The 57,671-nt window shown below is 66.1% G+C and carries 43 protein-coding genes and 1 riboswitch; of the genes, 13 read left to right on the top strand and 30 right to left on the bottom strand.

What is annotated here, in order from left to right; genetic code table 11:
- Window positions 1-271: 271 nt before the first annotated feature.
- A complete protein-coding gene (gene glmS / locus AB6724_RS16995; protein ID WP_369339712.1) occupies window positions 272-2,188 on the bottom strand; it encodes a glutamine--fructose-6-phosphate transaminase (isomerizing) in 1,917 nt (638 codons plus the stop codon).
- A gap of 137 nt (window positions 2,189-2,325) precedes the next feature.
- Between glmS and AB6724_RS16990 the strand changes: the two genes are divergently transcribed.
- Both AB6724_RS16990 and AB6724_RS16985 read left to right on the top strand, forming a co-directional pair.
- The gene (locus AB6724_RS16990; protein WP_369339711.1) at window positions 2,326-2,832 is read left to right on the top strand and encodes an Lrp/AsnC family transcriptional regulator; all 507 of its coding nucleotides are present in this window, start codon (window positions 2,326-2,328) and stop codon (window positions 2,830-2,832) included.
- A 141-nt stretch (window positions 2,833-2,973) separates the two neighbouring features.
- Window positions 2,974-4,107, top strand: coding sequence for a sensor domain-containing diguanylate cyclase (locus tag AB6724_RS16985; protein WP_369339710.1), 1,134 nt, complete (start codon window positions 2,974-2,976; stop codon window positions 4,105-4,107).
- Here AB6724_RS16985 and AB6724_RS16980 read toward each other — a convergent pair whose 3' ends face one another.
- Window positions 4,108-4,893 carry a sensor histidine kinase gene (locus AB6724_RS16980; RefSeq protein ID WP_369339709.1) on the bottom strand — a complete coding sequence of 262 codons (786 nt, stop codon included), beginning with the start codon at window positions 4,891-4,893 and terminating at the stop codon, window positions 4,108-4,110.
- A 131-nt stretch (window positions 4,894-5,024) separates the two neighbouring features.
- Complete coding sequence (glmU, locus tag AB6724_RS16975; protein WP_369339708.1) at window positions 5,025-6,452, bottom strand: bifunctional UDP-N-acetylglucosamine diphosphorylase/glucosamine-1-phosphate N-acetyltransferase GlmU; 1,428 nt, start codon at window positions 6,450-6,452, stop codon at window positions 5,025-5,027.
- A gap of 112 nt (window positions 6,453-6,564) precedes the next feature.
- On the opposite strand from glmU, the gene AB6724_RS16970 reads away from it, so the two are divergent.
- The gene (locus tag AB6724_RS16970; RefSeq protein ID WP_369339707.1) at window positions 6,565-7,539 is read left to right on the top strand and encodes a LysR substrate-binding domain-containing protein; all 975 of its coding nucleotides are present in this window, start codon (window positions 6,565-6,567) and stop codon (window positions 7,537-7,539) included.
- 145 nt (window positions 7,540-7,684) lie between these two features.
- Here the strand turns inward: AB6724_RS16970 and tyrS are convergent, their stop codons facing one another.
- Window positions 7,685-8,917, bottom strand: coding sequence for a tyrosine--tRNA ligase (gene tyrS, locus AB6724_RS16965; protein ID WP_369339706.1), 1,233 nt, complete (start codon window positions 8,915-8,917; stop codon window positions 7,685-7,687).
- 191 nt (window positions 8,918-9,108) lie between these two features.
- Here tyrS and AB6724_RS16960 point away from each other — a divergent pair, with 191 nt between their 5' ends.
- Both AB6724_RS16960 and AB6724_RS16955 read left to right on the top strand, forming a co-directional pair.
- Window positions 9,109-10,467 (top strand): M23 family metallopeptidase, encoded by a 1,359-nt coding sequence (locus AB6724_RS16960; protein ID WP_369339730.1) that lies wholly within the window; start codon window positions 9,109-9,111, stop codon window positions 10,465-10,467.
- Between the two features lie 140 nt (window positions 10,468-10,607).
- Window positions 10,608-11,747 (top strand): anhydro-N-acetylmuramic acid kinase, encoded by a 1,140-nt coding sequence (locus AB6724_RS16955; RefSeq protein ID WP_369339705.1) that lies wholly within the window; start codon window positions 10,608-10,610, stop codon window positions 11,745-11,747.
- Window positions 11,748-11,803: 56 nt separating this feature from the next.
- Here AB6724_RS16955 and AB6724_RS16950 read toward each other — a convergent pair whose 3' ends face one another.
- The 7 genes from AB6724_RS16950 to rplM form a co-directional block, all read right to left on the bottom strand.
- Window positions 11,804-13,105 (bottom strand): NCS2 family permease, encoded by a 1,302-nt coding sequence (locus AB6724_RS16950; protein WP_369339704.1) that lies wholly within the window; start codon window positions 13,103-13,105, stop codon window positions 11,804-11,806.
- Between the two features lie 162 nt (window positions 13,106-13,267).
- Window positions 13,268-15,694, bottom strand: a complete 2,427-nt coding sequence (xdhB, locus tag AB6724_RS16945) for a xanthine dehydrogenase molybdopterin binding subunit (RefSeq protein ID WP_369339703.1) — start codon at window positions 15,692-15,694, stop codon at window positions 13,268-13,270.
- A gap of 1 nt (window position 15,695) precedes the next feature.
- Window positions 15,696-17,309 (bottom strand): xanthine dehydrogenase small subunit, encoded by a 1,614-nt coding sequence (xdhA, locus tag AB6724_RS16940; RefSeq protein ID WP_369339702.1) that lies wholly within the window; start codon window positions 17,307-17,309, stop codon window positions 15,696-15,698.
- A 225-nt stretch (window positions 17,310-17,534) separates the two neighbouring features.
- Window positions 17,535-18,956 (bottom strand): multidrug transporter subunit MdtD, encoded by a 1,422-nt coding sequence (gene mdtD, locus AB6724_RS16935; protein ID WP_369339701.1) that lies wholly within the window; start codon window positions 18,954-18,956, stop codon window positions 17,535-17,537.
- A gap of 104 nt (window positions 18,957-19,060) precedes the next feature.
- Entirely contained in the window at window positions 19,061-19,423 is a 363-nt protein-coding gene (erpA, locus tag AB6724_RS16930) for an iron-sulfur cluster insertion protein ErpA (protein ID WP_369339700.1), read from the bottom strand.
- Between the two features lie 205 nt (window positions 19,424-19,628).
- The gene (gene rpsI / locus AB6724_RS16925; RefSeq protein ID WP_003059002.1) at window positions 19,629-20,021 is read right to left on the bottom strand and encodes a 30S ribosomal protein S9; all 393 of its coding nucleotides are present in this window, start codon (window positions 20,019-20,021) and stop codon (window positions 19,629-19,631) included.
- A 10-nt stretch (window positions 20,022-20,031) separates the two neighbouring features.
- Window positions 20,032-20,460, bottom strand: coding sequence for a 50S ribosomal protein L13 (rplM, locus tag AB6724_RS16920; RefSeq protein ID WP_003059004.1), 429 nt, complete (start codon window positions 20,458-20,460; stop codon window positions 20,032-20,034).
- 333 nt (window positions 20,461-20,793) lie between these two features.
- Here rplM and AB6724_RS16915 point away from each other — a divergent pair, with 333 nt between their 5' ends.
- The gene (locus tag AB6724_RS16915; RefSeq protein WP_369339699.1) at window positions 20,794-21,660 is read left to right on the top strand and encodes a 23S rRNA (adenine(2030)-N(6))-methyltransferase RlmJ; all 867 of its coding nucleotides are present in this window, start codon (window positions 20,794-20,796) and stop codon (window positions 21,658-21,660) included.
- 43 nt (window positions 21,661-21,703) lie between these two features.
- Here the strand turns inward: AB6724_RS16915 and AB6724_RS16910 are convergent, their stop codons facing one another.
- The 5 genes from AB6724_RS16910 to AB6724_RS16890 all read right to left on the bottom strand — a co-directional run bounded on the left by AB6724_RS16910 (window position 21,704) and on the right by AB6724_RS16890 (window position 26,811).
- A complete protein-coding gene (locus tag AB6724_RS16910; protein ID WP_369339729.1) occupies window positions 21,704-22,447 on the bottom strand; it encodes a septal ring lytic transglycosylase RlpA family protein in 744 nt (247 codons plus the stop codon).
- Window positions 22,448-22,556: 109 nt separating this feature from the next.
- The gene (gene metF / locus AB6724_RS16905; protein WP_369339698.1) at window positions 22,557-23,384 is read right to left on the bottom strand and encodes a methylenetetrahydrofolate reductase [NAD(P)H]; all 828 of its coding nucleotides are present in this window, start codon (window positions 23,382-23,384) and stop codon (window positions 22,557-22,559) included.
- Window positions 23,385-23,424: 40 nt separating this feature from the next.
- A complete protein-coding gene (locus tag AB6724_RS16900; RefSeq protein WP_369339697.1) occupies window positions 23,425-24,621 on the bottom strand; it encodes a TlyA family RNA methyltransferase in 1,197 nt (398 codons plus the stop codon).
- 164 nt (window positions 24,622-24,785) lie between these two features.
- Window positions 24,786-26,201, bottom strand: a complete 1,416-nt coding sequence (gene ahcY / locus AB6724_RS16895; RefSeq protein ID WP_369339696.1) for an adenosylhomocysteinase — start codon at window positions 26,199-26,201, stop codon at window positions 24,786-24,788.
- A gap of 79 nt (window positions 26,202-26,280) precedes the next feature.
- Window positions 26,281-26,361: riboswitch (S-adenosyl-L-homocysteine riboswitch) on the bottom strand.
- Window positions 26,362-26,406: 45 nt separating this feature from the next.
- Window positions 26,407-26,811, bottom strand: a complete 405-nt coding sequence (locus AB6724_RS16890; RefSeq protein WP_369339695.1) for a helix-turn-helix domain-containing protein — start codon at window positions 26,809-26,811, stop codon at window positions 26,407-26,409.
- Window positions 26,812-26,877: 66 nt separating this feature from the next.
- On the opposite strand from AB6724_RS16890, the gene AB6724_RS16885 reads away from it, so the two are divergent.
- The gene (locus tag AB6724_RS16885; RefSeq protein ID WP_369339694.1) at window positions 26,878-27,381 is read left to right on the top strand and encodes a DUF2938 domain-containing protein; all 504 of its coding nucleotides are present in this window, start codon (window positions 26,878-26,880) and stop codon (window positions 27,379-27,381) included.
- Here the strand turns inward: AB6724_RS16885 and AB6724_RS16880 are convergent.
- The 8 genes from AB6724_RS16880 to AB6724_RS16845 form a co-directional block, all read right to left on the bottom strand.
- Window positions 27,378-28,088, bottom strand: coding sequence for a response regulator (locus AB6724_RS16880; RefSeq protein WP_369339693.1), 711 nt, complete (start codon window positions 28,086-28,088; stop codon window positions 27,378-27,380). The genes AB6724_RS16885 and AB6724_RS16880 overlap by 4 nt on opposite strands.
- A 36-nt stretch (window positions 28,089-28,124) precedes the next feature.
- Window positions 28,125-30,818: a DUF4118 domain-containing protein gene (locus tag AB6724_RS16875; protein WP_369339692.1), complete on the bottom strand. Its 2,694-nt coding sequence runs from the start codon at window positions 30,816-30,818 to the stop codon at window positions 28,125-28,127.
- A gap of 28 nt (window positions 30,819-30,846) precedes the next feature.
- Complete coding sequence (locus AB6724_RS16870) at window positions 30,847-31,716, bottom strand: TorF family putative porin (RefSeq protein WP_369339691.1); 870 nt, start codon at window positions 31,714-31,716, stop codon at window positions 30,847-30,849.
- Window positions 31,717-31,795: 79 nt separating this feature from the next.
- On the bottom strand, window positions 31,796-33,886 hold the full coding sequence (gene kdpB / locus AB6724_RS16865; RefSeq protein WP_369339690.1) for a potassium-transporting ATPase subunit KdpB: 2,091 nt from the start codon (window positions 33,884-33,886) through the stop codon (window positions 31,796-31,798).
- A 3-nt stretch (window positions 33,887-33,889) separates the two neighbouring features.
- A complete protein-coding gene (gene kdpC, locus AB6724_RS16860; protein WP_369339689.1) occupies window positions 33,890-34,606 on the bottom strand; it encodes a K(+)-transporting ATPase subunit C in 717 nt (238 codons plus the stop codon).
- Between the two features lie 48 nt (window positions 34,607-34,654).
- Entirely contained in the window at window positions 34,655-36,361 is a 1,707-nt protein-coding gene (gene kdpA / locus AB6724_RS16855) for a potassium-transporting ATPase subunit KdpA (RefSeq protein ID WP_369339688.1), read from the bottom strand.
- 115 nt (window positions 36,362-36,476) lie between these two features.
- On the bottom strand, window positions 36,477-36,572 hold the full coding sequence (gene kdpF, locus AB6724_RS16850) for a K(+)-transporting ATPase subunit F (protein ID WP_369339687.1): 96 nt from the start codon (window positions 36,570-36,572) through the stop codon (window positions 36,477-36,479).
- Between the two features lie 121 nt (window positions 36,573-36,693).
- Complete coding sequence (locus AB6724_RS16845; RefSeq protein WP_369339686.1) at window positions 36,694-37,956, bottom strand: MFS transporter; 1,263 nt, start codon at window positions 37,954-37,956, stop codon at window positions 36,694-36,696.
- Window positions 37,957-38,202: 246 nt separating this feature from the next.
- Here AB6724_RS16845 and AB6724_RS16840 point away from each other — a divergent pair, with 246 nt between their 5' ends.
- From AB6724_RS16840 to AB6724_RS16815, 6 genes are all read left to right on the top strand, one after another.
- Window positions 38,203-39,831 (top strand): peptide chain release factor 3, encoded by a 1,629-nt coding sequence (locus AB6724_RS16840; protein WP_369339685.1) that lies wholly within the window; start codon window positions 38,203-38,205, stop codon window positions 39,829-39,831.
- A gap of 167 nt (window positions 39,832-39,998) precedes the next feature.
- Entirely contained in the window at window positions 39,999-40,799 is an 801-nt protein-coding gene (locus AB6724_RS16835; RefSeq protein WP_369339684.1) for an HAD family hydrolase, read from the top strand.
- A 286-nt stretch (window positions 40,800-41,085) separates the two neighbouring features.
- The gene (locus AB6724_RS16830; protein WP_369339683.1) at window positions 41,086-42,072 is read left to right on the top strand and encodes a TRAP transporter substrate-binding protein; all 987 of its coding nucleotides are present in this window, start codon (window positions 41,086-41,088) and stop codon (window positions 42,070-42,072) included.
- A gap of 191 nt (window positions 42,073-42,263) precedes the next feature.
- Entirely contained in the window at window positions 42,264-42,779 is a 516-nt protein-coding gene (locus AB6724_RS16825; RefSeq protein WP_369339682.1) for a TRAP transporter small permease, read from the top strand.
- 13 nt (window positions 42,780-42,792) lie between these two features.
- The gene (locus AB6724_RS16820) at window positions 42,793-44,079 is read left to right on the top strand and encodes a TRAP transporter large permease (protein WP_369339681.1); all 1,287 of its coding nucleotides are present in this window, start codon (window positions 42,793-42,795) and stop codon (window positions 44,077-44,079) included.
- A 106-nt stretch (window positions 44,080-44,185) separates the two neighbouring features.
- Entirely contained in the window at window positions 44,186-44,695 is a 510-nt protein-coding gene (locus tag AB6724_RS16815; RefSeq protein WP_369339680.1) for a hypothetical protein, read from the top strand.
- Window positions 44,696-44,727: 32 nt separating this feature from the next.
- Here AB6724_RS16815 and AB6724_RS16810 read toward each other — a convergent pair whose 3' ends face one another.
- From AB6724_RS16810 to AB6724_RS16785, 6 genes are all read right to left on the bottom strand, one after another.
- Entirely contained in the window at window positions 44,728-45,327 is a 600-nt protein-coding gene (locus tag AB6724_RS16810; RefSeq protein WP_369339679.1) for a 4'-phosphopantetheinyl transferase family protein, read from the bottom strand.
- The gene (locus tag AB6724_RS16805; protein ID WP_369339678.1) at window positions 45,327-49,421 is read right to left on the bottom strand and encodes a Pls/PosA family non-ribosomal peptide synthetase; all 4,095 of its coding nucleotides are present in this window, start codon (window positions 49,419-49,421) and stop codon (window positions 45,327-45,329) included. The genes AB6724_RS16810 and AB6724_RS16805 overlap by 1 nt, the downstream gene beginning before the upstream one ends.
- A 176-nt stretch (window positions 49,422-49,597) precedes the next feature.
- Window positions 49,598-49,933, bottom strand: a complete 336-nt coding sequence (locus AB6724_RS16800; RefSeq protein WP_369339677.1) for a hypothetical protein — start codon at window positions 49,931-49,933, stop codon at window positions 49,598-49,600.
- Between the two features lie 11 nt (window positions 49,934-49,944).
- A complete protein-coding gene (uvrA, locus tag AB6724_RS16795; RefSeq protein WP_369339676.1) occupies window positions 49,945-55,899 on the bottom strand; it encodes an excinuclease ABC subunit UvrA in 5,955 nt (1,984 codons plus the stop codon).
- Window positions 55,900-56,047: 148 nt separating this feature from the next.
- Window positions 56,048-56,185, bottom strand: coding sequence for a hypothetical protein (locus AB6724_RS16790; protein ID WP_369339675.1), 138 nt, complete (start codon window positions 56,183-56,185; stop codon window positions 56,048-56,050).
- A 203-nt stretch (window positions 56,186-56,388) separates the two neighbouring features.
- Window positions 56,389-57,414 (bottom strand): porin, encoded by a 1,026-nt coding sequence (locus AB6724_RS16785; RefSeq protein WP_369339674.1) that lies wholly within the window; start codon window positions 57,412-57,414, stop codon window positions 56,389-56,391.
- Between the last annotated feature and the right edge of the window lie 257 nt (window positions 57,415-57,671).

Below are 57,671 nucleotides of genomic sequence, written 5' to 3'. Positions count from 1 at the left end.
GCCGGTCGACGAACTGCTACTCAAAGCAACTCCAACTAGGCCACGCTGCATGGCGTTCCTGGGTCAAGCCTGCTCAGCCGAAGCCAGAAAACGGCAACGATCAGCAAACACCGATTGATCACATATTGAGACGCGCCAAACATGCTGCGCCAGTGGCGGGAAGGACAGAGCAAGTCCTCCCCGAGCGCCGAGCCCCGTGAAATTTACAGAGTTAATTTTCACGTTACAGGGTTTATTTTTACGATCAATCAAGGAGCGCTTTTTGGCGTGCTTACTCGACCGTCACCGATTTCGCCAGGTTGCGCGGCTTGTCCACGTCCGTGCCGCGCGCCACGGCCGTGTGGTAGGCCAGCAGCTGTAGCGGCACCACATGCAAAATGGGGCTCAGCGCGCCGTAGTTCTCGGGCATGCGGATCACGTGCATGCCTTCGCTGCTGTCGATATTCGTCTTGGCATCGGCCAGCACATAGAGCACGCCGCCGCGCGCACGCACTTCCTGCATATTGCTCTTGAGCTTTTCCAGCAGCTCGTCATTGGGCGCCACCGTGACCACGGGCATGGCGCTGTCGACCAGGGCCAGGGGGCCATGCTTGAGCTCGCCGGCCGGATAGGCCTCGGCATGGATGTAGCTGATTTCCTTGAGCTTGAGCGCACCTTCGAGCGCGATCGGATAGTGGATGCCACGGCCCAGGAACAGCGCGTTTTCCTTCTTCGCGAAATCCTCGGCCCAGCTGATGATCTGCGGCTCCAGCGCCAGCACGGACTGCAGGGCCACCGGCAGATGGCGCATGGCGGTCAGGTACTGCTGCTCCTTCTCCTCGGTCAGACGCCCCTTGGACTGGGCCAAAGCCAGGGTCAGCAGGAACAGGCCGGCCAGCTGGGTAGTGAAGGCCTTGGTCGAGGCCACGCCGATTTCGACACCGGCACGCGTGATATAGGCCAGCGCGCACTCGCGCACCATGGCGCTGGTCGCCACATTGCAGATGGTCAGCGTGTGCTGCATGCCCAGGCTTTGCGCATGGCGCAGCGCCGCCAGGGTGTCGGCCGTTTCGCCCGACTGGCTGATGGTGACGACCAGGGTCCTGGGGTCCGGCACGCTGGTGCGGTAGCGGTATTCGCTGGCCACCTCCACATTGCAGGGAATGCCGGCCAGTCCCTCGATCCAGTACTTGGCCGCGCAGCCGCTGTAATAGCTGGTGCCACAGGCCAGGATCAGCACGCGGTCGATTTCCTTGAACACGCGCCAGGCGGCGGTGCCGGTCTTGCCCTCGGGGGTCACGCCGTCAAACAGCTCGGGAACGATGTTCTGCAGACCTTCGAGCGTGTCGCCGATGGCGCGCGGCTGCTCGAAGATTTCCTTCTGCATATAGTGGCGGTACGGGCCCAGCTCGGCCGCGCCGCTGTGCGCGAGCACGGTCTTCACGGGGCGACGCTTTTCATCGAGGCGCTCGCCGCTGCGGCTCACGATCCAGTAGCGGCCGGGCTGCAGATCCACCAGATCGCCCTCTTCCAGGTAGACGATCTGATCGGTGACGCCGGCCAGGGCCATGGCGTCGCTGGCGAGGAAGTTCTCGCCGCCTTCCTTGCCCACGCCCAGGATCAGCGGGGAGCCGGCACGCGCACCCACCACGCGATGCGGCTCGTCCTTGTGCATCACGCCGATGGCAAACGCGCCATGCAGGCGGGCCGTGGCCGCCTGAACGGCCTCGAACAGGTCGCCGCCGTAGAGGCTGTCCACCAGATGCGCGATGACTTCGGTATCGGTCTGGCTGGCAAACACATAGCCCTTGGCCTGGAGTTCGGCACGCAGCGCTTCGTAGTTCTCGATGATGCCGTTGTGCACCAGGGCCACGCGCGCCGGCGCGTCGGCATCCGCCACGGGCGAGATGCCGGGACCATGGCTGAAATGGGGATGAGCATTGCGCACAGCGGGCTCGCCATGGGTGGCCCAGCGGGTGTGGGCGATGCCCGTGAGGCCGTGCACATGCTCGGTCCGCACCTGCTCCATGAGTTCGGCCACGCGGGCCGTGGAGCGCGCACGCTGCAGCCCCTGGCTCAGGCCATCGGCATCCACGGCCTGCACGGCCACGCCGCAGGAGTCATAGCCGCGGTACTCAAGACGCTGCAGGCCTTGGACCAGAACCGGAACGATGTTGCGATAGGAGACCGACGCGACAATGCCACACATAGATGTATACCTTTGGATTGATTTGCCGCGCATGCTACGCGCGGCACAAAGAAATTTCTAATCAATAAATATTTATTTACGACTGAAAATTTCATACAAACATCAGTTTGAATTTTTATTCAATAAAATTTGTTTTTATGAATGAAAATTCCATAGAACTGGATGCCACCGATCTGCAATTGCTGAGACAGCTGCAGCACGATGCCGGCCTCAGCAATCAGGCCTTGGCCCGGAAACTGCATCTCTCGCCTCCGACCTGCCTGCGCCGGGTCAAGCGGCTGCAGTCACTGAACCTGATCGAAAAACAGGTCGCCATTCTGAACCCCGAACAACTGGCCAGGCTTACCGGCCATGGCCTGCAGGCCATCGTGGAGGTGTCTCTGGACCGGCAGGACAGCACCTCCCTGCTTCAGTTCGAGCAAAAAGCCGTGGCCGAGCCCTGCGTGCAGCAATGCTGGCGCGTCTCTCCGGGTCCGGACTTCGTGCTGATCGTGGCCACCGCCGATATGCCGGCCTATCTGAGCCTGAGCCAGAAGCTGTTCACCCAGGATGCCAACGTCCGGAACGTGAAGGCCTTCTTCAGCGTGAAGCGCGCCAAGTTCGGCACCGAGCTCCCCATGCCCGAGACTCAATGTAATCGCTGACACACAGGCAAATCAACTCTTGCGTGATGCGACAAACCTGTTTTGCGTCTCTGTTAAAAATTGACACAAATTAACTAATTTAAATACAAATTTACACATTTCCATTATCCTCACCGTCTTGACCTAATCCAACTCCCCCGGATGACCTTGCATCAAGATGTTCACCGTCGGACCTACCCTTTGCGCGCCTCGTATATGGCGCTGGGTGGATTGGTGGTGGCCGCATGCCTGGCCTATCAGCCGGCCAATATGGCCTGGTGGGCGTTTACGGCCGTCAGCGCCCTGGTCTGGCCGCATATTGCTTTTCTGCATTCGGGCCGCCAGCGCGACCCGTTCCATGCCGAGTATGTGAACTCCCTGCTGGATGCGCTGATCGTGGGCAGCTGGCTTGCGCTGATGCACTGGAGCCTGCTGCCCAGCCTCTGCATTCTGGCCATAGGCGTGGCCGACCGCTTCTATACGGGGCTCAGGCGGCGCTGGCTCTCCACTCTGGGGGCGCTGCTCGGCGGCATGCTGCTGATGAGCTTGTGCATACAGCCCGAGCCGCAGTGGGATGCGCCTTTGGGCGTGCAGCTCAGCCTGCTGCCGTTGGTGATCCTGCACAGCGCCTATGCGAGCTGGTCCACGCGCCGCATGCTCAAGACCCTGGCCAGGCAGAATCTGCAGCTCAAGCAGCTGGGCCGCGTGGACCCGCTGACCACCGTCTACAGCCGTGACTACTGGTGGAAAAAAGCCCGCGCCGCGCTGCGCCAGCATCACCTCTCCAAGGAGCACACCTGCCTGCTGGTGATCGACATCGATCATTTCAAGCGCGTCAACGATATGTACGGGCATATTGTCGGAGACGAGGTCCTGAAACTCATAGGCCTGGCCATCCGCCAATGCCTGCGCAGCCACGATATTGCCGGCCGTTACGGCGGCGACGAATTCACCGTGCTGTGCAAACATGCCAAGGCCGAGGACGCGTATTTCGTGGCCTTGCGCATTCGCGACAAGCTGGCCCAGATCCGCATACGCGAACATCCCGAACTGCGCGTCAGCGGCAGCATCGGCGTGGCCGCCGCCGACAGCAGCTTCAACTCGGTGGCCGAATGGATCAAGGCCGCGGACAGCGCGCTCTACAGCGCCAAGGACGCGGGGCGCGACCAGGTGATCGATGCCACGGACGGCAAGAACAGCACCCTGCGCACCAGCCCGGCGACCATGCCCTCGCCGCCGGAACGGACTCTTGTCCAGACCGACGCCGCAGCCGACCTGGAGCGCGCCGACGGCTGATCACCGCGGCTGCGGCCAGCTCAGGCGCAGCTCGCATCCCAGGCCGGTCTGGGCATGGATGTCGGCCTCGCCGCCATGGCGGCGGCAGATGCTGCGCACCAGCGCCAACCCCGTGCCCACGCCTTCGAATTCGGACTCGCGGTGCATGCGCTGGAAAATGCCGAACAGCCGGTCGGCGCGCGCCTCGTCGAAGCCCACGCCGTTGTCGCTCACCGCAATCGCCAGGCCGCCTTCGTCGGTCACGCTCACGCCGACCTGAATGCTGGCCTGGGGCACGCGCCGGCTGAACTTGACGGCATTGGACAGCGCCGCCCTCAAGGCCTGTTCCAGCAGTTGCGGGTCGGCCTGCACGGTCGGACATGATTCAGGCAGGCGCCAGACGATGCTGCGGCCGGGCGCCTCGGACTCCAGCTGCCGCTTCAGGCCCTGCAGCAGGGGAGCCAGGTCTACCGCCTGCCAGCTCAAAGCATGGCGGGCCGCGCGCGCCAGCAGCAGCAGCCCGTCGAACATGGCCGCCATACGCTGGGCGGACTGCTCCATGGTATGCAGGAAACCCAGCGCTTCCTCCAGCTCTTGCGCACCGGGTTGGGGCGACTGCAGCAGCTCCGCGATCAGCGGATTGAATGCCAGCACATGGCGCAGCGGCGCACGCAGATCATGCGATACCGCATGCACCCAGGCCTGCTGCTCGCTGCGCAGGGCGGCCAGCTGCGCATCGCGCCGGGCCAGCAGCGCCAGCGCCTGCTCCAGCGTCTGCGGCTCGGCAAACTCCTCGCCAGCAGACAATGGATTTCCCTCAGAAAAGTGATTCATGGCGTGCACATTAAAACTGACATGGCCCAAGGCAGTGACGCCGAGCAAGAGCCGCCTCGCAGCAAAGGCGTCGTCCCCCTTCCTGGGGGAAGCCGCGCAGCGGCTCAGGGGGTATTTTTGACAGGCCGTTTCCAGTTGCCGATGCTGACCTGCTTGCCGCGCGCCACCGTCAACACGCCGGGTTCGGTGCTCTTGGTCACGGTCGAGCCACCGCCCACCGTGCCACCCGCGCCGATGGTCACGGGGGCCACCAGCACGCAGTTGCTGCCGATATGGGCGTCGGCCTCGATCACCGTGCGGTGCTTGTTCACGCCGTCGTAGTTGGCCGTGATGCTGCCCGCGCCGTAGTTGACCCGCTCGCCCACGGTGGCATCGCCCAGATAGGCCAGGTGGTTGGCTTTGGCGCCATCGGCCAGCTGGGAGTTCTTCACTTCCACGAAGTTGCCTATATGCACCTCGCGGCCCAGCTTGGCGCCGGGGCGCAGGCGGGCGAACGGACCGACCAGAGCGCCCGGCCCCACCTCCACGCCGGCCTTTTCGCCGTCGATATGGGTGAAGGGGTGGATCACCGCATCCTCGGCGATCACGGCATTGCTGATATGGCAGTTGGCGCCGATGCGGGCGCCTGCACCGATAGTCACCCTGCCGTTGAAGATGCAGTTCACGTCGATGTCCACATCCTGGCCGCAGACCAGGCTGGCCTTGGTGCCGCGTGCGTCGTCGCGGACGTCGAAGCGCTGGGGATCGGCCAGGCGCACTCCCTGCTCCATCAGCTGGCGCGCCAGGCGCAGCTGGTGGGCACGCTCCAGCTCCGCCAGTTGCAGCGGGCTGTTCACGCCGGCCACCTGCAGCACGTCGGCAATGCGGTGGCCGAGCACGGGCACGCCGTCGGCCACGGCCATGGCAACGATGTCGGTCAGGTAGTACTCGCCCTGGGCATTGTGGTTGTTGAGCCTGGCCAGCCACCGGGTCAGATGCCGGGCCGGCACGGCCATGATGCCGCTGTAGATCTCGGTGATCGCACGCTCGGCCTCGCTGGCGTCCTTTTGCTCCACGATGCGTTGCACGGTGCCGGCCTCGTTGCGCACGATGCGGCCATAGCCCGTGGGGTCGAGCATGCTCACCGTGAGCAGGGCCAGGCTGCTGTCGCCCGCGGCATCCACCAGCGCCTGCAAGGTGTCGGCCTGGGTGAGCGGCACGTCGCCGGAGAGCACGACGACCATGCCGTCATCCCGCAGCGCCGGTACGGCCTGCTGCACCGCATGGCCCGTGCCCAGCTGGGGCTCCTGGCGCACGAACTTCAGGTCGTAGCCGGCTTCGGCGCTCTGCGTGCCCGCCAGAGCGGCTTCCACTTCCGCAGCGCCATGCCCGGTGACCACCACGGCAGAGCGCGCCTTGAGCCGCGCCGCCGTATCCAGCACATGCTGCAGCAGCGCCCGGCCGGCGAGCTTCTGCAGCACCTTGGGGTGGCGGCTTTTCATGCGGGTGCCTTTGCCGGCAGCCATGATGACGATATCCAGAGGTGCAGTCATAGTCGTTCGCAAGATCAGAGACCGGCCAATTATCGGCCCAGACCCGCGTCAACAATTGCAAGCCATCGCCAAGGCGTGCCGGCGCCCGAAACCCCGTATGCTTGTCTGTCACATGCCACACGCCACGACCCGCTCCACGCCTCTGCTTCGCACCCGCCCCATAGGGGCCGGCCATCTGCGCGCCTTCATCGCGGTGGCCAAGCATCTGAACTTCCGCGCCGCCGCCGACGAGATGGCGCTCACGCAGTCGGCGGTCAGCCGCCAGATTCAGTCGCTGGAGGACGAGGTGGGCGTGCCGCTGTTCCTGCGCCACTCGCGCGCCGTGGAGCTGACGGGCGCGGGCGCCCAGCTGCTGCACAGCGTGCTGCCCGCGCTGGAGGCCGTGGACGCCACGGTGCGCCAGATCCGCCAGACCGTGGGGCGCAAAAGCGTGGCCATCACCACCTGGGCCAGCTTCGCGGCCATGTGGCTGATTCCGCGGCTGCAGGATTTCCAGCAGGCCTGGCCCGACATCGACATCCGCATCGACACCGGCGACGCCGTGGTCGACCTGGACACCACCGATGTGGACCTGGCCATACGCTACAGCCGCGACCAGGAGGGGCAGAGCAATGGCGCTCAGCAACTGTTCGGCGAGGAGCTGGTGGTGGTCGCCAGCCCGGCGCTGCTGCAAAACGGCCCGCCGCTGCGCGAGCCCGCCGATGCCGCGCACTACACCCTGATCGAGACCGGCGACGTGCACCGCATGCCCCAGCTCGAATGGCTGAGCTGGCAGCGCTGGTTTGGCGCCAACGGCTGCGACCAGCTGCAGCCGCCGCGCTGGCTGTATTTCAATTACGCCCACCAGATCGTGCAGGCCGCGCTGGCCGGCCAGGGCCTGGCCATCGCCCGCCTGCCGCTGGTGGCCGATGCGCTGGCGGCCGGACAGTTGGTCGAGGTCCTGCCCCGGCATCGTCTGGCCTCGCCGCTGGCCTACTGGTTGCTGCGGGGCCCGCGCAGCAGCCAACGCCCCGAGGTCCAGGCCTTCTGCGACTGGCTATCGGCCCAGGCCGCACAGACCCGCGACGCCATGCAGGCCCCGGCATAGGAGCTTGGCTTCAGAAAAAAGAGCTGCCAGCGCATTAGAAACAAGCGTTTCAGATCGTTATTGATCTGAAACCCATGAATTTCTTGCGCCAGCAGCTCTTGTTTCCATAGTCCCGCCGATCGGGACCAGGGTCGGACCCGGGTTCTCAGGCCAGGGTGACGCGCGCGAACTTGCGCTTGCCGACCTGCAGCACAAAGCTGCCGGCATCGAGCTTGAGGCCGCGGTCGCTGACCACGGCACCGTCCATGCGCACGCCGCCGCCGTCGATCAGGCGGTTGGCCTCGCTGGTCGAAGGCGCGAGATTGGCCTGCTTGAGCAGCGCACCAATACCCATGGGCGCCCCCGACAGGGCCACTTCGGGGATGTCGTCGGGAATGCCGCCCTTGGAGCGGTTGATGAAATCCTGCTCGGCCGCATCGGCCAGCGCCGCGCTGTGGAAGCGGGTGGTGATTTCCTTGGCCAGCGCCACCTTGGCGTGCTTGGGGTTGCCGCCGGCCTCGATCTCGGCCTTGAGCGCGGCGATCTCGGCCAGGCTCTTGAAGGACTGCAGCGTGTACCAGTCCCACATCAGATCGTCCGAGATCGACAGCACCTTGGCGAACATGGTGTTGGCGTCCTCGGTGATGCCGATGTAGTTGTTCTTGGACTTGGACATCTTGTGCACGCCGTCCAGGCCCACCAGCAGCGGCATTGTGAGCACACACTGCTGCGCCTGACCGTATTCAGCCTGCAGATGGCGCCCCATCATCAGATTGAACTTCTGGTCCGTGCCGCCCAGCTCCAGATCGGCCTTGAGCGCCACCGAGTCATAGCCCTGCAGCAGCGGGTAGAGGAATTCGTGCAGGCTGATGGAGCTGCCGTCGCTGAAGCGCTGGTGGAAGTCGTTGCGCTCCATCATGCGCGCCACGGTGTACTTGGCCGACAGCTGGATCATGCCGCGCGCGCCCAGCTGGTCGCACCACTCACTGTTGTAGCGCACCTCGGTCCTGGCCGGGTCCAGCACCTTGGCGGCCTGGGTGTAATAGGTCTCGGCATTGAGCTTGATCTGCTCGGCGGTCAGCGGCGGGCGCGTGCTGTTGCGGCCCGAGGGATCGCCGATCAGCGTGGTGAAGTCGCCGATCAGAAAGATCACCTGGTGACCCAGGTCCTGCAGCTGGCGCATCTTGTTGAGCACCACGGTGTGGCCCAGGTGGATGTCGGGCGCCGTGGGGTCCAGGCCCAGCTTGATGCGCAGCGGCACACCCGTGGCCTCGGACTTGGCCAGCTTCTGGACCCATTCGTCCTTGGGCAGCAATTCATCGACTCCACGGAGAGTGACTTCCAGCGCTTGGTTCACTCTGTCGGTCACGGGATAGCTTGTAACAGCAGATTGATTCATAAGGGTTTTTCGGCAGGCGCGGTAGGACGCGGTCGATATACTTGGATGTTTGTCGCTGTGGTCAATTTTAGACTGCTCCCTCATAAGGACCGCTTTGCGTGGACTTATGGCACGGTTGAGCTCTCAAATCGCGTGTCGGCCCGGCAGGTTTTTTACTCTCACGGACACGCTCCCAAGGATTCAACGTTTTGATTAATGGCTTGAAAAATGCCGGCGGTGCCTTCATCGCGCGGTTGATCTCGGCCCTGCAAAAGCACCCCCGGCGCGCCACGGCTGCGCTGGCGACGATTTTGCTGACCGGCGGCAGCGGCGCTTTCGCCGTCGCCAGCCTGGGGCCCGACCCCGCCGACCTTCCCGTACGCACCCTGACCGAGCCCGTGGCCTCGCTGGCCGAGGGCCACGAGCTCGCGGATCTGACCGATCTGCAGTCGTTCTCGCTCTACCGCTCCGAAACCACGCGCGCCAACGACACGCCCGAGTCGCTGCTCCAGCGCCTGGGCATTGCCGACCCGCAGGCCGCAGCCTTCATGCGCAGCGACGACAGCGTGCGCCAGCATGTGCTGGGCCGCAGCGGCCGACTGGTGTCGGCCGAAACCACGCCCGACCACCAGCTCACGCGGATGACCGTGCGCTGGGCCCCGGATGAGGACGGAAGCTTCCGCCGCCTGACGCTGGAGCGTGCCGACGGCAAGCTCGCCAGCCGCATCGAGACCGGCAAGCTGACGGCCGCGCCGCGCCTGGCCGGCGGCGTGATCCGCTCCTCCTTCTTCGCTGCCACCGACGCCTCCGACATCCCGGACAGCATCTCCATGCAGATGGCCGACATCTTCCAGGGCGAGCTGGACTTCCGCCGCGGCCTGCGCAAGGGCGACCGCTTCGCCGTGGTCTACGAGTCGCTGGAAGCCGACGGCGAGCCCCTGCGCGCCGGCCGCGTGCTGAGCACCGAGTTTCACAACAACGGCAAGACCCATCAGGCCATGTGGTTCCAGGAGGAAGGCAAGAAGGGCGCTTACTACACGCTGGACGGCAAGAGCCTGCAGCAGGCCTACCTGAACTACCCCGTGGAGTTCTCGCGCATCAGCAGCGGCTTTGCCATGCGCCTGCACCCCATCCAGAAGACCTGGCGCGCCCACCTGGGCACGGACTTCGCGGCTCCCACGGGCACCAAGGTGCGCACCGTGGGCGACGGCACGGTGTCCTTCGCCGGGGTGCAGAACGGCTATGGCAATGTGATCTTTGTCGAGCACGCCAACCAGCACACCACGGTCTACGCCCACCTGAGCCGCATCGACGTCAGGCAGGGCCAGCATGTGGACCAGGGCGACATCATCGGCGCCGTGGGCTCCACCGGCTGGGCCACCGGTCCGCACCTGCACTTCGAGTTCCGCGTCAAGGGCGAGCAGCGCGACCCGCTGACCATCGCCCAGTCCAGCGACGCGGTCAGGCCCATCTCCAAGGCTGCCCGTCCGGCCTTCGACAAGCAGGCCGCGCAGATGCGCATCGAGCTCAATGCGGGCTCCGAATCCTTTGCCATGGCCAGCGCACGCTGATACGGCCATCGACTCCCCCCAAAGGGCTGCTGTTGCAGCCCTTTTTCATTTCCTCACAAAAATCGTTGGCAGCGCTCACCAGACAAGCGCTACACGCTACAGCTAAGATAGTAAACCGCACGCTCACTCTCTGATTTGCCATGCCCAATGCCATTGAACAAGCCGTCCAAAGCCCCCTCTATATCGGCCTGATGTCGGGCACTTCGCTGGATGGCGTCGACGGGGTGCTGGTGGACTTCAGTCGCGGCACGCAGGTCCTGCAGCATGCGAGCTGCGGCTTTGATGCCGGGCTGCGCGCCGAACTGCTGGCGCTGAACACGGCCGGCGGCCAGGACGAGCTGCACCGTGCGGCGCTGGCCGCCAACGCCCTGGTACGCCACTATGCCCAGGTCGTGCAACAGCTGCTGAGCGCGGGCCGCGTTCGGCCCGATCAGGTTGCTGCCATAGGTGCCCACGGCCAGACCGTGCGCCACAGGCCGCAGCTGTTCGACGGCACCGGCTATACCTTGCAGCTCAATGCGCCGGCCCTGCTGGCCGAGCTCTGCGGCATCACCGTGGTTGCCGACCTGCGCAGCCGCGACGTCGCGGCCGGCGGCCAGGGTGCGCCGCTGGTGCCGGCGTTTCACCAGAGCCAGTTCGGCCAGGACGGCCGCAGCACGCTGGTGCTCAATATCGGCGGCATCGCCAATCTCAGCGTGCTGGGAACCGATGGCTCGGTGCTGGGTTTCGACTCCGGCCCCGGCAATGCGCTGATGGACGGCTGGTGCCTGCAGCACACGGGCCGGCCCTATGACGACGGTGGGCAATGGGCGGCCAGCGGCCGACCCATACCCGGGCTGCTGGCCGCCATGCTGGCCGAACCCTATCTGGCCCAGCAGCCTCCCAAGAGCACGGGCCGCGACCTCTTCCATGCCGACTGGCTGGCACTGCATCTGCAGCGCCATGCGGCGCAGGCAGCCCCCGTCGATGTACAGGCCACGCTGACCGAATTCACGGCCGCCAGCTGCGCCGCAGCCGTCCAGCGCTTCGGCGGCGACAGCGACGAGCTGCTGGTCTGCGGCGGCGGGGCGCTCAACACCCATCTGATGCAGCGCCTCGCGGCGCTGCTGCCTGGCCTCAAGGTCGGCAGCACCGCGGAGCGCGGCCTGCCGCCGCTGGAGGTCGAGGCCGCCGCCTTTGCCTGGCTGGCGCGCCGCTGTCTGCTGGGCCTGCCCGGCAATCTGGCCAGCGTGACCGGCGCCCGGGGGCCGCGCATTCTGGGCGCCATCTACCCGGCCTGAGAGCCGGACATGAAAAAGGCGGCTCCAAAGCCGCCTTTTTTATCCGCGCCCGGCGCTCAATGCCCGCCGAGGTAGATGAACTTGAACAGGAAGACCGCGGCGATCAGCCACACGATCCAGTGCACCTCCCTGACCTTGCCCGTGAACAGCTTGAGCACCGCATAGCTGATGAAGCCGAAGGCCAGGCCGTTGGCGATGGAATAGGTGAAAGGCATCATCAGCGCGGTGATGACGGCAGGCACGGCCTCAGTGGTCTCCTCCCACTGCACCTCGGTCAGATCCTTGAGCATCAGGCAGGCCACGAACAGCAGCGCCGGAGCCGTGGCATAGCCGGGCACCACACCGGCCAGAGGCGCGATGAACAGGCAGGCCAGGAACAGCACGGCCACGGTGAGCGCCGTCAGGCCCGTGCGACCGCCGGCCTGTACGCCCGCGGCGCTTTCCACATAGGCCGTGGTGCTGGAGGTGCCGAGCATGGAGCCCACGAAGATGGCGCCGGAGTCGGCCAGCAGCGAGCGATTGAAACGCCCCATGCGCTCGGGCACCAGCAGGCCGGCGCGGCGCGCCACGCCCATCAGCGTGCCCGTGGCATCGAACAGCTCCACCAGGAAGAACACCAGCACCACATTGAGAATCCCGCCCGTGAGCGCGGCCTTGATGTCCAGCTTGAACAGCGTGGGCTCAATGGAAGGCGGCATGGAGAACACGCCCTGGAACTTGTTGCCACCGAAGAAGAAAGACGCGATGGTCACGGCCAGGATGCCGATCAGCAGCGCGCCCGGCACTTTGAGGCGGTCCAGCACCACGATCAGCAAGAAGCCCAGCGAAGCCATGATGACCTCGGGCTTGTGCAGGTCGCCCAGCGTCACATAGGTCGCGCCGTCGGCGGCCACCACGCCAGCCGTCTTGAGCGCGATCAGCGCCAGGAACAGGCCAATGCCCACGGTGATGGCCACGCGTATGGACTGCGGAATGCCCTTGATGATGAGCTCGCGCAGGCCGAACAGGGTACAGATCAGGAACAGACAGCCCGAGACGAACACCGCGCCCAGCGCGGCCTCCCAGGTAAAGCCCATCTTGAGCACCACCACATAGGCGAAATAGGCGTTGAGCCCCATGCCCGGCGCCAGGGCGATCGGGTAGTTGGCATACAGCGCCATGATGGTGGAGCCCAGGGCCGCTATCAGGCAGGTCGCCACGAATACTGACCCCTTGGGCATGCCCGCATCCCCCAGGATGGAAGGATTGACGAACATGATGTAGGCCATGGTGAGAAAAGTGGTGAGGCCCGCAACCAGTTCCGTGCGCACATTGCTGTTGTGCTCGCTGAGTTTGAATATCCGCTCTGTCCAGTTCATTGCATAGTCTCCGTGTTGTTTTGCATGCCGGGCGCAACGTGAGGAACGCGCCCAATCCTGCGCCGTGGCATAGACGGCGCAGCACATAGCCTTGCCCCGCGGCAACAGCCATGATTCGGAACGGCTGCCGCCCCGCGGGGCGACAACACCCGTGAGGAAAAGTTAGCGAGTGTGCCCTTGAACGGCTTCCACTGCTCGCAGGATGGCCTCCGGCGTGGCAGGCGCACGCAGGGGCGGGCTCAAGCGGTGATCGGCGGCGGACGAGACCGCATCCCGTATCGCGAAGAACACCGAGAACGGCAGCAGCAGCGGCGGCTCGCCCACGGCCTTGCTGCGGTGGATCGAGTCCTCGTAGTTGTCGCCCTCGAACAGGCGCACATTGAATACGGGCGGGCAGTCGTTGGCCGTAGGAATTTTGTAGGTGCTGGGCGCGTGGGTGGTGAGCTTGCCGCTTTGCGGATGCCAGACCAGCTCCTCGGTGGTGAGCCAGCCCATGCCCTGGATGAAGGCCCCCTCGACCTGGCCGATATCGACGGCCGGGTTCAGCGAACGCCCCACGTCGTGTAGCACATCGGCGCGCAGCAGCTTCCATTCGCCCGTCAGGGTATCGACCACCACCTCGCTGACGGCCGCGCCATAGGCGAAATAGAAGAAGGGCCGGCCCTTCATGGCCTTGCCATCCCAGTGCAGTCCCGGCGTGGCGTAGAAGCCGTCGGACCAGAGCTGCACGCGCTGCAGATAGGCGCTGCGCACCAGATCGGCAAAAGCCAGGGTCTGTCCGTTCACCTCCACCGCATCGTTGGCAAAGCGCACGCTCTTGGCGTCCCCGCCATGCAGGCGCGCCGCGCATTCGGCCAGGCGCTCGCGCAGCTGCCGCGCCGCGTCCTGGGCGGCCTTGCCGTTGAGGTCGGCGCCCGTGGACGCAGCCGTGGCCGAGGTATTCGCCACCTTGCTGGTGTCGGTGGCCGTGACGCGCACCCGCTCGAAGGCCACGCCCAGCTCATGCGCCACCACCTGGGCCACCTTGGTGTTGAGCCCCTGGCCCATTTCCGTGCCGCCGTGATTCACCAGGATGGAGCCATCGGTATAGATATGCACCAGCGCTCCGGCCTGGTTGAAATGCGCGACGTTGAAGGAAATGCCGAACTTCAGCGGCGTCAGCGCCAGCCCGCGCTTGAGCACCGGGCTTTGCGCATTGAAGGCGGCCGCGGCCGCGCGGCGCGCACGGTAGTCGCTGGAGGCCTCGAGCTCGGCCACCAGCTCGTGGATCACGTTGTCGGTGACCGTCTGCTCGTAGGGCGTGACGTTGCGCGCTTCCTGGCCATAGAAGTTGGCGCGCCGCACATCGAGCGGGTCGCGCCCCAGCGCGCGCGCAACCGTGTCCAGGATGTTCTCGATGGCGATCGCGCCCTGCGGCCCGCCGAAACCGCGGAAGGCCGTGTTGCTCTGGGTATTGGTCTTGCCCATATAGCCATGCATGCTGACATCGGGCAGCCAGTAGGCATTGTCGAAATGGCATAGCGCGCGCGTCATCACCGGCGCCGACAGATCGGCCGAATGTCCGGCGCGCGAGACCATGGAGATCTCGGCCCCCAGCACGCGGCCCTCGTCGTCGTAACCGACCTCGTATTCATACCAGAAACAGTGGCGGCGGCCCGTGATCATGAAGTCGTCGTCGCGATCCAGGCGCAGCTTTACCGGCCGGCGCAAACGGGTCGCGGCCACCGCGGCCACGCAGGCAAACAGCGCCGATTGCGACTCCTTGCCGCCGAAGCCGCCGCCCATGCGGCGGCACTCCACCTGTACCGCATGCGAGGCCAGGCCCAGCGCATGGGCCACCAGATGCTGCATTTCGCTGGGGTGCTGGGTGGAGCAGTGAATATGCACGGCCCCGTCTTCCTTGGGAATCGCGTAGCTGATCTGGCCCTCGAGATAGAACTGCTCCTGGCCGCCCACCTCGAAGCTGTCCTTGAGCCTGTGCGGCGCTCCGGCGATTGCCGCGCGCGCGCCGCCCTCGTGGGTGCTGCGCTCCAGATGCATGGGCGGCATCACATACTGGCCCAGTTCGTGGGCCTTCTGCGGCGTCAGCACCGGCGGCAGCACTTCGATGCTGGCCGCGCTCTTGGCCAGCGCCGCCGCGCGGCGCGCCTCCTCCCGCGTGCGGGCGATCACCGCAAACAGCGGCTGGCCCACGTAGCGGATCTCGCCGTCGCAGAGAATCGGATCGTCATGGATGATGGAGCCGCAATCGTTGACACCGGGTATGTCGGCCGCCGTGATGACCTCCACCACGCCGGGCATGGCGCGCACGGCCTCCAGCGCCAGCGCCGTGAGCCGGCCATGGGCCACCGGCGAAAGCCCCAGCGCGCAGTGCAGCGTGCCTTCGAGTTCAGGCAGATCGTCGATATAGGCGGCCTCGCCCGCCACATGCAGATGCGCGGACTCATGCTTGCGGCTGACGCCCACGCGGGCCCCCTGGCCCTGCGCCTGCGCCTCGCCCGCTTCATCGAGGCGGGTGGCCGTGTTGCGGCGGTAGTCGGCAAAGGTCTCGGCCATTTGCACGTCGCTCAGTTCATGTGGATGCTTCATCTCAGGCTCCCTGCTCCGCGGTTGCGGGGACGGCATGGGGCATCACGCTCCACACGCTAGCGTCTGCGCTGTCCACGGGCTGCTCCGCCCGGGTTTCCAGCCACAGGCGTTGAATCAGGTTCTGCGCCACCTTGAGCCGATATTCCGCACTCGCGCGCATATCGCTCATGGGCTGGAAGTCGGCGGCCAGGGCGGCCTGCGCGGCCGCCACGTTTTCCTGGCTCCAGGGCTTGCCGACCAGAGCCGCCTCGGCGCGGGCCGCTCTTTTGACCGTGGCCGCCATGCCGCCGAAAGCCAGGCGTATGGCTTTCACCGCCCCTTGCTCAAGCTCAAGCGCAAAGCCCGCGCACAGGGCCGAGATGTCGCAATCGAAGCGCTTGCTGATCTTGTAGGCGCGCACCTGGCGCTGCATGGCCGCCAGCGGCACGGCCATGGCCTGCACGAACTCGCCGGGCTCCAGCTGGTTCTGCATATAGTCGAGATAGAACTCGGCCAGCGGCATGCGGCGCACGCGCGAGCCCTTGCGCAGTTCGATCTGCGCATCCAGTGCCATCAGCACCGGAGGCGAGTCGCCGATGGGCGAGCCATTGGCCACATTGCCGCCCATGGTGCCCGCATGGCGGATAGGCGTGGAGGCAAAGCGCAGCCAGACGTCGGTGAGGCTGGGCACGCGCTGCACCAGCGCGCTCCAGGCGGCCTCCAGAGAGGCTCCGGCACCGATGTACAGCTCGCCGCCCTCGGCATCGGGCCGCACCTCGATGCGCTTCATCTCGGCCACGTCGCCGACATAGATCATGTCGCCCAGATCGCGGAACTGCTTGTTGACCCACAGGCCCACGTCGGTGGAGCCCGCCACGATGCGCGCCTTGGGCTTGGCTTCGCAGAGGGCTGCCAGCGCGTCCAGCGTGCGCGGCGCATGGAAGTGATCGGTGCGCGCATTCTGCGTGGCCGAATAGTCCAGCCCCGCGTGATCACCATCGCCGTCGCCGCGCAGGCCTTGCAGCGCGGCCACCACGGGCGCCGTGTCCAGGCGCACGGCGGGCAGATCAAACATGCGCTGGCCCGCATCGAGAATCGGGCGGTAGCCCGTACAGCGGCACAGATTGCCCGAGAGCTCGTCGGCCAGCTGCTGGCGCGTGGGCTGCGTGCCCTGCTGACTATGCAGCTCGTAGGCCGACCACAGCGACATCACGATGCCCGGCGTGCAGAAGCCGCACTGCGAGCCATGGCAGTCCACCATGGCCTGCTGCACCGGGTGCAGCGCCGGGGCTGCAGACCGGCTGGCGCAGCCGGCCTGGCCCGCGCACTGCGGCTTGAGGTCTTCCACGGTGAACAAGGCCTTGCCGTGCAGGCTGGGCAGAAACTGGATGCAGGCGTTGACGGACTGCAGGCGCAGGCCGTTGATGGCCTGGGCATCGCCCGCATCGGCCAGCTCGCCGATGACAACGGTACAGGCGCCGCAGTCGCCTTCGTTGCAGCCTTCCTTGGTGCCTGTGCAGTGCGCGTCTTCGCGCAGCCACTGGAGCACCGAGCGCGTGGGATGCGGTCCCTGCACCTCCACCACCGCGCCGCGGTGGAAGAAGCGTATGGGCTGTGAGTTCTGACTTTTGCTCATGGTTGTGGGGCCAAAATAGGTGGAGCGCCTGCATGCAAGATGCGTTCCAGGCGCTGCATTTGTCTACATTGCAAGACTACGCGTCCCTTCGCAGCTTCGCATATGACAGTGCTCATATTGGCTATGTGGCAGTGCATATATGCCCCCACAAAAGCAAGGGAGAACCCCTAAAAACGGCCGTCCAGAGAAATATTTTCAGATTTCCGGCCTTCCGGGAATCCCTGGTCAGGAGTCGCCGGCATCGGGCGCCGGGCGCACGCTCTCGTCGCTGTCGAGCTGGCTGAACACCAGCGTGGCAGCCAGCGTCATCAAGGCCACGGTCACGAAGGTGGCGCGGATAGCCAGCATGCGGTCGCCGGCCTGCAGATGCCACATATCGCTAAACCCCGTGAGCAGAGCACCGGCCAGGGCCACCCCCATACTCATGGCCAGCATCTGCACCATGGACAGCAGGCTGTTGCCGCTGCTGGCGTTCTCGCCCTCCATGTCCTTGAGCGTGACGGAGTTCATGGCCGAGAACTGCATGGAGTTGAAGCCGCCGAAGATGAAGAGCTGCAACAGCAGCAGCCAGGTCGGCATGCCCGGCACGACCAGGCCGAACGAGGCCAGCATCAGAGCCAGCATTACCGAGTTAACCTGCAGCACGCGCTTGTAGCCGAAGCGCTGCACGGTGCGCACCGCGATGCGCTTGACCAGCATGGAGCCGGTCACCGTGGCCAGCATCATCAGGCCGGCGCTCACGGGAGACAGGCCCAGGCCGATCTGCAGCAGCAGCGGAATCAGGAACGGCGCGGCACCGCTGCCGAAGCGCGCGAACAGATTGCCCAGCAGTCCCACGCGCAGCGAGCGCACCTTGAACAGCTCGGGCGCGAACAGGGGCTCTTCGATGCGCAGCGCATGCATCCAATAGCTGGCCAGGCTGGCCAGGCCGAAGACCATGAGCACGGCGACCAGGGCCATGCCCAGGCCCACACCCGACAGCCCGTCCAGCGCGACCGAGATCGCCACCATGCCGAAAGCCAGCATGGCATAGCCTGCGGTATCGAACTTGCGCACCGCCACGAGCGCGCCGCGCGGAAACCAGCGCCAGGTCGCCCACAGCCCGATCAGGCCCACGGGCACGTTGATCCAGAAAATCCAGTGCCAGGACAGGTATTCCACCATCCAGCCGCCCAGCGTAGGCCCCAGCAGCGGCCCCACCTGGCCCGGGATCGCGATGAAGCTCATGGCGCGGATGAAGTCATCGCGCGGATAGGTGCGCAGCACGGCCAGCCGCCCCACGGGCAGCATCATGGCGCCGCCCACGCCCTGCACCACGCGCGCCGCGACCAGGAACGAGAGATTGGGCGAAAGCGCGCACAGCACCGAGCCCAGCACGAACAGCGCGATGGCCACGCCGTACACGCGGCGCGTGCCAAAGCGGTCGGCCACCCAGCCCGTGGCCGGAATCAGCATGGCCGTGGTCAGCGCATAGGCGACGATGACGGACTGCATCTTCAGCGGACTCTCGCCCAGCGCCTCGGCCATGGACGGCAGGGCGGTGTTGAGAATGGTCGCGTCCAGCGCCTGCATGAAAAAGCCTATGGCCACCAGCCACAGCAGCCGTTCCTTATGCGGCGCATGCGCCGATGGAGTCAGCTCAGCCATCGTTCTCTCCCGAAAATTCTTGTGCCGCGGCAACAAAAAAGCCGCTGACGAGCAGCGGCCTGACAGATAACGCCGGGCGCAAGCGACCGGCGTCGGAACACGGCTTATACCGAGAAGCTGGAGCCGCAGCCGCAGGTGGTGGTAGCGTTGGGGTTCTTGATCACGAACTGGGCGCCCTGCAGATCTTCCTTGTAGTCGATCTCGGCGCCGACCAGATACTGGTAGCTCATGGCATCGATCAGCAGCGAGACGCCATTCTTGGTCATGGTCGTGTCGTCCTCGTTGGTGATCTCGTCAAACGTGAAGCCATACTGGAAGCCCGAGCAGCCGCCACCTTGCACGAAAACGCGCAACTTCAGATCGGGGTTGCCCTCTTCGGCGATCAGGTCGGCCACCTTGGCAGCGGCGCTGTCGGTGAAGATGATCGGTGCGGGCATTTCGGTGGTGGTTTCAGCTACGGCGCTCATGGGAATACTCCGGAGTTTCTTGATTGCCCGAAATGGTACAGCAACGGGCTCGGGAATTCTGGCCGTGCGGCTTTGCCGACAGGCCAAGTGGGGGCATTGCCGATCCGCTGCAACAGCGCACAAAAAAACCGCCCAGAACTTGCGCCCGGAGCGGTTTTTTGTGGAAAGACCCGCCGCAGCAGGTCTTTCGTGCAGGAGAAACGAATTAACGCTTCGAGAACTGCTTGGCGCGGCGTGCGGAGTGCAGACCGACCTTCTTACGTTCGACTTCACGAGCGTCGCGAGTCACGAAGCCGGCTTGGCTCAGTGCAGGCTTCAGAGCTGCGTCATAGTCGATCAGGGCACGGGTGATGCCGTGACGGGTTGCACCGGCTTGACCGGATTCGCCGCCGCCATGGACGTTCACTTGAATGTCGAAAGTCTCCAGGTTCTCAGTCAGAACCAGGGGTTGCTTTGCGATCATGATGGAGGTTTCGCGACCGAAGTACTGCTGAATGTCCTTGCCATTCACAGTAATCTTGCCGGAGCCCTTCTTCAGAAACACGCGAGCGACGCTGGACTTGCGACGGCCGGTGCCATTGTTCCAATCACCAATCATCTAGGTCTCCTTAGATTTCCAGAGCCTTAGGCTGCTGTGCGGTATGGGGGTGCTCAGCACCGCCGTAAACCTTCAGCTTCTTGATCATGGCGTAGCCCAGAGGACCCTTGGGCAGCATGCCCTTGACGGCCTTCTCGAGAGCACGGCCAGGGAACTTGGCTTGCAGGTCGCGGAAGTTGGTGGCAGTGATGCCGCCGGGGAAACCGGAGTGACGGTAGTACACCTTGTCCAGGTTCTTGGTACCAGTGACCTTGAGCTTGGAGGCGTTGATGATGACGATGTAGTCACCGGTGTCAACGTGAGGTGTGTAAATGGCCTTGTGCTTGCCGCGCAGACGGAGTGCCACTTCGCTGGCGACACGTCCGAGCACCTTATCGGTGGCGTCAATCACAAACCACTCGTGTTGCACCTCAGCGGGCTTTGCGCTGAATGTAGACATGAGTTTTCTCTTTCAAGAGGGTTTGGCGAGTCCTTTTCCGCGGTCGGTGCTTCTTCTTGAAAAAGACGAATCTTTTAAAGGAAGCCTCTTAGGCGGGGTTACTCGAACCGAAGTCCGAGCCTTCGCCGCGGGACCCATAAAATCGCTGCGAAGCCGGCCATTATACAAAAACCGCCAAATTTGCGCATTCCCGTGCCAAGCCCGTTGTGAAACCCCCGGTTTTCCCAGGGCCGCCACGGTCCGGCACCCTCTCAACCTTTCAGCCATCAAGGGCAAGCCGGACGGAGAACCCCTCTCTTGCGCCCCTTGCCCGGCTGGTTACCATCCGCCCATATGTTCAGTTACCGCCACGCCTTCCATGCCGGCAACCACGCCGATGTGCTCAAGCACACCGTGCTGATTGCCACCGTGCAATACCTCACGCAAAAGGAGGCGGCGCTGACGGTGCTCGACACCCACGGCGGCGCGGGCCTGTACCGCCTGGACGGCGACTATGCCAGCAAGAGCGGCGAGGCCGAAGAAGGCATACTGCGCCTGGCCGCGGCCAAGGAGGCCGAACTCGCGCCCGTGCTGCAGGACTATCTGCAGCTGGTGCGCAGCTTCAACCAGGGCAATGCCCTGCGCAACTACCCCGGCTCGCCCTTCATCTCGCAGGCGCTGCTGCGCCCGCACGACCGGCTCAAGGCTTTCGAGCTGCACCCGACCGACATGCGCTCGCTGACGGGCAATATGGCCCAGCTGGAAGTGGGCCGGAAGGTCAGCATCCTGCTCGAAGACGGCTTTGAGGGCGTGAAGAAATTCCTGCCCCCGCCCTCGCGCCGCGCGCTGCTGCTCTGCGACCCCAGCTACGAACTCAAGACCGACTACGGCCGCGTGCTGGACATGGTGACGGACAGCCTCAAGCGCTTTCCCACGGGCACCTACGCCATCTGGTATCCCATCATTCCGCGCCCCGAGGCCCACGATCTGCCCAAGCGCCTCAAGACCATGGCCACCAAGGCCGGCAAGAGCTGGCTGCACGCCACGCTGACCGTCAAGAGCAACAAGACCTCTGAGCGCGGCGGCCTGCCGGGCAGCGGCATGTTCCTGATCAACCCGCCGTTCAACCTCAAAGACCAGCTCAAACCCGCCATGCCGCAGCTGGTGAAGCTGCTCGGCCAGGACGACAACGCAGCCTTCACGCTGGAATCGGGCGGCTGATCCTTCGCTGTGCCAAAAAAAGAGGACCGCAGCGGTCCTCTTGTTATTTGTGATGCCGGCTGGGCTGGCTGGCCGAGGTGTGTACCTGGCGGCCGCCATGTTTGGCGGACTTCACCTTGTTGCGCGCCTCGCCGACCACAGTGCGCCCCGAGGACTTGCGCGCCGAGGCACTCAGCCGGGCCGGACATTCGTCCTCGTCGCCGTCGAGCTGCCACAGCTCCACGGGCTTGATGCCCAAGCCCAGCATGCCCAGCTCCTGGGCCGCGGCCTTGCTCAGGTCGATCACGCGTCCCGGCGCGAACGGGCCACGGTCATTGATGCGCACCACCACGCTTTTGCCCGTGACCGAGCTGCGCACGCAGACCCGGCTGCCGAATGGCAGGTCGCGGTGCGCGGCCGTGAAGTCCGTGCTGTCGAAACGCTCGCCGCTGGCGGTCTTGCGGCCGTGGAACTGCTCGCCATACCAGGACGCAAGGCCCGACTGGTCGCTTTCACGCGGCGGGTTCAGATCGTATTTGTTGCTGTCTTCGGGAGTATCGGCCTTGTCGGCATCGCCGGGCTTGTTGGCCCTGATGCCCAGCCCCTTGTCGCGGTAGTTGCTGCGCGCATAGGCATCGGGGCGCAGCGGCGCCGAAGCCGTGGCGGGGGGCTGCGGCTTGGACCTGAGCTGGGCACGCTCCGCCGCGCTCAGAGCGCCCCGGCTTGGCTGCGCCGCATCCTGGGTGGCTGCATTCTCCGGCAGGGGTGCGCAGCCGGCCATGACGGCCGTGACAAGCCCCAGCCCCATCCAGCGCCAGTAACGCCATTCTTTTTTTTGCGACACGGGCGGGTTCTCCTTGAAAACTCAAGCGAGTGCCGCCAAGCCTGGCCGCCCCAGCGGCCGGCAAGCTTCAGGCTTACAGACCCAGGCGGTCGCAGATCTCCAGAGTGGCGACGCTCTGATTCATCGTATAGAAGTGCAGCCCGGGAGCTCCCTGGCTGCGCAACTGCTCGCATAGATGAGTCACGACATCCAGACCAAAGGCACGAATGGATGCAGAGTCATCTCCGAACGCCTGCAGACGCAGGCGAATCCAGCGCGGAATCTCGGCGCCACAGGCATCCGAGAAGCGCATCAGCTGTGTAGAGCTGGTGATGGGCATGATCCCCGGCACGACGGGTATATCAAGCCCCAGGGCCCTCACATCATCCACAAAGCGCAGGTAGGCATCGGCATTGTAGAAATATTGGGTGATGGCGGAATCTGCCCCAGCGCGCACTTTAACAACAAATGCCTCAAGATCGCTGCGTGGGGACTTTGCTTGAGGGTGGGTTTCGGGATAGGCGGCCACTTCGATGTGGAACCAGTCGCCGAATTCCTTCTTCACGAAAGCCACCAGATCGCTGGCGTAGTGGAACTCGCCACCCAGGCCGTAGCCGCTGGGCAGGTCGCCGCGCAGGGCCACGATGCGCCTGACGCCCATGACCTTGAGTTCGCCGAGCTCGGCGCGCACCTTGTCATGCGTGGCGCCTATGCAGGAGAAGTGCGAGGCCGCGCCCACACCCTCGTTCTGGATGTCGCTCACCATGGTGAAGGTGCCGGCCTGGGTGGAGCCGCCGGCGCCGTAGGTCACGGAGCAGAACTCGGGCTTGCGCGCATACAGCGCCTGGCGCACGCCCACATGCTTGGCCGCGCCTTCGGGCGTCTTGGTCGGGAAAAACTCGAAGCTGATCGGGAAGCTCATGACGTCTCTTGTCTCGGAATTTCTGGTCTATGGATGGCGCTCAGCGCTCGTTGCGCTTTTTCTGCTTGGCGCGGGCCGGTCCGGGCTGGCCAAAGCTGGCGACCTCGGGGTCTTCGTACAGCTCCTGCTTTTCGCGCTTGGCGCGCATGTCGGCGCGAGAGGGACGCTTGGCCGCGACCTTCTTGGCGGCGGGCTTGGACTGCTCTTCCGCCGTGTCGGCAGCGGCAGGCGCCTTGACCTCGGCGCCCTGCTGCGCAAAGACAAAGAACTCGTGATTGCCGTCGCCGCCTTCGATCGGCGAATCCAGCCACTGCAGCACCGTCATCCCCTGCTCCACGAGGCAGTCGCGGATGCGCTGCTCCACCTCGGCATACAGCGCCGGATCGCGCACGATGCCGCCCTTGCCGACCTGGCCGGGCTGCAGCTCGAACTGCGGCTTGACCAGCATCAGCAGGCGGCCATGGGGCTTGAGCAGCTGCACGGCCGAAGGCAGGACCAAGGTCAGCGAGATGAAGGACACGTCGCCGGTGACAAAGTCGAATGCGGGCGTGATGTCTATCTTCTCGGTGCCGGGCCTGCGGCGGCGCTGCACCGGGGCCAGGCCATCGGCCTTGGCGCGGGCCTTGGCAGCACGCTCGGCCTTGAAGGCCTCGATATCCTGCTCCTTGGCGTCGTCGCTGTCGTCGTAGTCCTCGTCGACCTGACCGCCGTTGCGCATCCAGGCATAGGGTGCCTGGGGCTGGGTGTCGTTGTCTTCCTCTTCCTCGAGGATTTCGCTGAGCGCCTCGTCGCAGGCGGCGGCCAGCGACTCGGCCGTCATGGCACGGGCATTCAGGCCCTCCACGCATACCACGCGCTCATCGGCGCGCAGGCGCTCGTGCAGCTGGCCATGGCCCACATCCACGCCTATGACCTGGGCCGCACCCTGCTGCAGCAGGCAGTCGGTGAAGCCGCCCGTGCTCTGGCCCACGTCCAGGCAGCGCAGGCCTGCAACCTTGAAGCCCGTGGCGGCCAGCGCGCCTTCGAGCTTGAGGCCGCCGCGCGAGATGTACTTGGCCTCGGCCGCATCCAGCAGCTGCAGCTCGGCACCCGCGGGAATCTCATCGCCGTTCTTGGCGACCTTCTTCCAGGGGGCCAGCGGCGTCAGCCGCCATTCCACACCCGAGGCAATCAGACGCTGGGCCTGGGAACGGGTGCTCGCATGGCCAGCCTCAACTAAAAAAACATCTGCGCGCATCGCGTCGCTCTCCAGGGAATCTCGGTTAGTGCTGGCATCAACCCTCAAAAACTGGCGCGAACCAATGCCAGGGACGCCGAGCAAGGGCCGCCCCCGCAGCGAGGGCGTCGTCCCCCTCCGGCGAAGCCAGAGAGGGGGAAGCGGCAAAGCCGCTCAGGGGGTGCTTAATAGCGGTAGGTCTCGGGCTTGTAAGGGCCTTGCTTGCTCACGCCGATGTAGTCGGCCTGGGCCTGGGTCAGCTCGGTCAGTTGGGCGCCGACCTTCTTCAGGTGCAGGCGCGCGACCTTCTCGTCGAGGATCTTGGGCAGCACATAGACCTTGCCCACTTCATAGGCCTCGGGACGCGTGAACAGCTCGATCTGCGCCAGGGTCTGGTTGGCAAACGAGTTGGACATCACGAAGCTGGGGTGGCCGGTGGCGCAGCCCAGGTTCACCAGACGGCCTTTGGCCAGCAGGATGATCTTCTTGCCGTCGGGGAAGGTGATGTGATCCACCTGGGGCTTGATCTCTTCCCACTCATACTTCTCGATCGACGCCACGTCGATCTCGTTGTCGAAGTGGCCGATGTTGCAGACGATGGCCTCGTTCTTCATGGCCAGCATGTGCTCGTGGCGGATGATGTCGCGGTTGCCGGTGGTGGTCACGAAGATGTCGCACTTGTCGGCCGCGTATTCCATGGTCACGACCTTGTAGCCTTCCATGGCCGCCTGCAGGGCGTTGATGGGGTCGATCTCGGTCACCCACACCTGGGCGCGCAGTGCCGTCAGCGCCTGGGCGCAGCCCTTGCCCACGTCGCCGTAGCCGGCCACCACGGCCACCTTGCCAGCGATCATCACGTCGGTGGCGCGCTTGATGCCGTCCACAAGCGATTCGCGGCAGCCGTACAGGTTGTCGAACTTGCTCTTGGTCACCGAGTCGTTGACGTTGATGGCGCGGAACTTCAGCGTGCCCTTGGCGGACATTTCGTTGAGGCGGTGCACGCCGGTCGTGGTTTCCTCGGTCACGCCCATGATCTGGGCGCTCTTGCGGCTGTACCAGGTACCGTCTTCGGCCAGCTTGGCCTTGATGGCGGCGAAGACGATCTTTTCTTCCTCGGAGCCGGGGTTGGCCAGCACGGACAGATCCTTTTCGGCGCGCATGCCCAGGTGCATGAGCATGGTGGCATCGCCGCCGTCGTCCAGGATCATGTTCGGGCCTTCGTTCTCGGCACCCTTGGCGCCGAACTCGAAGATGTTGTGGGTGTAATCCCAGTAGTCCTTCAGCGATTCGCCCTTGATGGCGAACACGGGCACGCCGGTCTCGGCAATCGCGGCCGCGGCATGGTCCTGGGTGGAGAAGATGTTGCACGAAGCCCAGCGCACTTGCGCACCCAGGGCCGTCAGCGTCTCGATCAGCACGGCCGTCTGGATGGTCATGTGCAGCGAGCCGGTGATGCGTGCGCCCTTGAGCGGCTGGGCGGCGGCGAATTCTTCGCGCACGGCCATCAGGCCAGGCATTTCGGTTTCGGCGATGCTGATCTCCTTGCGGCCCCAGCTGGCCAGGGAAATGTCGGCGATCGCGCGGTCTTGGGTATTGCTCATGAAAACTCCTGCTCGGAACAAACTTGGAAACAGTCCACGATCTGCAGCAGGAGGGGAAAGCGCCGCACCGCACAGAAAGCGTGGGTGAGCGTCGTTGCGAGTGTTGGGTCCGAGCCTCACGCCCCGCCTGATGGGGGACGCTGCAACGCTCCTCGGATATCCGGCGATTATAGACGCGGCCGCATCCACGGCGCCGCGAAAGGGCTCAGCCTCCGTCCCTGGCCGACCTGGCGGCCACGCGCAGCATCTGCTGGAATTTCGGGCATTCCAGATGGCTGGGCGCCGGGCATTGCGCCGCATGGCGCAGGCCTTCGCGCAACGCGGTCATGCGGCGTATGCCGCGGTCCAGCTCCTCGGCCCGGCGTGCCAGCGCCTGCCTGTCCACCTCCAGCGCGCCGCCGTCGCCGAACATCTGGCGGATCTCGGCCAGCGAGAAGCCCGCTGCTCGGCCCAGCGTGATCAGGGCCAGTTGCTGCAGCACCTGGGGCTGGTACTGGCGCCGCAGGCCATGCCGCGCGCAGGAGGAAATCAGGCCCTGGGCCTCGTAGTAACGCAGGGTGGAGGCGGTCAGGCCGGACTGGCGGGCCACCGCGCCGATATCGATGAGCATGCGTGCTTGACTTGAAGTTGACTTCAAGTTGCATAGTCGGTTTTTCTTCGCACCAAGGCAAGCCGCATGAGCATAGACCACCCCGTTCCCCTGGCCCAGACCCTGTTCGTGGGTCTTGGCGCCACCGCCGTCATCGACCTCTGGGCCATGCTGCGCCGGCGGCTGTTCGGCGCGCCCGCACTCGACTACGCCCTGGTCGGGCGCTGGCTGCTGTATCTGCCCGAGGGCCGCTGCGCTCATGCGCCGATCACGGCCTCGGCGCCCAAGGCCTACGAAGCCGCCATTGGCTGGAGCGCCCACTATCTGATCGGCATGCTGTTTGCCCTGGCCCTGGTCACCCTCGCGGGCCCGGCCTGGCTGGAAGCGCCGCGCCTGCTGCCGGCACTGGCCGTGGGCCTGGCCAGCGTGGTGTTCCCGTTTTTCGTGATGCAGCCCGGCATGGGCCTGGGCGTGGCGGCCAGCCGCGCGCCCAGGCCCTGGCTCGCGCGCGGCCACAGCCTGGTCCTGCACGCGGTGTTCGGCCTGGCCATGTATGCCACGGCCCTGGCGCTGCAGGGATTCGCCGCCTAGGATGCGGCCAGGCCCAGCAGCCGGTAGCCCACCTGCAGCTCGGTCAGCAGATGCCGGGGCTGGGCCGGGTCGAGCTCTATCTTCTGGCGCAGATTCGCCATGTGCACGCGCAGATAGTGGGGCCGGTCCAGATACTCGGGCCCCCAGACCTGCAGCAGCAGCTGGCGATGCGTCAGCACCCGGCCCTGGCCCGCGATCAGCGCCGCCAGCAGGCGGAACTCTATGGGCGTCAGATGCACCGGCTCGCCGTCGCGCGCGACCTCGTGGGTGGCCAGATCGACCGACACATTGCCGAAATGCGCGCAGCTGCCACCCTTGTCCGCCGCGCTCGCCTGCTGGCGGCGGCGCAGCATGACGCGCAAACGCGCCAGCAGCTCGGGCACGCCGAAAGGCTTGGTCAGATAGTCGTCGGCGCCCGCATCGAGGGCCGCGACTTTTTCCTCTTCGCGCTCGCGCGCCGACAACACCAGAATCGGCAGCTGGCTCCAGCGGCGCAGTTCGGCGATCACGGTCTTGCCGTCGGCGTCGGGCAGGCCCAGGTCCAGCACCACGGCATCGGGCTGGCGGCTGGCCGCGTCGATCAGGCCGCGCTTGGCAGTGTCGGACTCGAACACCAGCCAGCCTTCGTCCTCCAGCGCCAGGCGCACAAAGCGCCGGATGCTGGCATCGTCTTCGATCAACAAAATTCTTGGGCCGCTCGCGTTCATTCGGAATCCCTGGTCTATGACATCGGATTGTCGGCGCTATTCGTCCAGGCGCGGCTGCTCGGGCACCGGCAGGCGTATCGTGAACAGCGTTCCTTCGCCGGCGGCGCCGGACTCCGCCTCCAGCGTGCCGCCATGAGCCTCCACGATGCGCTGCGCCAGGGTCAGGCCCAGGCCCATGCCGGATACCGAGGACTCGGTCACGCCGCGCGTGAAGGGCTCGAACAGCTGGGCCGCCGCCATGTGGCGCGGCAGGCCCGGCCCCGTGTCCTGCAGCTGCAGCAGGCAGTCCTCCCCCTCTTTGTGCGCCGAGATCTGAATGGCCGTGCCCGCCGGCGTGTACTTGACGGCGTTGTCCAGCAGGTTGACAAGCACGCGCTCCATCAGCACCGCATCCACATGCAGCAGGGGCAGGTCCACCGGCAGCCGGGTCTGCACCACATGGGTGGCCAGGCGGTCGCGCATCTGCTGCAGCGCGCTGCCCACCAGTTCGTCGGCGGGCAGCCATTCGCGCTTGAGATGCACCCCACCCTGCTGCAGCCTTGCCATGGCCAGGAGGTTGTCCACCAGTTGCTGCATGGACTGGGCCTGGTTGCGGATCTGCACCAGCATCTCGTGCGTCACGCCCTGGCTCGCATGGGGCAGAGCCGTCTGGGCCGCGCCCAGAATGCCGGTCAGCGGCGTACGCAGATCGTGCGAGACCTCCGACAGCAGGGTGTTGCGCAGCCGCTCGCCCTCCATGGCGATCTGGGTCTGCTGCGCGACCTCGACAAAGTGCACGCGCTCCAGCGCCAGCGCGATCTGGCTCGCGCAGGCCTCGAGCAGGCGCCGCTCCTCGGGCACATCCAGCCGCTCGGGCGAGCGCAGATGCAGGGCCAGCACGCCGCGCGCGCGCACGGGGGCCATCAGCGGCACGTACAGGGCCGGCGATGCCGCCAAAGTGTCCGTGCCATGGCCGGCCATCTGGCCATGCTCCATGGCCCAGCGGCCCACGCTCGCGTCAATGCTGCCGGTGCTGCCCGCGGCGATATGCAGCTGCTCGTTGGCATCGGGCAGCAGCAGTCCGGTCTGCGCATCGAACACGCCCGAGACCGTGGTCAGCGCGGTCTGCGCGACCTGCTCCTGGGTCAGCGCGCCCGACAGGTCGCGCGCCAGCCGCGCCAGCGCTCCCGCGCGGCGCTCGCGTTCGGCCGCCACGCGGGCCTCGTGGCGCAGCCTGGCCATGAGCTGGCCGCAGACCAGAGCCACGCCCAGCATCAGGCTGAAGGTGAACAGGTACTGGGTGTCGTTGACGGAGAACGAATCGCGCGGCGGCACGAAGTAGTAGTCGAAGCAGAGCACGGCCAGCAAGGCGGCCCAGGCCCCGGGCCCGCGCCCCCAGCGCAGGGCGGAGAGCACCACCACCAGCAGGAACAGCATGACCACGTTCGCTGGCTCGAAGACCTGCAGCAGCAGCTCGGCCACCGCCGTGGCCGCAAAACAGGCCAGGCTCGCGCCCACATAACCCACCCAGGCGATCGGCTTGCGATCGTTGCTGCGCTTGCGCTCGGCGCTCTCGCTTTTGGGAACCGGCGGCGACAGCACCAGCACGTCCAGTCCCGGATCCAGGCGCGCGATCTGCTCGATCAGATTGGGCGGCACCCAGGGCAGCCAGCGCGACACGCGCCGCTGCACGCGCGCCAGCACCAGATGGCTGGCATTGCGCTCGTGCGCGAAATCGACCAGGGCCTGGGCCACATCGGTGCCGGGAATGGTGGCCGTGTCCGCGCCCAGACGCGAGGCCAGCGCCAGGGTCTTGAGCACGGCCTCCTGCGCGCGCCGCGGCCGGTGCTGGCGTTCGGGCGCATCCACATAGACCACCATCCAGTCGGCCTCCAGCCGCCGCGCCAGGCGCGCGACCTGGCGCACCAGAGCATCGTCGCCGGCACGGCCGCCCACGGCGACCAGCAACCGCTCGCGCGCGGGCCAGACCTCGCCGATGGCGCGCTCGCGCCGGTAGTCGCGCATGTCTTCGTCGACGCGGTCGGCCGTGCGGCGCAGCGCCAGCTCACGCAGCGCCAGCAGATTGCCCAGGCGGAAGAAATTGTGCGAGGCGCGCTCGGCCTGTTCCAGCGGATAGACCTTGCCGGCCTTGAGGCGGCGCAGCAGCTCCTCGGGCGAGATGTCGACGACCACGACCTCGTCGGCATCGTCGAAGATCTGGTCGGGCACGGTCTCGTGCACCTTGATGCCGACGATGCCGCCGACCACGTCGTTGAGGCTCTCCAGGTGCTGGACGTTGAGCGTAGTCCAGACATTGACGCCGGCGTCCAGCAGCTCCTGCACGTCCTGCCAGCGCTTGGGGTGGCGCGAGCCGCTCACATTGCTGTGGGCCAGCTCGTCCAGCAGCAGCACATCGGGGTGGCGTGCCAGCGCGGCGTCGAGATCGAACTCGGACAGCTGCCGCCCCTGGTAGGCCAGCATGCGGCGCGGCAGCTGCTCGAGGTCGTGCAGCTGCTGTTCGGTCTCGGCCCGGTCGTGCGTCTCCACCAGGCCCACCAGCACCGAGCGCCCGGCCTGGCGCTCGCGCAGCGCGGCGGCCAGCATGGCATAGGTCTTCCCCACCCCGGCGTTGGAGCCGAAGTAGATGCGCAGCTTGCCGCGCGCGGCCTGCTGCCGCTCGGCCTGCAGCTGGGCCACCAGCGCATCGGGATCGGGGCGCGGGGCGATCGGGGGGAGATTGTTGGCGGGCATGGGGTAATCAGCGTATCACTCAAACCGGTCAAAAGGCCGCGCTCAGGCCCAGCACCCAGCCGCTGCGGCCCAGGCTGCGCAGCTGGCCTTGGCCGTTGGCGGCGCTGTAGTAGCGGGCATCGGCCGAGGTGCCCGCATAGGCCAGGGTCGCGGTCCATCCGCCCCAGCTCCTGGCCAGGGACAGGCGCCAGTCGGCATAGGAAACCGCGCTGTAATTGCGCACATAGGTATAGCCTCCGTGCAGGCCCAGCGTGGCCCAGTCGCCCAGGCCATGCTGGTAGTTCAGATCCAGGTACTGGCTGCCGCGGCTGCTGCCGGCCGGCGCCAGCGCCGTGGCGAAGGCGGAGCCCGCCGTGCCGTCCTGCAGGCCGAAGTACGGGCTCAGCGCCAGCGACCATTTGGCGCTGAAGCCGCCATGGCTGGCGCCCAGATAGGCCTCGGTGGTGTCGAAGCGCTTGCCCGCGCCATTGTCCGCCGCCAGTCTGGCGCCCGGATAGCGGTAGTGCAGCAGGCCCGTGTCCAGCTGCCAGCCCGGCGCCACTTCGGCGCGCCAGCCGCCATAGATGTCCTGCTCCAGCCCCTGGCCCTGGGCATAGCTGTGGGTGGAGACATTGGACAGCGAGCTGCCCAGATACCAGCCCTGCGGCAGAGCCAGCTCGATGCCGCCCTGCACGGCGGCGCCGCGCCAGGTCTGGGAGATGCCGCGAAAGCGGTAGTCGCTGAGCAGGCTCAGGCTGCCCGTGACCGGCCAGGCGGAGGGCCTGTCTGCTGCCGCGGCCGAGGCCTGGCCGTCCTCGGCCAGGGCCGGGATTGCCGCCGCGATGGCGGCGAGACCGAACGCGGCCGAAGCGGCCAGGGAACGCGATACGGCCAGCGCCGATGGGAAAGATTTGCACATGATGAGGAAAGCTCGGGCAAGACCAGCCCCTGCCCGCCCCGGATACCGGAGCGGGATGGGAGGCAGGCGTGAAGAGGGGTTAAACCAGGCCGAAGAGGGCCAGCAGCATGTCTATGAGCTTGATGCCCACAAAGGGAACGATCAGCCCGCCCAGACCGTAGATCAGCAGATTGCGGCGCAGCAGCACGGCGGCGCCCACGGCGCGGTAGCGCACGCCGCGCAGCGCCAGCGGCACCAGGGCGATGATGATCAGCGCGTTGAAGATCACGGCACTCAGGATGGCCGAGTCGGCGCTGTGCAGCTGCATCACGTTGAGCGAGGCCAGCTGTGGATAAGTGCCGACGAAGGCCGCCGGGATGATGGCGAAATACTTGGCCACGTCGTTGGCGATGCTGAAGGTGGTCAGCGCGCCGCGCGTCATCAGCATCTGCTTGCCGGTCTCCACCACCTCGATGAGCTTGGTGGGATTGCTGTCCAGGTCCACCATATTGCCGGCCTCCTTGGCGGCCTGGGTGCCGCTGTTCATGGCCACGGCCACATCGGCCTGGGCCAGGGCCGGCGCATCGTTGGTGCCGTCGCCCGTCATGGCCACGAGCCGGCCCGCGGCCTGATGGGTGCGGATCAGGCGCAGCTTGTCCTCGGGCGTGGCCTCGGCCAGATAGTCGTCCACGCCGGCCTCGGCCGCGATGGCGGCCGCCGTCAGCGGGTTGTCCCCGGTGATCATCACGGTCTTGATGCCCATGCGGCGCAGCTCGGCAAAGCGCTCGCGCATGCCGGACTTGACGATGTCCTTGAGCTCGATCACGCCCAGTACCTTGGCGCCGTCGGCCACGACCAGCGGCGTGCTGCCCTTGCGCGAGACATTGTCCACGGACAGCTGCACCTGGCTGGGGAAGCTGCCGCCCAGCGCCTCCACGTGGCGGCGCACCGCATCGGCCGCGCCCTTGCGCAGGCTGCGCCGGCCCTGGGCCGAGAGCAGGTCCACGCCGCTCATGCGCGTCTGCGCGGTGAAGGGCAGAAACTCGGTCTGCACCTCGGCGCTGCCGTGCTCGGGCAGGCCATGGCGCTCATGGGCCAGGGCCACCACGCTGCGGCCTTCGGGGGTTTCGTCGGCCAGCGACGACAGCTGCGCGGCCTCGGCCAGCTGCTGGGCCGTGACGCCCGGAGCCGGCAGGAAGTCGCTGGCCTGGCGATTGCCCAGGGTGATGGTGCCGGTCTTGTCCAGCAGCAGCACGTCCACATCGCCCGCGGCCTCCACGGCACGGCCCGAGGTGGCGATCACATTGGCCTGCATCATGCGGCTCATGCCGGCCACGCCTATGGCCGACAGCAGGCCGCCAATCGTGGTCGGGATCAGGCAGACCAGCAGCGCCACCAGCACGGCGATGCCGACCACGGTGCCCGAGCCCGTCTGCGCCACGGCAAAGGCCGAGAACGGCCACAGCGTGACGATGACCATCAGAAACACCAGGGTCAGGCCCACGAGCAGAATCGTCAGCGCGAGCTCGTTAGGTGTTTTCTGGCGCTTGGCCGATTCGACCATGGAGATCATGCGGTCCAGAAAGGATTCGCCGGGATTGACGGTGACCTCCACAATCAGCCAGTCCGACAGCACGCGCGTGCCGCCCGTGACCGAGGAGAAGTCGCCGCCGGCCTCGCGGATCACGGGCGCCGATTCACCGGTGATGGCGCTCTCGTCCACCGTCGCCACGCCCTGGATCACCGTGCCGTCCAGCGCTATCGTGTCGCCGGCTTCGATCAGCAGCGTCACGCCCTTGCGCAGCTCGCTGGCGCGCATGGGAATCCATGAGCTGTCGTAGCGCGGCTGCTGCAGCACCTTGGCCACGGTGTCCCGCTTCATGCTGCGCAGGCTGGCGGCCTGGGCGCGGCTGCGGCCTTCGGCCAGGGCTTCGGCGAAGTTGGCAAACAGCACGGTGAACCACAGCCACAGCGCGATCGCCAGCACAAAGCCGTTGTTCTGGCTGGCCGGCTCCATCAGGTTCTGCCCCCAGAGCAGGCTGGTGAGAATGGCGCCCAGATACACCACGAACATCACGGGATTGCCCCACTGCGTGCGGGGCGAGAGCTTGTGCACGGCGTCCCACAGCGCGGCGCGCACCAGCTTGGCATCAAACAGGCCGCTGCCCGTCGTCATTTTTTGTTTGCGCATGGCTTACTCCTTGGCCTGAGCGGCTGGCTGCAAGGCATCGAGTGCCAGATTGAGCTGCAGCACGTTCACGCGCGGCTCGCCCAGCAGGCCCAGGGTGCGCTGCTGCGTGGCCTGGTCCAGCAGCTCCTGTACCTTGGCCTGGTGCAGATGGCGCGCCTGCGCCACGCGTGGCAGCTGCAGCAGGGCGTTGGCCACCGAGATATGCGGGTCCAGCCCCGATGCCGAAGCCGTCACGGCATCCACCGGCACTTCGGCATCGGCGGCCAGGCCGTTCTCCTGCCGGTACTGCGCCACGCGCCGGGCCACGGCCTGGGCCAGGTCCTGGTGCGTCACGCCCTGGTTGCTGGCACCCGACAGGCCCGCGTTATAGGGCGCGGCGATGCTGGCACCCTCTTTTTCGGGGTCAGCAGCCGTGGTGGCGCTGGGGCGCCCATGGAAATACCGGGCGCCCGTGAACTGCTGGCCTATCAGGGCCGAGCCCACGATGCGGCCGTGACGCTCGATCAGGCTGCCATTGGCGGCCTGCGCGAACAGGGCCTGGGCCACGCCCGTGGTCAGCAGCGGATAGGCAATGCCCGACACCAGCATCACCACCACGGCGGCGCGCAGGCTGCTGCCCAGCAGACGCCCCCAGGAAGCCGGCGCCGTATCCGCCTGCGGCGACACCGCAGCCGATGCCGCAGAAGCCGCGGCGCAAAGAGTTTGAGAAGAGGATTTCATTGCTTGCTCCTTGGTGCGCCTGTGCCGCGCACCTCTGGCAAAGTTGGTTTATGCGTACAGCTGGCCGACCAGCATCTGCAGATGTTCGATCACCGGGCCCAGGGCCAGGGCCGGCAGGAAGGTCAGCCCGCCCACCACCAGCACCACGAACACCAGCAGGCCCATGAACAGCGGCGTGGCCGTGGGGAAGGTGCCCGGGCCCGCAGGCACCGTGGTCTTGGCCGCCATGGAGCCGGCCACGGCCAGCATGGGCAGCAGCGTGAGAAAGCGCCCCACGAGCATGGCCAGGCCTATCGTGACGTTGAAGTACGGCGTGTTGGCATTCAGCCCCGCGAAGGCCGAGCCGTTGTTGGCCGTGGCCGAGGCATAGGCGTAGAGGATTTCCGAGAAGCCATGCGGGCCGTGGTTGTTGAGGCTGGCCGCGGCATCGGGCCAGAGCACGGCCAGCGCCGTGAAGCCCAGGATGCTGGCCGGCTGCGCAAGCACCGCGAGCATGACCAGCTTGATCTCGCGCACCTCGATCTTCTTGCCCAGGAACTCGGGCGTGCGGCCTATCATCATGCCGGCCAGGAACACTGTGAGAATCGCGTACTGGATCAGGTTGATCAGGCCCACGCCGTCGCCGCCGAACACGCAGTTGAGCATCATCTGCGCCAGCGGCGTGATGCTGCCCAGCGGGGTCAGCGAATCATGCATGGCATTCACCGAGCCCGTGGTCGCGGCCGTGGTCGTGGTCACGAACAGCGCCGTGTCCACAATCCCGAAGCGCAGCTCCTTGCCTTCCATATTGCCGCCCGGCTGGGTCAGGCTCCATTGCTGGTTCGCGCCGGCGCGCTCCAGCAGGCCGCTGCCGCTTTGCTCGGCCACGAACACCAGGCTCAGAAAGCCGACGAACATCACCAGGCAGGCGCCGAACAGCACCCAGCCCTGGCGGCGGCGCAGCAGCATGGAGCCGAAGGCGTAGGTCATGCCCGCGGGTATCAGCAGCATGGAGAAGATGTGCAGCACATTGGTCAGCGGCGTGGGGTTCTCGAACGGGTGGGCCGCATTCATGCTGAAGAAGCCGCCGCCGTTGGTGCCCAGGTGCTTGATGCTTTCAAAGCTGGCCACCGGCCCCATCAGCAGCTGCTGCTTCGCGCCTTCTAGCGTGGTCGCCACGGTCTCGGCGTGCAGCGTCTGCGGCATGCCCTGCCAGACATAGACCAGCGCCATGACGAAGGACAGCGGCAACAGCACGCGCCAGAACACGCGCACATAGTCGACCCAGTAGTTGCCGATGTCCTCGCTGCTGGAGCGCGCCAGGCCGCGCACAAAGCCCGCGCCGGCCGCCACGCCCGTGGTCGCGCCCGCAAACATCAGAAAGGTGATGGCCGCCATCTGCGTGGCATTGCTGAGGCTGTTCTCGCCCGCATAGGCCTGCCAGTTGGTATTGGTGATGAAGGACGAGGCCGTGTTGAAGGCCAGATCGGGGGCCTGGGCCGCGATCTCCAGCGGATTCAGCGGCAGGCTGCCCTGCAGGCGCAGGATCAGATAGCCGAGCAGCATCATCACGGCGTTCGACAGCAGCAGGGCCGAGCCATAGCGCAGCCAGCCCATGCGCTCCTGCGGATTCACGCCGAAAGCCGCATAGGTCAGGCGTTCCAGCCAGGTATGGTGCTCGCCGGTAAAACAGCGTGCCAGCCACTTGCCCATGGGAATGGTCAGCAGCGTCATCAGCGCCAGCACGGCGGCATATTCCATCCAGGGTAACCACATAGCGTGCTCCCTCTCAGATATGCGTCAGCGCGCGCACAAAGCACAGCAGGCCGACAAAGCAGGCGACCGTCAGGCCCACGAAAACAAGGTCTTGCAGCACTTGCATGGCGCCTCCTCAGAATTTCTCGGGGCGCAGCAGCGCATAGCCCAAATAGGCAAACAGCCCCAGGGCCGTGCAGACGGCCAGGACTTCGATCCAGTTGCTAGTCATTCATTTCCTCCCGCTGGCCGTCACGCGGCCTGGTTGCGATGAAGAAAATGTAGAAATTTGCCCGTCAAGAGCGGGTAGAGATTGGCCGGGGCGGTATCAAGACGGCATCAAGATGCCGGGTTCAGGAGGCACAGGCGGCCGCCTGGCGCGCGGCCAGCTGTTGCACGCGCCAAGCCAGCGCCAGCACCAGGGCCAGCACCAGCAGGGCCACCGAACCCACGCCCGACCAGCCCCAGCGCGACCAGAACCAGCCGGCCCCGGCGCCCAGCACGCTGGAGCCCATGTAATAGCCCCAGAGGTAGAGCGACGAGGCATGGCCCTTGGCCTGGGTCGCAAGACGCCCGACCCAGCCGCTGGCCACCGAGTGCGCCACGAAAAATCCCGCGGTCAGCAGCACGATGCCGGCCACGACAGCCGCCAGCGGCTCAAACAGGGTCAGCACCAGGCCGGCCGCCATCAGCAGCGTGCCCGCGATCAGCACCGGGCCGCGCCCCAGCCTGTCGGCCAGGCCGCCGGCCACGGGCGAGGCCACGATGCCGAACAGGTAGGCGTAGAAGATATGGCTGATCTGCAGCTGGCCCATGTGATAGGGCGCGACGCCCAGCAGAAAGCCCGCGTAGTTGTAGATGCTGACGAACACGCCCATCAGGCCGAAGGCGATCAGGAACAGCAGCGGCAGACCTGGGTGACGCAGATGCTGGCCCCAGGCCTGCAGGTGGTAGCGGGCGCCCAGGCCGCTTTTCTTGATGAAGTTGCGCGAATTGGGCAGCAGCCAGACAAAGCCCAGGGCCGCGGCCAGGTCCATGACCGACAGCGCGGCCAGCGCCTGGCGCCAGCCCCAGAACTCCGTCATGGCGCTCATGCCCACGCGTCCCAGCATGCCGCCCAGGGCCGTGCCGCCCACATACAGTCCCATGGCAAAACCCAGGCCCTTGGGGTCGATCTCCTCGGACAGATAGGCCATGGCCACGGCCGGCACGCCGCCGAGCAAAATGCCTTCCAGGGCGCGCGCGGCCAGCAGCGCGTGCCATTGCGGCAAAAAAGAGGCGAGCAGATTGCACAGCGCCGCCAGGGCCATGGAGATGAACATCAGCTTGCGCCGGCCCAGCCCCTCGGACAGAGCGCCGGCCAGCACGATGGAGACCGCCAGGCAGGCCGTGGACACCGACAAAGCCAGCGCGCTTTGCGCGGGGCTCACGGCAAAGGTGCGGGCCAGCTCGGGCAGCAGCGGCTGCACGCAGTACAGCAGCGAGAAGGTCGCGAAGCCGGCCAGAAACAGGGCCAGGCTGACCCGCCGGTACTCGGGCGTGCCGCGCTTGATCCAGACCGGTGCAGCTGGTGCCGGCGGGGCGTTATCGGATAGGGGCGGCGTGGCGCGGTGCATGGCTTTCGGGAAAATCGGCAGACCGGCTCCATTGTGCTCCGCAGGCCGTGGCCGTACCGGCTGCGGGATAGCGCACCGGCCTGCCCCGCAAGCCGACAGAGAATCGCCCACCCTATAAAATAGTAGGCCTCAAGGAATTCCGTAGCCGTCTGCTCCTTCCCGGCAGACCTCATGCGGCCAGCGCCTCGCCGGCCGCAACTCTTTCAGCATGCCAGCCGCAGCGCTGACGAAACTGCATTCAAAACCGTGTCATACGCCTCTGAAACCCGGCGCCGTCGTACGTTCGCCATCATCTCCCACCCGGACGCGGGTAAGACCACGCTGACCGAAAAGCTGCTGCTGTTCTCGGGCGCGATCCAGATCGCCGGCGCCGTCAAGGGCCGCAAGGCCAGCCGCCACGCGACCTCCGACTGGATGGAGATCGAGAAACAGCGCGGCATCTCGGTGGCGTCCTCGGTGATGCAGATGAGCTACCGCGACCACGTGATCAACCTGCTCGACACCCCCGGCCACAAGGACTTCTCGGAAGACACCTACCGCGTGCTCACTGCCGTGGACTCGGCGCTGATGGTGATCGACGCGGCCAACGGCGTGGAATCGCAGACCCGCCGCCTGATCGAGGTCTGCCGCCAGCGCGACACCCCCATCATCTCCTTCATCAACAAGTTCGACCGTGAAGTGCGCGACCCGCTGGACATCATGGACGAGGTGGAGCGCGAGCTGGGCATGCCCTGCTGCCCCATCACCTGGCCCGTGGGCCAGGGCAAGAGCTTCGGCGGCATCATCAACCTGCGCACGCAAAGCATGACGGTGTTCGCCCCCGGCAGCGACCGGGGCCCCAAGGACTTTGAAGTCATCCCGCTCGCCGAAGGCGACAAGCTGCGTGCCCGCTTCGGCCAGGCCTTCGACGATGCGCTGGAATCCATGGAGCTGGCCGTGGGCGCCTCGGCCGAGTGGGACCACGAGGCCTTCCTGGCCGGCAAGCTCACCCCCGTGTTCTTCGGCTCCGGCGTGAACAACTTCGGTGTGATGGAAGTGCTGGACGCCGTGGTCGACATGTCGCCCCCGCCCGGCCCGCGCGTGGCCTTCGCCGAGGTCAACCGCAACCGCGAGGAGCGCATCGTGCGCCCCGAGGATGACGGCTTCTCCGGCGTGGTGTTCAAGGTCCAGGCCAATATGGACAGCAACCACCGCGACCGCATCGCCTTTGTGCGCGTGGCCAGCGGCAAATACACGCCCGGCATGAAGATGAAGGTGCAGCGCACCGGCAAGGAGCTGCGCCCCACCTCCGTGGTGACCTTCATGAGCCAGCGCCGCGAGGCCGTCGATGAAGCCTACGCGGGCGACATCATCGGCTTCACCATCCACGGTGGCGTGCAGCTGGGCGACTCCATCACCGACGGCCCCAATCTGCAGTTCACCGGCCTGCCCTTCTTCGCGCCCGAAATGTTCATGACCGTGGTGCTCAAGAACCCGCTGCGCACCAAGCAGCTGCAGCAGGGCCTGATGCAGCTGGGCGAGGAAGGCGCGATCCAGGTCTTCAAGCCCGATGTCGGCGGCAATATGCTGCTGGGCGCCGTGGGCCAGCTGCAGTTCGAAGTGGTACAGCACCGCCTCAAGACCGAGTACGACTGCGACGTGCGCCTCGAGGGCTGCCAGTACACGGGCGCGCGCTGGATCACGGCCGATACCCCGGCCGAGCTGCGCGAGTTCGAGAACGCCTACCCCATGCGCCTGGCGCACGATGCGGCCGACACCCTGGCCTATCTGTGCACCAGCCCCTACGACGTGCGCCTGGCCCAGGAGCGTTTCCCCAAGATCCACTTCCACCCGCTGCGCGAGCACGCCGGCCTGGCACTAGGCTCAGCAAACTGAGCCTCACCCCCTGAGCGGCTCCGCCTAGGCGGCCCCGCCGCTTCCCCCTCTCTGGCGCTTCGCGCCGGAGCGGGACGACATCCTCGCTGCGAGGCGGCTCTTGCTCGATGTCTCTGAGTTGGGCCGCGCCGGTTCTATGCGTGGATCAAGATTGAGAAAGTTGTTTTGTGAGCCAAGAATTTCTGCGCCCTTTGTCTGAACTGCCGGTTCCCCAGAATCTGCTGGGCGTGCTGACCGATATCGACGACACGCTGACCACCGAGGGCGTGGTGCCCGAGCATGTGGTGGCCGCCATCGCGCGCCTGAAGGATGCCGGCCTCAAGGTCGTGCCCATCACCGGTCGTCCCGTGGGCTGGAGTGTGCCGTTTGCCTCCGCCTGGCCCGTGGACGCCATCGTGGCCGAGAACGGCGCCGTGGCACTGAAGAAGAACGCTCTGGGCGTGCTCGACAAGCTCTACCAGCAGGACGACGCCACGCGCAGCGCCAACTTCGCGCGCATGCAGCAAGTGCTGGCCGAGGTCGAGTCCCGGGTTCCGGGCGCCAACCGCGCCACCGACTCGGCCGGCCGCGAATGCGATATTGCCGTGGACCACAGCGAGTTCACGCAGATGCCGCAGGCCGATATCGAGGCCTGCGTGGCCATCATGAAGGCCGCGGGCATGAACGCCACCGTGAGTTCCATCCATATCAACGGCTGGTTCGGCGAGCACAACAAGCTCGAAGGCGCGCGCTGGATCGCCCGGGCCTTGTTCGACATCGATCTGGACGCCACGCTGGAGCGCTGGATCTATATCGGCGACTCCACCAACGACCAGCTGATGTTCGAGCACATGCCCCACAGCGTGGGCGTGGCCAATATCGCGCGCTTCGAGCCCCAGCTCAAGCACCTGCCGCGCTATGTGACGCAGGCCGAGCGCGGCGACGGTTTTGTGCAGCTTGCCGATCACCTGCTATCGCAGCAAAAATAGGAGCTTGCAGCGCTTGAAAAGCAATCAATCCAAAGATATTCATTGCTGAAAGTCTTTTGCAGCAAGCGCAAGCAGCTATGAAAAAGCCGACAGAACCCACTCTGCCGGCTTTTTTATTGGGCTCGGGGCAGGCCACATCGAAACTGCGTTCCCAGGCCACGACATCGCGTTTCGCGATGCCATGACACGCACAAGACGAGCCCCTTATCGGGCCTGCCTACTGGTTGGTACTCACTACAATTTTTACGTTTATTTCCAAAGACATAACTAGGGAGAGAGTACTGCCATGAGCATGATCCGTCGCACCTTTGTCGCCACCGCCGTGGCCACTACCGCAACCCTGGCAGCCGGTGCTGCTTTTGCCCAGGGCAAGGAAGTCAAGATTGGCTATGCCCTGGCCGTGAACTCGCACTACGGCGCTGCCGCCAACGCCTGGGCCGAGACCGTGGAAAAAGGCAGCAACGGCGCCTACAAGTTCAAGCAGTTCCCCTCCTCGGCCCTGGGCGGCGAGCGCGAGCTGATCGAAGGCCTGCAGCTGGGCACCGTGGAAGCGGCCATCGTCTCCACCGGCGCACTGAGCAACTTCGTGCCCGATGTGGGCGTGGTGGACATCCCCTTCCTGTTCCGCGACACCCAGCATGCACGTGCCGTGATGGACGGCGCTTTCGGCCAGGAGCTGCTGGCCAAGTTCCAGAAGCGCGGCCTCGTGGCCCTGGCCTGGGGCGAGCAGGGCTTCCGCCACCTCAGCAACAACAAGCATGCGGTCAACGGCGTGGCCGACCTCAAGGGCCTGAAGATCCGCGTGACCGAGAACCCCGTGCACATCACGGCCTTCCGCACGCTGGGCGCCTCGCCCACGCCCATGTCCTGGCCCGAGGTGATCGGCGCTCTGCAACAGGGCACCATCGACGGCCAGGAGAATCCGATCTCCGTGCTGAGCTCGGCCAAGCTGTGGCAGGTGCAAAAGCACCTGACGCTGACCGCCCATGTCTACGCCCCCATGGCATTGATTGTCTCGCCCTCGTTCTGGGGCACTTTGTCCGCCAGCCAGAAGGCGGCCTTCACCGAAGGCGCGAAGAAGGGCGCCATCGCTTCGCGCGCCTTTGTGGACAGCGTGGAAAAGAAGGGCGTGGAGGAAGCCAAGGCCAACGGCATGAAGGTCGTCGAGAAGGTGGACCAGGCTGCATTCCGCACGGCGCTGGAGCCGGCCTACAAGGAATACGCGAAGAAGTTCGGCCAGAAGACTCTGGACACCATCACCGCCACCAAGTAATCCCGGGCGCGCCAGGGACAGCAGGCCGGGCCCATGCCCGGCCTGGTGCGTTGAAGCACCGATCACCGCAGCAACCACGGCTGCGGTCATTACCAATGGCTTAATCAGGTCCGCTCCCGGATGATTGCGCCGCTAACCAACTCGGTGAGGACGGCAGCCCGCCGCTGCTCTCGCGTCCCACCCCGACCCCTATGCTTGATCGTATTGAACGCCTTCTGGTGGCCTGCAACCGCTGGCTGCTCATCGCCCTGCTGCTGGCCATGGCCTGCATCGTCTTTGCCAACGTGGTGCTGCGCTACACCACGGGCGACTCCATAGTCTGGGCCGAGGAAGTGGCCCGCCACATGATGATCTGGGTCACCTTCCTGGGTGCCGGCCTGGTGCTGCGCTTCGGCGGCCATGTGGCCATCGACAATCTGCACCGCGCCGTGAGCACCAAAAGCGCACAAATCATCCGCACTCTGGTCGTGGCCGGCCTGGCCCTGTTCTTCGCCGTGATGACCGTGACCTCTTCGCAATACGTGTACGCCACGCGCTTCCAGACCACGGCCGCCACCGACATTCCCATCTCCTTCATCTACGCCGCCATGCCCGCGGGCTTTGTGCTGATGCTGGTGCATCTGCTGTTCATCGCGCGCGGCTACATCGGCGCGGGCGATTTCGCAGAATCCACCGAGATGGACGCAGACGCCGCGGCGTCGATCTGAACGGGAAGACACCATGGGTATCACTCTTTTCATCGCCATCGTCGTCCTGCTCGCGCTGGGCTTTCCGGTGGCTTTCGCGCTGGCCATCTCGGCCGCGCTGGCCGTGTTCGTCGGCGGCCGCTATCCGCAGCTCATCGTCTTCAAGGAGATGTTCACGGGCATAGACAGCTTTCCGCTGATGGCCGTGCCCTTCTTCATCCTCGCGGCCGAGCTGATGTCGGGCGGTGCGCTGACCCATGTGCTGCTGCGCTTTGCGGCCCAGTTCGTGGGCCATCTGCGCGGCGGCCTGGGCTATGCCAACGTGCTGTCGCTGACGCTGTTCTCGGGCATCTCGGGCTCGGCCCTGGCCGATGCGGCCGGCCCCGGCTCCATGATGGTCAAGATGATGGACAAGGCCGGCTACGGCCGCCCCTATGCAGCCGCGCTGACGGCCAGCACGGCCATCGTCGGCCCCATCATCCCGCCCTCGGTCAGCATGATCATCTATGCGCTGCAGGACGAGCATGTCTCGGTCGGCGGCCTGTTCATGGCCGGCTTCATCCCCGGCATCCTGATCGCGCTGGCCATGGCGGCCGTCAACTGGTGGGTCTGCAAGCAGCGCGACTACCGCTCCACCGAACCGCGCCCCAGCGCGCGCGAGATGTGGGTCAACAGCTTCAAGGCCATACCGGCGCTGATGCTCATCGTGCTCATCGTGGTCGGCATCCGCTTCGGCATCTTCACGCCCACCGAGGCCTCGGTGGTCGCCGTGTTCTATGCGCTGATCTGCGGCAAATGGATTTACCGCACGCTGCAATGGTCGGCCGTGCCTGGCATCCTCGCGCGCTCGGCCATGCTCACGGCCTCGGTGCTGCTGGTCATGGCCACCTCGGCGGCCTTTGCCTGGGTGCTGACCGTGGAAGGCATTCCGCAATACCTGTCCGAACTCATCGTGAGCTGGCAGCTGTCGCCCGTGATGTTCCTGATCGCGGTAAACATCCTGCTGCTGATCTTCGGCATCTTCATGGAGCCGCTGCCCGGCGTGATGATCCTCGTGCCCATACTGGCGCCCATCGCGGCCAGCCTGGGCATAGATCCCACGCACTTCGCCATGGTGGTCATCGTCAACCTCACGCTGGGCATGATCACGCCGCCCGTGGGCGGCCTGCTGTTCGTGACCTCGGTGGCCACGCGCGTGTCCATCACCGAACTCACGCGCGAGATGCCGCTGTTCCTGCTGGCCCACTTCGTGGTGCTGTGCCTGCTGACCTTCATCCCTGCGCTGTCGACCTGGCTGCCGCATACCCTGGGCTTCCAGTAAGCGCCGCGCTCACCCGCCAAGGCTGCCTCCGGCAGCCTTGGCGCTTGAAATCGTGATGCGCGGCCCATCGCGGACAATGCAGCGATCCCTGTCACTAGGCTTGAGCATGAAACACCTGCTGTATTTGCTGATATTGGCGGCCTTCAGCCCCACGGCCTCGGCCGTTCTGAGGTGCAGCGACGGCAGCCGGATCTGGTATCAGGACACCAGCTGCCCCGTGGGCAGCAGCAGCACGCCCATCGTGCCCACGGCTCCTAGCCAAAGCGCACCACTGTCGGGCAGCGGCCGCATCATCTCCGTGCCGCAGGAGCCCAGCACCCCGCTTGCGCCACCGCCCAAGCACCTGCCCGAGTCCGCACTCGAGCGCGAAGCGCAGATGTGCCTGGACTGGTACAAGAAAGAGCTGCAGCTGCCGCCCGACACCCGCTACCTGGACTTCACCAAGGAAAGCCGGGTGCTGACCATCAACCTACCCGTGCGGGTCGTGGTGAGCAACTATCTCGGCGGCACCAGCGAGAACACGGTCAACAAGCAGGCCGCCTGCGAAATCCACGGCGGCAGGCTCGATGATGGCTGGACGCGCATTCACGCCAGGCGCGGCGGCTGGATGCAGTAGGGGAACAGCAGATCCGGCCGCCGCTCGACGCTTCAGCGCGCGCCGCCGCCATACCAGGCCACGGCGCCCGCATAGCCAGCCGCGGGCGCTAGCTGCGCGCAGTCCATGCCCGCCAGCCGCGCCTGCCGCTCCACGCTCCATTCCGCCAGGCCCAGGCCCGCGCATTTGAGCCTGGCCTCGTGCTGCGTCCAGGCGCTCGCAAATGCTTCGAAAAAAAGAGTGTCCGGCGCAATATCCAGCAGCGCCTGAGCCGTTTCCGGCTTCAGAAACAGGCGCGCCACATCCTCGAACTCGCGGCGCGGCGCGGCCGCGTCCACGGCCTGGATGTCCACGCCTAGCGCGCCCCGGCCATGCCAGGCCAGCAGCGCCAGTCCCGGCGCATGGCTGATGGAACAGTGCGGCGCCGCCAGCGGCTTGCCGCGCAGTCGCAGGCTAGGCGCCTGGTTGCGCAGGTTGCCGATCTCCAGCTCGGTCTCGGCACAGCCCAGCTCGGGCGCCAGGCAGGCACGCAGTGCCGCACGGGCCTGGCCGCGCGCCCTGTCGCGGTCTGTGGCGTCCAGGCCCTGCACCAGCCGCAGCTGGGGCGCTCCGACCCGCTGCGCGCCGGCAAAGAGGCAGGGCCGGATCTGCATCAGGCCGTCCCGGTGCGGCGCCGGGCCGGTGCGGCCGGCGCGCCCTCCCAGCGCGTGCGCGCGGGCAGGGTCTCGCCCTTCATCACCAGGGTCAGCGGCCCGAGCTGCACATCGTCACCCACGCTGGCGCTGTAGAGCACGGTGCAGCGCGCGCCCATGGTCACGCGGCTGCCTATGGACACATGGTCTATCTTCATCACCCGGTCCTCGAAAAGATGGGTCTGCGGGCAGCACAGCGCGTTGAGCTCGCTGTGGGCGCCGATGGTCACGCAGTCATGCTCGGTGATGTCGGTGGTGTCCAGATAGACGCTGGCCGCGATCTTGCAGCCCATCAGGTTCATGGCCAGCGGCAGCCAGGGCGTGCCGCGCAGATAGCGCAGGAAGTTGGGCACGGCCATGCCCTCGTACATATTGGTCGCGGCCTCGGAGAGCCAGACAAAAGGCGTCCACATGGGCACGGCCGTCTTGCCGTAGCGCCTGATCGTCAGCCATTTGAACAGCGCCACCACCAGGAAGGCGACCATGCCGAAGATCACGCCCGACACGGCCAGGTCCACCACCACGGCGCCCCAGCGCCCGTCGGAAGCCAGCGGCATGGCATCGAGCACGATGGCATAGCCCACGGCGATGACCAGCGCATGCGGAGCGGCGATGCGGGCCGCCTCGACCAGGCCGCGCCCCAGGCGCCGCCAGGGTGAGGGCGCAAAGGTCAGATGCTCGGGATAGCCCTGAGCCACCTCGCGCGCAGGCAGATTGATCGCGGGTGCGCCCAGCCAGGTGTCGCCGCTTTGCATGTCGGCGTTGCGCGGCACGGCGGTCATCACGCCTATGAGCACGTTCTCGGGGATGGTCGAGCCATCGGGCACATAGGCGCCGTTGCCTATGAAGCTGCGGCGCGACACCACCGTGGGCTTGACCGTCATCCAGCCGCCGTCAATGAGCTCGTCGCCCAGCATCACCGCATCGGCCACAAAGCACTCGTCGCCCAGCGTCAGCATGTCGGGCACCACGCCCAGCGCCGTGGACAGCTCGGTCTGCTTGCCCACCTTGGCGCCCAGCAGCCGGTACCAGGTGGAGGAGTAGACCGTGGCGTAGATGCCGTGCAGCGTGGCCAGGCTCGCCTCCTGGATCTGGTTGACCAGCCATTTGCCCAGGTAGCGGCGGCTGTGCACGGGCCAGGTGCCGGCCCGGGTGCGCGGCAGGAACAGATAGCGCACCAGTGCCGCCGCCAGCACCGTGCAGGCCACCAGCACCAGGCTGGACGGCAGGGCCAGCACGAAGAACTTGAGAAAGCGCAGTATGAAAGCGCCCGCCGCATCGACCACGCCCTGCTCCAGCAGCGGCCGCACCGAGATCGCCTCGATGTCGAGCACGTCGATCAGCATGAAGGTCGGGAACACCGGCATGAAGAACAGCATGGCCACCAGCAGGCCGCCCGTCAGGAAGACCAGCATCTCCCAGGCCTGGCGCAGCCGGCCCGCGGTCTGGCGCGGCGGCAGGCTGGCAGGGTCGAACTCCCCCACGGCCCGCGCCGGCGAGCCGGCCCAGATGCTGCGCGCGGGCTGGACCATGCCGTCGGCCAGCGCCGACTGGCCTTCGAGGTGGGCCCAGTCTTCGAGACGGGTATTGCCTTCCACGACCACATACGAGCCGATGCAGACCTCGTTGCCGATGTCTATGCGGCCCAGCACCAGCTCGCCGCCTTCGACGCGCGCGTTCTCCAGGCTCACGGCATTGCCCACGCTCACGCCGTCGCCTATGGCCAGCAGGTCGGGCACACGCACCGTCATCGAGCCGAGATTGGTCTCGCGCCCCACTTTCGCGCCCAGCGCGCGCAGCCACAGCGGGTGCAGCGAGGAACCGGTGATCATCGCGATGGGCACGGCCTCCACCAGCCGGTCGGCAAACCACCAGCGGAAATAGGTCCATCCCCACAGCGGGTAGCGCCCGGGCTTGAGGCGCCCGGCGACCAGCCATTTGCCGGCCCAGGCGATCGCGAACTCGGCCAGGGTGGCGATCGCGAAGGCCAGCACCGACATGGCCACGGCAAACCACACCGAGTCACTCTCGTCGCCGGTGAAGAAGTGATAGGTGAAGAACGGCGCCAGCCACTGCGCCATCTTGATCAGCACCAGCAGCGGAATCGCCACCGCCTGGGCCGCGCCGCAGCGCCAGCGCCGCCACGCGGAATGGATGCGGAACGGCCGCTGCGGCACGCCGGCCGCGGCCTCATCGTCGGCCAGCATGGCGGCCTGCAGCGCATCGGCGATCAGGCCTATGTGGCGCTGCTGGTAGATGGTGCTCACCGTGGCCCGGGCAAAGCGCGCATCGGCGCGCAGCAGCGAGGTCAGCCGCGCCGCGAACAGCGAATGTCCGCCCAGGTCGCTGAAGAAATCCAGCCCGCGGCGTATGGACTGGCCCGGGAAAAGCTGGGCCAGGGCCGCGAACAGCAACTCCTCGGCCGGGGTTTCGGGCAGGTCGGAGCCTGAAGCATCCATCGCGGCGGACAGCGGCTGGACCTTGAGCGCCTTGCGGTCTATCTTGCCCGAGGTCAGGCGCGGCATCTCGGCCAGTGCCTCGAAGCGCGCGGGCGCCATATAGGGCGGCAGGCGCTCGGCCAGCGCGCTGCGCAGCGCGGAATGCGCGGGCGGTGCGGCGACCTCGGTGGGCACGTAGAAGGCCACCAACTGGTCCATGCCCTCGTCCTGGCGCAGCAGCACGGCCGTGGTGCCCACGCCCGGCTGCTGGGCCAGCACGGCCTCGATCTCGCCGAGCTCCACGCGAAAACCGCGGATCTTGACCTGGTCGTCGGCCCGGCCCAGACAGTGGATCTGGCCGTGTTCGTCGATGCGCGCCAGATCGCCGGTGCGGTACAGCCGCGTATCGTGCGGGCCGTTGGCCCAGGGATTGGCGAGGAATTTCTCGGCCGTCAGATCGGGGCGGCCCAGATAGCCGGCCGCCACGCCGGGGCCGGTAATGCACAGCTCGCCGACTTCGCCCTGAGGCAGGCCCACCAGAGCGGGCGCGGTGCCGGCCGGAAAGCTGTCGGCCTCGATCACCTGCACCACCACCAGGCCGTAGTTGGGCAGCGGCGTGCCTATGGTCACGGGCGCGCCGGCGCGGAGCTCGGCCAGGCTGGCCGACACCGTGGCCTCGGTCGGTCCATAGGTGTTGAACATCTGGCGCCGACCATTGGCCCAGCGCGCCACCAGCGATTCGGGGCACATCTCGCCGCCGAGATTGATGAGGCGCAGATTCGGCACGTCCTGTGCGAACAACGCCAGCAGCGTGGGCACGGCATGCAGCACCGTCACCTGCTGCTCTATCAGAGCCCGCGGCAAGGCCTCGGGGTCGCCGGCGATCTCGCGCGGCGCCAGCCACAGCGTCGCACCGACCAGATAGCTGATCCAGATCTCCTCGAACGACATGTCGAAAGCCACCGAGAAGCCCTGGTAGACCTTGTCGCCCCGGTGCACGCCAAGCCGCGCATTCTCGCTGCGCAGAAAGTGGCAGATGCTGCCCTGGGTGATGGCGATGCCCTTGGGCTTGCCCGTGGAGCCGCTGGTATAGATCACATACGCCGGGTGGCCGGGCAGCGCGCCCTCGCGCCGGCGCAGCGCCGTGCCCGTGGGCAGCGGCGCCAGCAGTGCGGTGTCGCTGAAGACCTGCGCTGAAATACCTGCTTGGGCCTGCACCAGCTGCGTCTGCCGCTCCGCTATCAATAGCGCCTTGGCATTCGCATCGCCCAGGCAGGTGGCAATGCGCTCGGTGGGCGTTTCGGCATCGAAGGGCAGCCAGGCCGCGCCGGTCTTGGCGATCGCCAGCTGCAGCGTGAGCAGCTCCATGCCGCGCGGCAGCCACAGGCCCACCATGTCGCCGGGGCGGATGCCGGCCTCGATCAGCCGGTGCGCGGCGCGGCTGGCATCGGCGTCCAGCTCCGCATAGCTGCACTGGCGCAGCTGCTCGCCCTGCCCCTCGATCAGCGCGATCTGTTCGGGGTGAGTCGCGGCGGTCGCTTCGAAGATATCGGCCAGCACCTCGTGGCGCAGCAGGTCTGGCCGCTCGGGCCCACGCAAAACAACAGTGTCAGACATAGATCAGCGGCTTACCCGGTGCAACCGTGCATCCGAACCTGGTGGCGCCGCTCTTTTCAGTCCGCCATTATTGAGCGAGCCGCTGGTTTCCGGTGTGGCGCGGCCGGCTTCCGGCCTCGGCGTTGCACAATATTTACATTAATGGAGAGCCGACAACGCCGGCCTGCGTCCGCCGCTTATTCGGCGGCCTCGGCCCACAGATGGGCATCGCAGCCCGCACCTGCCGCGATCCAGCGCCTGGCCAGGGCCAGCCTGAGCCGGCCCAGCCCGCGGCGCCAGGCCGAGGCATGCGACGCCGCCTGGCGCGCATCCTCCAGCACGCCGCAGCGGTAATGGAGCGCCTCCTCATCCCAGCGCAGCGCCGCGCAAGCCCCTTGGCGCCGGCGCGAGATCAGCATGCCCATGGGACAGGGCTCGGCCAGGCAGCACAGGCCGCAGCCGTTGCAGGGCGCGCCAAAGGCGGGCTTGGCGGGTGCCTGCGCCTGCCAGAACACCACTTGTTCGCGGGCCATGGGGCAGCGCCTCAGGTGCGCGCCAGCACGGGCGCCAGCGCCTTGCCGGTATGCGTGGCGGCCAGCACCAGATCCTCGGGCGTGCCGGCCGCGACGATGCGGCCGCCGTCCCGGCCGCCCTCGGGGCCCAGGTCGATGATCCAGTCGGCCTCGGCGATCACATCGAGGTCGTGCTCGATCACGATCACGCTATGGCCCGCATGGACCAGGCGGTGCAGCACGCGGATCAGCTTGTCCACGTCGGCCATGTGCAGGCCCACCGTGGGCTCGTCGAGCACGTACAGCGTGTGCGGCGCCTTCTGGCCGCGCCGGGTCACGTCGTCGCGCACCTTGGTCAGTTCGGTCACCAGCTTGATGCGCTGGGCCTCGCCACCCGAAAGCGTGGGCGAAGGCTGGCCCAGAGTCAGATAGCCCAGGCCCACGTCCTTGAGCAGCTGCAGCGGATGGGCGATGCTGGGCATGGAGGCGAAAAACTCCACGGCCTCGTCCACCTCCATCTGCAGCACGTCGCCAATGCTCTTGCCGCGCCAGCTCACGGCCAGGGTCTCGGGGTTGAAGCGCGCGCCGTGGCAGACCTCGCAAGGCACTTTCACATCGGGCAGAAAGCTCATCTCGATGGTGCGCATGCCCTGGCCTTCGCAGGCCGGGCAGCGGCCTTCGCCGGTGTTGAACGAGAAGCGCCCGGCCGCGTAGCCGCGCGCCTTGGCTTCCAGGGTCTCGGCGAACAGCTTGCGTATGGTGTCCCAGAAGCCGATATAGGTGGCCGGGCAGGAGCGCGGCGTCTTGCCGATCGGCGTCTGGTCGACTTCGAGAACACGATCAATGGTCTCGAAGCCCTTGATCCCCTTGCAACCCACGAGCGCCGGCGCCTTGCCCGCGTCCATGGCATCGCGCCCGGCCTTGGTGGCGCGCTGGCCCACCCAGGCCGCCACATTGGCCAGCAGCACGTCGCGCGCCAGCGTGGACTTGCCCGAGCCCGAAACACCCGTCACCGCCACCAGCCGCTCCAGCGGCACGCGCGCATCCACGTTCTGCAGATTGTGCATATGGGCGCCCAGCACGCTCAGCCACTTGAGCGCGGAGGACTCCGGTACTGCTTCGACTTCCGTAGCGGCGACCGCCTTCTTCTTGCGGGTCTTGGAGGTTTTAGCCTCTGTAACTGCCTGCTGTTCCGCGGCAGCTGCTTCCGTTTTTGCAGCAGCTGCCACTGCGGGCGGCTCGCCCTCGCCCACCCAGCGGCGCGGCTGGAACGGGTGACGCATGGCGTGCAGCAGGTAGCGGCCCGTGACCGAGTCCTCGGCCGCCATGATGTCGGCCGCCGTGCCCTCGGCCACCAGGCGTCCGCCGCGTATGCCGGCGCTGGGACCGATGTCGATGATGTGGTCGGCGCGGCGAATCGTGTCCTCGTCGTGCTCCACGACCACCAGCGTATTGCCCTTGTCGCCGAGCTTGTGCAGGGCGCCCAGCAGGATCTGGTTGTCGCGCGCATGCAGGCCTATGGTGGGCTCGTCGAGCACATAGCAGACGCCCTGCAGATTGCTGCCCAGCTGGGCCGCGAGACGGATGCGCTGGGCCTCGCCGCCCGAGAGCGTGGGTGCGCCGCGGTCCAGCGTCAGATAGCCCAGGCCCACTTCCTCGAGGAATTCGAGGCGGCTCTGGATCTCGGGAATCAGGTCGCGCGCAATGTCCGCTTCACGGCCCGACAGCGCCAGCTGCTGCACCCAGCGGCGCATGTCGGAGACGGACAGCTGGGCAACGTCGGTAATGCCTATGCCGTGGAACTTCACGGCGCGGGCCGTGGGGTTCAGGCGCGTGCCGTGACAGGTCGGGCATTCGACCTCGGCCAGATCTTCCACTTCCTGGCCTTCGAACTTCACTTCGCGGCCGCGGTTGTCATCGGCCAGCAAGGTGTCGTCATAGACCTTGCGCTGGTCCTTGCTCAGCTTCACGCCCGTGCCCACGCAGTCGGGACACCAGCCGTGCTTGCTGTTGTAGGAGAACAGGCGCGGATCCAGCTCGGCATAGCTGGTGGCGCAGACCGGGCAGGCGCGCTGGGTGGAGAACACCTGCAGCGCACCGATGCCGGCCGTGCTATGCCCGCCCTGCATGGCCTCGGCCAGGTTCTCCAGACCCGAGAGCACATGCAGCACGCCCTTGCCGATCTCCAGCGCCTGGCGCAGATGCGCGCGCAGCTCGCCCTCGCTGGCGGCCGTCACCGTCACGCTGGCCACGGGCAGCTCTATGGTGTGCTCCTTGAAGCGGTCTATGCGCGGGAAACCCGTGGTCGGCAGGAACTCTCCGTCCACGCGCAGATGCGTATAGCCCTTGGGTCTGGCCCAGTCGGCCAGCTCGGTATAGACGCCCTTGCGGTTGACCACCAGGGGGCTTAGCAGGCCTATGGTCTGGCCGCGGAAGTGGGTCATCAGCTGGGCCGCAATGCTTTCCTCGGTCTGGGGCTGGACCACCGCATCGTCGTGAATGCAGTGCTGCACGCCCAGCTTCACGTAGAGCAGGCGCAGGAAATGCCAGACTTCGGTGGTCGTGCCCACGGTGGACTTGCGCCCGCCGCGCGACAGGCGCTGCTCTATGGCCACCGTGGGCGGAATGCCGTAGACCGCATCCACCTCGGGCCGGCCTGCGGGCTGCACGATGGAGCGTGCATAGGCATTCAGCGATTCGAGGTAGCGGCGCTGGCCTTCGTTGAACAGGATGTCGAAGGCCAGCGTGGACTTGCCCGAGCCCGAGACGCCAGTCACCACGTTGAACTTGCCGCGCGGCACATCGACGCTGAGATTCTTGAGGTTGTGCTCCTTGGCGTTGACGATCTCGATCGCATTCTTGGCCTGCGGCACCTGGGTGGCCTTGCGCTCCGGCTTGTAGAGCATGGGAGCCACCTCGCGCACGGCCTCGCCGCCCACGCCCATGGCCAGGTCGTATTCGCGCAGGGCCTGGGCCGTGTGCGAGCCGGGGGTGTGGCGCACATCCTCGGGCGTGCCTTCGGCCACGACCAGACCGCCGCCGTCCCCGCCTTCGGGGCCCAGGTCGATCAGCCAGTCGCTGGCGCGGATCACGTCGAGGTTGTGCTCGATCACGATCAGCGAATGGCCGGCGTCCAGCAGCTTGCGCAGCGCGCGCATGAGCTTGGCAATGTCCTCGAAGTGCAGGCCCGTGGTCGGCTCGTCGAACAGGAACAGCGTGCCCTTCTTGGCCAGCGACTGCTTGGATTTGGACTGCGCCTTGGCCGCCTCGGCCAGGAAGCCCGCGAGCTTGAGGCGCTGTGCCTCGCCCCCGCTGAGCGTGGGCACGGGCTGTCCCAGCTTCACATACTCCAGGCCCACATCGACAATGGGCTGCAGCGCACGGATCACGTCGCGGTCCTGCGCAAACAGCAGCGCGGCTTCGGCCACCGTGAACTCCAGCACGTCGGCCACATTCAGCGACTGGCCGTTGCGCTCGATTCTCACTTCCAGAATCTCGGGGCGATAACGCGTGCCGTTGCAGTCGGGGCAGCGCAGGTAGACGTCCGAGAGGAACTGCATCTCCACATGCTCGAAGCCCGAACCGCCGCAGGTCGAGCAGCGGCCGTCGCCGCTGTTGAAGCTGAACTTGGCGGCCGTGTAGCCGCGCTGGCGCGACAGCGGCGCGACGGCGAACAGCTCGCGGATCGCATCCCAGGCGCCCACATAGCTGACCGGGTTGGAGCGTGCGGTCTTGCCGATGGGCGACTGGTCCACGAACATCACGTCGGCCAGATGGTCGGCGCCCATCAGGCGCTCGAACGCACCGGCAGATTCGGTGGGCTTGCCGAAATGGCGCATCAGCGCGGGCACCAGTACATCCTGGATCAGCGTGGACTTGCCCGAGCCCGAGACACCGGTGATGGTCACCAGGCGCTGCAGCGGGAACTCCACGCTGATGTGCTGCAGATTGTGCTCGCGCGCGCCTTCGAGGATGAGGCGCGGCGTGGATTCGGTCACCATGCGCTTGAAGCCGAAACCCACCTGCTTGCGCCCGCCCAGATAGGCGCCGGTCAGCGTATCGGCCTGGCGCAGGTCCTCGGGCGTGCCGTCGAACACGATCTGGCCGCCGCGCGCGCCGGGGCCCGGGCCCATGTCTATCATGCGGTCGGCGGCAAACATCACGGCCGGGTCGTGCTCCACCACCACCAGCGTGTTGCCCGCGTCGCGCAGGCGCTGCATGGCCTCGGTGATGCGCTCCATGTCGCGCGGATGCAGGCCGATCGAAGGCTCGTCGAGCACGAACAAGGTGTTGACCAGCGAGGTGCCCAGGGCCGTGGTCAGGTTGATGCGCTGCACCTCGCCGCCAGACAGGGTGCGGCTTTGCCGGTCCAGCGTGAGGTAGCCAATGCCCACGTCGCATAGGTACTGCACGCGCGTCATGATCTCCTCGTGCAGCATGCGCAGCGCCTGGGCCTCGCCATCGTTTCTGTCGGCATCGGCGCTGGGCGCCAGCTGCGCGAAGAAGTCTCGCAAGCGTGTGATCGGCAGGCGCATCAGGTCGTGCAGGCACAGGCCCGGCAGGCTGGCCAGCTGCTCGCGGCTCCAGCCCGTGCCCTGGGGCATGAAGCGCTGGTAGCGGCCCTCGACGCTTTCGTCATGGGCAGACAGCACGCTGTCCGCCGCCTGCTTGCTGCCTATGCGCCACAGCAGGCTCTCGGTCTTGAGGCGCGCGCCGCCGCAGGTCGGGCATTCGGTGTAGCTGCGGTACTTGGACAGCAGCACCCGGATATGCATCTTGTAGGCCTTGCTCTCCAGGTATTCGAAGAAACGCCGTATGCCGTACCAGGTCTGGGTCCACTTGCCATTCCAGTTCGGCGAGCCTTCTATGACCCAGTCCTTCTGCGCCTGGGTCAGCTTGGCCCAGGCCGTGTCGCGCGGGATGCCTTCGGCCTCGGCATGGCGCATCAGATCGTCCTGGATCTCTTTCCAGGCCGGCGTCTGCACGGGCTTGATGGCCCCCGTGCGCAGCGTGAGCTTGTCGTTGGGAATCACCAGGCCCCAGTCCACGCCAATCACGCGCCCGAAGCCGCGGCAGGCCTCGCAGGCGCCCACGGCCGAGTTGAACGAGAACATGGACGGAATCGGCTCGTGGTAGGACAGATTGCTTTCGGGGCAATGCAGGCCCTGCGAGAACTTCCACAGCTCCGGCTCGGCACCATTCACTCCGCTTTCCGCACCGCTTTCGGGCAGCAGGTAGACGGTCAGGCGGCCGCCGCCGCGCTTGAGCCCCAGCTCGATGGCCTCCATGGCGCGTGCGCGCTCGGCCTTGCTGAAGCGGAAACGGTCGGCCACCACATCGAGCACCTTGATCTTCTCGGGTGGCGCGGCCTTGGCCTTCTTCGCGCCCTTGGCAGGCGCTTCGCCGGCCCTCTGCGCTCGCTCCACCTCGCGTTCGGCCTGCACCTTGGTGAAGCCGCTGGCCGACAGCCATTGCTCGACCTCGGCCGGCGAAGTGTTGGCCGGCAGCTCTACCGGGAAAGTGATGGCGATGCGCGGATCGCCGGCCGCCGCGCAGCGCTGGGCCAGCTCCGCGTAGATGGTCTCGGGCGTGTCATGGCGCACCAGCTGGGCCGTCTCACGATCGAACAGCTGGGTGGCGCGCGCAAACAGCAGCTTGAGGTGGTCGTTGAGCTCGGTCATCGTGCCCACCGTGGAGCGCGAATTGCGCACCGGATTCGTCTGGTCGATGGCGATGGCCGGCGGCACGCCCTCCACCTTGTCCACGGCCGGCTTGTCCATGCGGTCGAGGAACTGGCGCGCATAGGCCGAGAAGGTCTCGACATAGCGGCGCTGGCCTTCGGCATACAGGGTGTCGAACACCAGGCTGGATTTACCCGAGCCGCTGGGGCCGGTCACCACCGTGAGCTCGCCAGTGCGGATGTCGATATCCAGATTGCGGAGATTGTGCTGGCGTGCGCCACGGATGCGAATCAGGCCCTGCGTCATGTTCTGCTGTCTTTTCTATGGAGGCCAAACATTCTAGGCAGTCTGGCCATGCACCCTGGGGCTGCATGTGCATTACCGGCTTGCCCGGACTTGTCCGCGGGCAAGAAAAAGCCCCGGCTCGCGGGGCTTGGCTCCGGGGCAGCGCCTATTACTTGGATTCGGCGGGCACGGTCACCGCTTCTGCGCCATGCTTCTCTCCGCCCATATCGATGCTGTCGCCGGCCTTGAAAATCACCAGCAGGGATACGGCCGCAAACACCACAAAACCTATCGCGAGCTTCCACATATTGCCTCCATGTACTTTATTGCGGGCGATGCATTGTTCATCCCCGCAAGGCATTGAAGCTTGGCAATATTGCTGACGGCTTACTCGCAAGCGGCGCGCGCATAAGAAAAAACCCCATGCCTTGCGGCATGGGGCTGGAACTTGGAGTAATGCCTGCATTATCAGCTGCAGGTGCTGTAGACACCGCTTACGCGGTGCACAAATTAGAAGGCGTGACGGATACCCAGAGCGAAGGAGCTGAAGTCCTTGCCAGGGCCGCTTGCCAGAGAGGAGAAAGTGCCACCGGCGGTGTAGTTGGCGTTGCTCTGGTTGTTGATGCGGGTGTAGTAGGTATAGACCTTGGTACGCTTGCTCAGGTTGTAGTTGTAGCCCAGAGTCCACTGCGTGGCAGCGGAATCGGAAGCGTTGCTCCAGGAGTTGGCGTGACCCACGTTCACGTGGAACTCGGAAGCACCCAGAGCGTACATGCCCGACAGGCGGAAGTTGTTGCGGTTACCCAGGGATTGGGCACCGAAGAAGTTGTTGTCGTGGTTGCGCTGGTAGTAGCCACCGAAGGTGAACTGGCCCAGGGTGTACAGGGCGCGCACGGAAGCTTGCCAGTTGCCGTCGGCACGGCTGTAGCCGCCGCCCAGGTGCAGGGGGCCGGTGTTGTAGTTGGCGGCCAGGTCGTAGCCGTACTTGTTGTTCGTGCCCGGTGCCTTCTCATGCATGGACATCGCACCTTCGGCCCAGAAGCCAGCCATGGTGGGCGTGCGGTAGGCAATCTTGTTGCCGGTGCCCAGCTTGCCGAACCAGACCGGGTCCAGATACAGAGCATCCGACGAAGGACCTGTGTCATGGTTGTGCATGCTCACATAGTCAGCCGACGCGAAGTAGGACTCGGGGAAGAAGTTACCCAGACGCACCATACCGAAGTTGCCCGACAGGTTCACTTCGCTTTGACGGCCGAAAGTCAGGCTGCCGTTGGGACCGGAACCGGTGCCGGTAGCGGAGTTGAAACCAGACTCCAGCACGAAGCCGGCCTTCAGGCCGCCGCCCAGATCTTCCGTGCCACGGAAACCGAAGCGCGAAGAGTTGTTCACCAGGCCGGTGGTGCTTTGGTCACCCAGCTTCTGGTGTTCCACCGTGGTGTTGATACGGCCATACAGCGTCACGCTGCTTTGTGCCATGGCAGTGGTTGCGCCCATTACCGCCAGTGCGGCCAAAGCGATGCGAGTCATCTTGGTCATTCAATGCTCCTAGTTAGGATTTATGTTTTGCACCGGATCGGCTTGTAGGTTGAAGGCCCTCTCGCGGCTAGGAGCAATTCTAGGTTCACACCCTACTGAAACAAGGATTTGCATCTGCAAAAAGCAGCGCTCTGATGCTTTGCTGCCACAGATTTGAAATATGCTGGTGCTATCCCTAATAAAAAGGCTCTGTCTGCGTTCAGTGTTGAACTCTCCATATTTCCCGCCAGTCCAACGTACATGTAGGACTGTCGGGA

It is taken from the genome of Comamonas guangdongensis, from assembly GCF_041079535.1.
GTDB lineage: Bacteria > Pseudomonadota > Gammaproteobacteria > Burkholderiales > Burkholderiaceae_C > Comamonas > Comamonas guangdongensis.
The sequence above is the reverse complement of the archived record's forward strand: the minus strand, read 5'-3'. Positions and strand labels throughout refer to the sequence as shown.

Coding starts and splice junctions, on each gene's coding strand:
- glmS (WP_369339712.1), bottom strand. CDS start 2,188: ATGTGTGGCATTGTCGCGTCGGTCTCCTATCGCAACATCGTTCCGGTT.
- AB6724_RS16990 (WP_369339711.1), top strand. CDS start 2,326: ATGAATGAAAATTCCATAGAACTGGATGCCACCGATCTGCAATTGCTG.
- AB6724_RS16985 (WP_369339710.1), top strand. CDS start 2,974: ATGACCTTGCATCAAGATGTTCACCGTCGGACCTACCCTTTGCGCGCC.
- glmU (WP_369339708.1), bottom strand. CDS start 6,452: ATGACTGCACCTCTGGATATCGTCATCATGGCTGCCGGCAAAGGCACC.
- AB6724_RS16970 (WP_369339707.1), top strand. CDS start 6,565: ATGCCACACGCCACGACCCGCTCCACGCCTCTGCTTCGCACCCGCCCC.
- tyrS (WP_369339706.1), bottom strand. CDS start 8,917: ATGAATCAATCTGCTGTTACAAGCTATCCCGTGACCGACAGAGTGAAC.
- AB6724_RS16955 (WP_369339705.1), top strand. CDS start 10,608: ATGCCCAATGCCATTGAACAAGCCGTCCAAAGCCCCCTCTATATCGGC.
- AB6724_RS16950 (WP_369339704.1), bottom strand. CDS start 13,105: ATGAACTGGACAGAGCGGATATTCAAACTCAGCGAGCACAACAGCAAT.
- xdhB (WP_369339703.1), bottom strand. CDS start 15,694: ATGAAGCATCCACATGAACTGAGCGACGTGCAAATGGCCGAGACCTTT.
- xdhA (WP_369339702.1), bottom strand. CDS start 17,309: ATGAGCAAAAGTCAGAACTCACAGCCCATACGCTTCTTCCACCGCGGC.
- mdtD (WP_369339701.1), bottom strand. CDS start 18,956: ATGGCTGAGCTGACTCCATCGGCGCATGCGCCGCATAAGGAACGGCTG.
- erpA (WP_369339700.1), bottom strand. CDS start 19,423: ATGAGCGCCGTAGCTGAAACCACCACCGAAATGCCCGCACCGATCATC.
- rpsI (WP_003059002.1), bottom strand. CDS start 20,021: ATGATTGGTGATTGGAACAATGGCACCGGCCGTCGCAAGTCCAGCGTC.
- rplM (WP_003059004.1), bottom strand. CDS start 20,460: ATGTCTACATTCAGCGCAAAGCCCGCTGAGGTGCAACACGAGTGGTTT.
- AB6724_RS16915 (WP_369339699.1), top strand. CDS start 20,794: ATGTTCAGTTACCGCCACGCCTTCCATGCCGGCAACCACGCCGATGTG.
- AB6724_RS16910 (WP_369339729.1), bottom strand. CDS start 22,447: ATGGGGCTGGGGCTTGTCACGGCCGTCATGGCCGGCTGCGCACCCCTG.
- metF (WP_369339698.1), bottom strand. CDS start 23,384: ATGAGCTTCCCGATCAGCTTCGAGTTTTTCCCGACCAAGACGCCCGAA.
- AB6724_RS16900 (WP_369339697.1), bottom strand. CDS start 24,621: ATGCGCGCAGATGTTTTTTTAGTTGAGGCTGGCCATGCGAGCACCCGT.
- ahcY (WP_369339696.1), bottom strand. CDS start 26,201: ATGAGCAATACCCAAGACCGCGCGATCGCCGACATTTCCCTGGCCAGC.
- AB6724_RS16890 (WP_369339695.1), bottom strand. CDS start 26,811: ATGCTCATCGATATCGGCGCGGTGGCCCGCCAGTCCGGCCTGACCGCC.
- AB6724_RS16885 (WP_369339694.1), top strand. CDS start 26,878: ATGAGCATAGACCACCCCGTTCCCCTGGCCCAGACCCTGTTCGTGGGT.
- AB6724_RS16880 (WP_369339693.1), bottom strand. CDS start 28,088: ATGAACGCGAGCGGCCCAAGAATTTTGTTGATCGAAGACGATGCCAGC.
- AB6724_RS16875 (WP_369339692.1), bottom strand. CDS start 30,818: ATGCCCGCCAACAATCTCCCCCCGATCGCCCCGCGCCCCGATCCCGAT.
- AB6724_RS16870 (WP_369339691.1), bottom strand. CDS start 31,716: ATGTGCAAATCTTTCCCATCGGCGCTGGCCGTATCGCGTTCCCTGGCC.
- kdpB (WP_369339690.1), bottom strand. CDS start 33,886: ATGCGCAAACAAAAAATGACGACGGGCAGCGGCCTGTTTGATGCCAAG.
- kdpC (WP_369339689.1), bottom strand. CDS start 34,606: ATGAAATCCTCTTCTCAAACTCTTTGCGCCGCGGCTTCTGCGGCATCG.
- kdpA (WP_369339688.1), bottom strand. CDS start 36,361: ATGTGGTTACCCTGGATGGAATATGCCGCCGTGCTGGCGCTGATGACG.
- kdpF (WP_369339687.1), bottom strand. CDS start 36,572: ATGACTAGCAACTGGATCGAAGTCCTGGCCGTCTGCACGGCCCTGGGG.
- AB6724_RS16845 (WP_369339686.1), bottom strand. CDS start 37,956: ATGCACCGCGCCACGCCGCCCCTATCCGATAACGCCCCGCCGGCACCA.
- AB6724_RS16830 (WP_369339683.1), top strand. CDS start 41,086: ATGAGCATGATCCGTCGCACCTTTGTCGCCACCGCCGTGGCCACTACC.
- AB6724_RS16825 (WP_369339682.1), top strand. CDS start 42,264: ATGCTTGATCGTATTGAACGCCTTCTGGTGGCCTGCAACCGCTGGCTG.
- AB6724_RS16820 (WP_369339681.1), top strand. CDS start 42,793: ATGGGTATCACTCTTTTCATCGCCATCGTCGTCCTGCTCGCGCTGGGC.
- AB6724_RS16815 (WP_369339680.1), top strand. CDS start 44,186: ATGAAACACCTGCTGTATTTGCTGATATTGGCGGCCTTCAGCCCCACG.
- AB6724_RS16810 (WP_369339679.1), bottom strand. CDS start 45,327: ATGCAGATCCGGCCCTGCCTCTTTGCCGGCGCGCAGCGGGTCGGAGCG.
- AB6724_RS16805 (WP_369339678.1), bottom strand. CDS start 49,421: ATGTCTGACACTGTTGTTTTGCGTGGGCCCGAGCGGCCAGACCTGCTG.
- AB6724_RS16800 (WP_369339677.1), bottom strand. CDS start 49,933: ATGGCCCGCGAACAAGTGGTGTTCTGGCAGGCGCAGGCACCCGCCAAG.
- uvrA (WP_369339676.1), bottom strand. CDS start 55,899: ATGACGCAGGGCCTGATTCGCATCCGTGGCGCACGCCAGCACAATCTC.
- AB6724_RS16790 (WP_369339675.1), bottom strand. CDS start 56,185: ATGTGGAAGCTCGCGATAGGTTTTGTGGTGTTTGCGGCCGTATCCCTG.
- AB6724_RS16785 (WP_369339674.1), bottom strand. CDS start 57,414: ATGACCAAGATGACTCGCATCGCTTTGGCCGCACTGGCGGTAATGGGC.